General features: G+C 61.1%; 52 protein-coding genes (1 of these 52 only partly in view). 19 read left to right on the top strand and 33 right to left on the bottom strand.

Translation table 11 applies throughout. The features are described from left to right. The 3 genes from ACIROW_RS12940 to ACIROW_RS12930 all read left to right on the top strand — a co-directional run. Nucleotides 1-698, top strand: the 3' portion of a protein-coding gene (locus ACIROW_RS12940) for a fumarylacetoacetate hydrolase family protein (RefSeq protein WP_016835854.1). It extends 148 nt beyond the left edge of the window; the window shows 698 of its 846 coding nt (coding positions 149-846); its start codon lies beyond the left edge, outside the window; it ends in the stop codon at nt 696-698. Between the two features lie 137 nt (nt 699-835). After that, nucleotides 836-1588, top strand: a complete 753-nt coding sequence (locus tag ACIROW_RS12935; protein WP_016835855.1) for an SDR family NAD(P)-dependent oxidoreductase — start codon at nt 836-838, stop codon at nt 1586-1588. A 192-nt stretch (nt 1589-1780) separates the two neighbouring features. After that, nucleotides 1781-3100, top strand: coding sequence for an MFS transporter (locus ACIROW_RS12930; RefSeq protein WP_402276076.1), 1320 nt, complete (start codon nt 1781-1783; stop codon nt 3098-3100). Nucleotides 3101-3168: 68 nt separating this feature from the next. On the opposite strand, the gene ACIROW_RS12925 is transcribed toward ACIROW_RS12930, so the two are convergent. Together ACIROW_RS12925 and ACIROW_RS12920 are read right to left on the bottom strand one after the other, a co-directional pair. Beyond that, a complete protein-coding gene (locus tag ACIROW_RS12925; protein ID WP_402276073.1) occupies nt 3169-4791 on the bottom strand; it encodes a methyl-accepting chemotaxis protein in 1623 nt (540 codons plus the stop codon). Nucleotides 4792-5011: 220 nt separating this feature from the next. Beyond that, complete coding sequence (locus tag ACIROW_RS12920; protein WP_402276071.1) at nt 5012-5452, bottom strand: multidrug/biocide efflux PACE transporter; 441 nt, start codon at nt 5450-5452, stop codon at nt 5012-5014. A gap of 93 nt (nt 5453-5545) precedes the next feature. Here ACIROW_RS12920 and ACIROW_RS12915 point away from each other — a divergent pair, with 93 nt between their 5' ends. Next, nucleotides 5546-6415 carry a LysR family transcriptional regulator gene (locus tag ACIROW_RS12915; protein WP_402276069.1) on the top strand — a complete coding sequence of 290 codons (870 nt, stop codon included), beginning with the start codon at nt 5546-5548 and terminating at the stop codon, nt 6413-6415. 12 nt (nt 6416-6427) lie between these two features. Here the strand turns inward: ACIROW_RS12915 and ACIROW_RS12910 are convergent, their stop codons facing one another. Continuing rightward, nucleotides 6428-8179, bottom strand: coding sequence for a methyl-accepting chemotaxis protein (locus ACIROW_RS12910; RefSeq protein ID WP_402276067.1), 1752 nt, complete (start codon nt 8177-8179; stop codon nt 6428-6430). A 385-nt stretch (nt 8180-8564) separates the two neighbouring features. Next, nucleotides 8565-9044: a MarR family winged helix-turn-helix transcriptional regulator gene (locus tag ACIROW_RS12905; protein WP_402276064.1), complete on the bottom strand. Its 480-nt coding sequence runs from the start codon at nt 9042-9044 to the stop codon at nt 8565-8567. A gap of 196 nt (nt 9045-9240) precedes the next feature. Here ACIROW_RS12905 and ACIROW_RS12900 point away from each other — a divergent pair, with 196 nt between their 5' ends. After that, a complete protein-coding gene (locus ACIROW_RS12900) occupies nt 9241-9660 on the top strand; it encodes an organic hydroperoxide resistance protein (RefSeq protein ID WP_402276062.1) in 420 nt (139 codons plus the stop codon). Between the two features lie 100 nt (nt 9661-9760). Here ACIROW_RS12900 and ACIROW_RS12895 read toward each other — a convergent pair whose 3' ends face one another. From ACIROW_RS12895 to ACIROW_RS12880, 4 genes are read right to left on the bottom strand one after another with little or no spacing between them, the layout of a single operon-like run. Next, a complete protein-coding gene (locus ACIROW_RS12895) occupies nt 9761-11077 on the bottom strand; it encodes an ATP-binding protein (protein ID WP_402276059.1) in 1317 nt (438 codons plus the stop codon). Continuing rightward, nucleotides 11074-11814: a response regulator gene (locus ACIROW_RS12890; protein ID WP_053195613.1), complete on the bottom strand. Its 741-nt coding sequence runs from the start codon at nt 11812-11814 to the stop codon at nt 11074-11076. The genes ACIROW_RS12895 and ACIROW_RS12890 overlap by 4 nt, the downstream gene beginning before the upstream one ends. A 7-nt stretch (nt 11815-11821) precedes the next feature. Continuing rightward, nucleotides 11822-11962, bottom strand: coding sequence for a hypothetical protein (locus ACIROW_RS12885; RefSeq protein WP_158559730.1), 141 nt, complete (start codon nt 11960-11962; stop codon nt 11822-11824). Continuing rightward, on the bottom strand, nt 11959-12330 hold the full coding sequence (locus ACIROW_RS12880; RefSeq protein ID WP_402276056.1) for a GFA family protein: 372 nt from the start codon (nt 12328-12330) through the stop codon (nt 11959-11961). The genes ACIROW_RS12885 and ACIROW_RS12880 overlap by 4 nt, the downstream gene beginning before the upstream one ends. Before the next feature lie 196 nt (nt 12331-12526). On the opposite strand from ACIROW_RS12880, the gene ACIROW_RS12875 reads away from it, so the two are divergent. From ACIROW_RS12875 to ACIROW_RS12865, 3 genes are read left to right on the top strand one after another with little or no spacing between them, the layout of a single operon-like run. After that, nucleotides 12527-13243, top strand: coding sequence for a cytochrome c biogenesis CcdA family protein (locus ACIROW_RS12875; protein WP_402276054.1), 717 nt, complete (start codon nt 12527-12529; stop codon nt 13241-13243). A 29-nt stretch (nt 13244-13272) separates the two neighbouring features. After that, nucleotides 13273-13800, top strand: a complete 528-nt coding sequence (locus ACIROW_RS12870; RefSeq protein WP_402276052.1) for a thioredoxin family protein — start codon at nt 13273-13275, stop codon at nt 13798-13800. Nucleotides 13801-13848: 48 nt separating this feature from the next. Continuing rightward, complete coding sequence (locus tag ACIROW_RS12865; protein WP_402276050.1) at nt 13849-14883, top strand: alpha/beta fold hydrolase; 1035 nt, start codon at nt 13849-13851, stop codon at nt 14881-14883. 66 nt (nt 14884-14949) lie between these two features. Here the strand turns inward: ACIROW_RS12865 and ACIROW_RS12860 are convergent, their stop codons facing one another. Continuing rightward, the gene (locus tag ACIROW_RS12860) at nt 14950-16194 is read right to left on the bottom strand and encodes an MFS transporter (RefSeq protein ID WP_402276048.1); all 1245 of its coding nucleotides are present in this window, start codon (nt 16192-16194) and stop codon (nt 14950-14952) included. A gap of 112 nt (nt 16195-16306) precedes the next feature. On the opposite strand from ACIROW_RS12860, the gene ACIROW_RS12855 reads away from it, so the two are divergent. The 3 genes from ACIROW_RS12855 to ACIROW_RS12845 all read left to right on the top strand — a co-directional run bounded on the left by ACIROW_RS12855 (nt 16307) and on the right by ACIROW_RS12845 (nt 19307). Further along, complete coding sequence (locus tag ACIROW_RS12855; protein WP_402276046.1) at nt 16307-17143, top strand: AraC family transcriptional regulator; 837 nt, start codon at nt 16307-16309, stop codon at nt 17141-17143. Nucleotides 17144-17524: 381 nt separating this feature from the next. Continuing rightward, nucleotides 17525-18331 carry a transporter substrate-binding domain-containing protein gene (locus ACIROW_RS12850; protein ID WP_402276043.1) on the top strand — a complete coding sequence of 269 codons (807 nt, stop codon included), beginning with the start codon at nt 17525-17527 and terminating at the stop codon, nt 18329-18331. Between the two features lie 88 nt (nt 18332-18419). Next, nucleotides 18420-19307: an NAD(P)-dependent oxidoreductase gene (locus ACIROW_RS12845; protein ID WP_402276041.1), complete on the top strand. Its 888-nt coding sequence runs from the start codon at nt 18420-18422 to the stop codon at nt 19305-19307. A gap of 129 nt (nt 19308-19436) precedes the next feature. Here the strand turns inward: ACIROW_RS12845 and ACIROW_RS12840 are convergent, their stop codons facing one another. Continuing rightward, nucleotides 19437-20177: a DUF2076 domain-containing protein gene (locus ACIROW_RS12840; protein ID WP_402276039.1), complete on the bottom strand. Its 741-nt coding sequence runs from the start codon at nt 20175-20177 to the stop codon at nt 19437-19439. A gap of 419 nt (nt 20178-20596) precedes the next feature. On the opposite strand from ACIROW_RS12840, the gene ACIROW_RS12835 reads away from it, so the two are divergent. Next, nucleotides 20597-21193 carry a hypothetical protein gene (locus ACIROW_RS12835; protein WP_402276038.1) on the top strand — a complete coding sequence of 199 codons (597 nt, stop codon included), beginning with the start codon at nt 20597-20599 and terminating at the stop codon, nt 21191-21193. Between the two features lie 79 nt (nt 21194-21272). On the opposite strand, the gene phoR is transcribed toward ACIROW_RS12835, so the two are convergent. The 7 genes from phoR to pstS all read right to left on the bottom strand — a co-directional run bounded on the left by phoR (nt 21273) and on the right by pstS (nt 28219). After that, a complete protein-coding gene (phoR, locus tag ACIROW_RS12830) occupies nt 21273-22592 on the bottom strand; it encodes a phosphate regulon sensor histidine kinase PhoR (RefSeq protein WP_402276036.1) in 1320 nt (439 codons plus the stop codon). 93 nt (nt 22593-22685) lie between these two features. Beyond that, nucleotides 22686-23363, bottom strand: a complete 678-nt coding sequence (locus ACIROW_RS12825; protein WP_402276034.1) for a response regulator — start codon at nt 23361-23363, stop codon at nt 22686-22688. A 39-nt stretch (nt 23364-23402) separates the two neighbouring features. Further along, a complete protein-coding gene (phoU, locus tag ACIROW_RS12820; protein ID WP_402276032.1) occupies nt 23403-24113 on the bottom strand; it encodes a phosphate signaling complex protein PhoU in 711 nt (236 codons plus the stop codon). Nucleotides 24114-24271: 158 nt separating this feature from the next. Continuing rightward, nucleotides 24272-25057, bottom strand: coding sequence for a phosphate ABC transporter ATP-binding protein PstB (pstB, locus tag ACIROW_RS12815; RefSeq protein ID WP_116434997.1), 786 nt, complete (start codon nt 25055-25057; stop codon nt 24272-24274). Between the two features lie 38 nt (nt 25058-25095). Then, a complete protein-coding gene (pstA, locus tag ACIROW_RS12810) occupies nt 25096-26010 on the bottom strand; it encodes a phosphate ABC transporter permease PstA (protein WP_402276029.1) in 915 nt (304 codons plus the stop codon). Further along, on the bottom strand, nt 26010-26984 hold the full coding sequence (gene pstC, locus ACIROW_RS12805) for a phosphate ABC transporter permease subunit PstC (protein WP_402276027.1): 975 nt from the start codon (nt 26982-26984) through the stop codon (nt 26010-26012). The genes pstA and pstC overlap by 1 nt, the downstream gene beginning before the upstream one ends. 185 nt (nt 26985-27169) lie before the next feature. After that, nucleotides 27170-28219, bottom strand: coding sequence for a phosphate ABC transporter substrate-binding protein PstS (gene pstS, locus ACIROW_RS12800; RefSeq protein ID WP_402276025.1), 1050 nt, complete (start codon nt 28217-28219; stop codon nt 27170-27172). Between the two features lie 389 nt (nt 28220-28608). Between pstS and ppk1 the strand changes: the two genes are divergently transcribed. Both ppk1 and ACIROW_RS12790 read left to right on the top strand, forming a co-directional pair. Continuing rightward, a complete protein-coding gene (gene ppk1 / locus ACIROW_RS12795) occupies nt 28609-30717 on the top strand; it encodes a polyphosphate kinase 1 (RefSeq protein WP_402276022.1) in 2109 nt (702 codons plus the stop codon). Between the two features lie 46 nt (nt 30718-30763). Then, entirely contained in the window at nt 30764-31222 is a 459-nt protein-coding gene (locus tag ACIROW_RS12790) for a SixA phosphatase family protein (protein ID WP_402276020.1), read from the top strand. Nucleotides 31223-31330: 108 nt separating this feature from the next. Here the strand turns inward: ACIROW_RS12790 and ACIROW_RS12785 are convergent, their stop codons facing one another. From ACIROW_RS12785 to ACIROW_RS12765, 5 genes are all read right to left on the bottom strand, one after another. Continuing rightward, nucleotides 31331-33067 carry a methyl-accepting chemotaxis protein gene (locus ACIROW_RS12785; protein ID WP_402276018.1) on the bottom strand — a complete coding sequence of 579 codons (1737 nt, stop codon included), beginning with the start codon at nt 33065-33067 and terminating at the stop codon, nt 31331-31333. Between the two features lie 535 nt (nt 33068-33602). Beyond that, entirely contained in the window at nt 33603-35720 is a 2118-nt protein-coding gene (locus ACIROW_RS12780) for a methyl-accepting chemotaxis protein (RefSeq protein WP_402276015.1), read from the bottom strand. A 315-nt stretch (nt 35721-36035) separates the two neighbouring features. Continuing rightward, the gene (locus tag ACIROW_RS12775; protein WP_402276013.1) at nt 36036-37082 is read right to left on the bottom strand and encodes a glycosyltransferase family 4 protein; all 1047 of its coding nucleotides are present in this window, start codon (nt 37080-37082) and stop codon (nt 36036-36038) included. After that, a complete protein-coding gene (locus tag ACIROW_RS12770) occupies nt 37064-37924 on the bottom strand; it encodes a UDP-2,3-diacylglucosamine diphosphatase (protein WP_402276010.1) in 861 nt (286 codons plus the stop codon). The genes ACIROW_RS12775 and ACIROW_RS12770 overlap by 19 nt, the downstream gene beginning before the upstream one ends. Next, nucleotides 37921-38688 (bottom strand): GNAT family N-acetyltransferase, encoded by a 768-nt coding sequence (locus tag ACIROW_RS12765; RefSeq protein ID WP_402276007.1) that lies wholly within the window; start codon nt 38686-38688, stop codon nt 37921-37923. Before ACIROW_RS12765 ends, ACIROW_RS12770 begins: the two co-directional genes overlap by 4 nt. Nucleotides 38689-38925: 237 nt before the next feature. Between ACIROW_RS12765 and ACIROW_RS12760 the strand changes: the two genes are divergently transcribed. Both ACIROW_RS12760 and ACIROW_RS12755 read left to right on the top strand, forming a co-directional pair. Beyond that, entirely contained in the window at nt 38926-39666 is a 741-nt protein-coding gene (locus tag ACIROW_RS12760; RefSeq protein WP_402276004.1) for an acetoacetate decarboxylase, read from the top strand. 47 nt (nt 39667-39713) lie between these two features. Continuing rightward, complete coding sequence (locus tag ACIROW_RS12755; protein WP_402276001.1) at nt 39714-40496, top strand: 3-hydroxybutyrate dehydrogenase; 783 nt, start codon at nt 39714-39716, stop codon at nt 40494-40496. A 10-nt stretch (nt 40497-40506) separates the two neighbouring features. Here ACIROW_RS12755 and ACIROW_RS12750 read toward each other — a convergent pair whose 3' ends face one another. The 8 genes from ACIROW_RS12750 to ACIROW_RS12715 form a co-directional block, all read right to left on the bottom strand. Then, nucleotides 40507-40764, bottom strand: coding sequence for a hypothetical protein (locus tag ACIROW_RS12750; RefSeq protein WP_402275998.1), 258 nt, complete (start codon nt 40762-40764; stop codon nt 40507-40509). Nucleotides 40765-41245: 481 nt separating this feature from the next. Beyond that, complete coding sequence (locus ACIROW_RS12745) at nt 41246-42577, bottom strand: hemolysin family protein (protein WP_402275996.1); 1332 nt, start codon at nt 42575-42577, stop codon at nt 41246-41248. A 244-nt stretch (nt 42578-42821) separates the two neighbouring features. Beyond that, entirely contained in the window at nt 42822-43535 is a 714-nt protein-coding gene (locus ACIROW_RS12740; RefSeq protein WP_402275993.1) for a hypothetical protein, read from the bottom strand. Between the two features lie 252 nt (nt 43536-43787). After that, the gene (gene hydA, locus ACIROW_RS12735) at nt 43788-45206 is read right to left on the bottom strand and encodes a dihydropyrimidinase (protein ID WP_402275991.1); all 1419 of its coding nucleotides are present in this window, start codon (nt 45204-45206) and stop codon (nt 43788-43790) included. A 13-nt stretch (nt 45207-45219) separates the two neighbouring features. Beyond that, nucleotides 45220-45948, bottom strand: a complete 729-nt coding sequence (locus ACIROW_RS12730; RefSeq protein ID WP_402275988.1) for an Asp/Glu/hydantoin racemase — start codon at nt 45946-45948, stop codon at nt 45220-45222. Nucleotides 45949-45966: 18 nt separating this feature from the next. After that, a complete protein-coding gene (locus ACIROW_RS12725; RefSeq protein WP_116434979.1) occupies nt 45967-46758 on the bottom strand; it encodes an ABC transporter ATP-binding protein in 792 nt (263 codons plus the stop codon). A gap of 20 nt (nt 46759-46778) precedes the next feature. Then, nucleotides 46779-47594 carry an ABC transporter permease gene (locus tag ACIROW_RS12720; protein WP_402275986.1) on the bottom strand — a complete coding sequence of 272 codons (816 nt, stop codon included), beginning with the start codon at nt 47592-47594 and terminating at the stop codon, nt 46779-46781. 46 nt (nt 47595-47640) lie between these two features. Beyond that, nucleotides 47641-48693 carry an ABC transporter substrate-binding protein gene (locus ACIROW_RS12715; RefSeq protein WP_402275983.1) on the bottom strand — a complete coding sequence of 351 codons (1053 nt, stop codon included), beginning with the start codon at nt 48691-48693 and terminating at the stop codon, nt 47641-47643. Nucleotides 48694-49006: 313 nt separating this feature from the next. On the opposite strand from ACIROW_RS12715, the gene ACIROW_RS12710 reads away from it, so the two are divergent. The 3 genes from ACIROW_RS12710 (at nt 49007) to ACIROW_RS12700 (ending at nt 51022) form a co-directional block, all read left to right on the top strand. Then, a complete protein-coding gene (locus ACIROW_RS12710) occupies nt 49007-49789 on the top strand; it encodes a GntR family transcriptional regulator (RefSeq protein ID WP_402275981.1) in 783 nt (260 codons plus the stop codon). A 113-nt stretch (nt 49790-49902) separates the two neighbouring features. Continuing rightward, nucleotides 49903-50691: a TorF family putative porin gene (locus ACIROW_RS12705; RefSeq protein ID WP_402275979.1), complete on the top strand. Its 789-nt coding sequence runs from the start codon at nt 49903-49905 to the stop codon at nt 50689-50691. A gap of 7 nt (nt 50692-50698) precedes the next feature. Next, entirely contained in the window at nt 50699-51022 is a 324-nt protein-coding gene (locus ACIROW_RS12700) for a hypothetical protein (protein ID WP_402275977.1), read from the top strand. On the opposite strand, the gene ACIROW_RS12695 is transcribed toward ACIROW_RS12700, so the two are convergent. The 3 genes from ACIROW_RS12695 to ACIROW_RS12685 form a co-directional block, all read right to left on the bottom strand. After that, a complete protein-coding gene (locus tag ACIROW_RS12695) occupies nt 51019-52935 on the bottom strand; it encodes a methyl-accepting chemotaxis protein (RefSeq protein ID WP_402275974.1) in 1917 nt (638 codons plus the stop codon). The two genes, ACIROW_RS12700 and ACIROW_RS12695, sit on opposite strands and share 4 nt — an antisense overlap. Nucleotides 52936-53050: 115 nt before the next feature. Continuing rightward, entirely contained in the window at nt 53051-53752 is a 702-nt protein-coding gene (locus ACIROW_RS12690) for a response regulator (protein WP_402275972.1), read from the bottom strand. Nucleotides 53753-53757: 5 nt separating this feature from the next. Next, nucleotides 53758-56472 carry a DUF4118 domain-containing protein gene (locus ACIROW_RS12685; protein WP_402275969.1) on the bottom strand — a complete coding sequence of 905 codons (2715 nt, stop codon included), beginning with the start codon at nt 56470-56472 and terminating at the stop codon, nt 53758-53760. Nucleotides 56473-56691: the final 219 nt, after the last annotated feature.

Raw genomic sequence — 56691 nt, 5'->3', positions numbered from 1 at the left:
ACCTGCAAAGCCTGCCGGTGGTCGACGGCAATCCGCGCATCGGCGCCTGCGTCGGCAACATCGGCAAGTTCATCTGTATCGGCCTGAACTACGCCGACCACGCTGCTGAATCCGGCCTGCCTATTCCTGCCGAACCAGTCGTGTTCAACAAGTGGACATCGGCCGTGGTCGGCCCTAACGACGACGTCAAGATCCCACGCGGCTCCAAGAAGACCGACTGGGAAGTCGAGCTGGGCGTGGTCATCGGCAAGGCCGCTTCGTACATCGAAGAAAAAGATGCGCTGTCGCACATCGCCGGCTATTGCGTCGTCAACGACGTTTCCGAGCGCGAATACCAAACCGAACGCGGCGGCACCTGGGACAAGGGCAAGGGTTGCGACACCTTCGGTCCGATCGGCCCATGGCTGGTGACACGCGATGAAATCGCCAACCCGAACAACCTGCAACTGTGGCTGGAAGTCGACGGCAAGCGCTACCAGAACGGCAACACCAACACGATGATCTTCAACGTGCCGTTCATCATTTCCTACCTGAGCAAGTTCATGAGCCTGCAGCCTGGCGACGTGATCTCGACAGGTACGCCTCCAGGCGTCGGCATGGGCGTCAAGCCGAATGCTGTTTACCTGACTGCCGGCCAAACCATGCGTCTCAGCATCGAAGGCTTGGGCGAACAGCAACAAAAGACTGTCAACGCATAAATCTGATCCGCTTCCAGATGCGGGCCGTCGATATCCATTGACGGCCCGCACTGAGCCGCATCGGCAAAGATTGAAGACTGCCCGCAGAAGGCAGATTCCAAACAGGTCACCTCAAGAGCAAAGAGAACGGAGTTCACATGAATCACTACGATTTCCAGGGTCGCAGCGCGATCATCACGGGCGGTGCGCAAGGCATCGGTTTCGCCATCGCCGAACGGCTGCTGCAAGGCAAGGCCAAAGTCGTCCTGTGGGACCTCGATGAGAAGTTGCTGCAGGAAGCGCGCGCCAAGCTCGAGTCGCTCGGCAACGTCGAAACCGTCGCCGTCAACATCGCCGACCAGGCCGCCGTGCAACGCGCCATCGAAGCCACCGAAAAAGTCACGCAGTCGATCGACGTGCTGGTGCACAGCGCCGGCATCGCAGGCCAGAACGGCCTCGTCGCCGACTACTCGCCGGAAGAATGGCGTCGCGTCATCGACATCGACCTCAACGGCGCGTTCTACGTCAACCAGGTGGTCGTGCAACGCATGATCGCGCAAAACTACGGCCGCATCGTCAACATCGCTTCCATCGCCGGCAAGGAAGGCAACCCGACCGCGTCCGCCTACAGCGCCGCCAAGGCAGGCCTGATCGCTCTGACCAAGAGCCTCGGCAAGGAAACCGCGACCAAGAACATCGCCGTCAACGCGATCACGCCTGCTGCGGCGCAAACCCGCATCCTGGAACAATGCACCCAGGCTCACATCGACTACATGCTGTCGAAGATCCCGCGCGGACGTTTCGTCAAAGTGGAAGAAATCGCCGCCATGGTGAGCTGGCTCGTGTCGGAAGAAAACTCGTTCACCACCGCATCGGTCTTCGACCTGTCCGGTGGCCGCGCGACTTATTGATCCGGCACTGAATCACTACTGATCCAGCAGGAATCAAACGGGTAGCGCCCGCCTCGCCGGCGGCGGCGCATTGAACATGCGCCGAGCTATCCGCCAATAATAAAAATTACTATCCAGCCTGTTTGCCCGGCATGCCACAAGCGTCCCGGGTCGGCAAGCTGCGCCCTTTTATTGCTTCAGAGGAGAGATGTTATGGCAGCAGTACCCTATCCGGCCACCGCGCAGGATATCCAGGAATCCAATCTATACCGCCGCATCACGCTGCGCTTCGTGCCGCTGCTCGTGATCTGCTTCGTGTTCGCTTATCTCGACCGCGTCAACATCAGTTTCGCCAAGCTGCAGATGCAGCAGGATCTCGGTTTCTCCGACGCCGTCTACGGCCTCGGCGCAAGTATCTTCTTCGTCGGCTACTTCCTGTTCGAAATCCCGAGCAACATGATCCTGCACAAGGTCGGTCCGAAGCGCTGGATCGCCCGCATCATGGTCACCTGGGGCATCGCCTCGGCGGCGATGATGTTCGTCACCAATGAGACCGGGTTCTACATCCTGCGCTTCCTGATTGGCAGCCTGGAAGCCGGCTTCGTGCCTGGCGCGCTGTACTTCTTCACCAACTGGTTCCCGTCGCAACGCCGCGGCCGCATCAATTCGCTGTTCATGGCAGCCATCGCCCTGTGCGGCATGATCGGCGGCCCGATCTCGGGCGGCATCATGAAGTTCACCCACGGCGTGAGCTCGCTGCACGGCTGGCAATGGCTGTTCCTGCTGGAAGGCATTCCGTCGATCGTGCTCGGCGTGATCTGCTGGATCGTCATCGACAACAAGATCGAAGACGCGCGCTGGCTCAAGGACGATGAAAAGAAACTGCTGCTGGCCCGTCTCGCGGCCGAGCCGAAGAGCGAAGCGGTGCACTCCTTCCGCGACGCGTTGAAGCAGCCGTCGACCATCACCATGTCGCTGATCTACCTGGTGCTGGCTTCGGGCATCTACGGCCTGGTGTTCTGGATGCCGCAACTGATCAAGACCGCCGGCACCGACGACACCTTCATCATCGGCCTGATCACGGTGATTCCTTACCTGTGCGCCGCCATCGGCATGATCCTGATCGGCCGCAGCTCGGACCGCACCGGCGAACGCCGCTGGCACTTGGCCGGTTGCGCGCTGGCCGGAGCCATCGGCTATGCGGTGAGCGCCTACTTCGGCAGCAACACGCTGGTGCTGGTGGTCGGCCTGTCGTTCGCCGCAACCGGCATCATCGCCGGCATCGGCCTGTTCTGGATCCTGCCTCCGCGCGTGCTGACCGGCGCCGCAGCGGCCGGCGGCATCGCGCTGATCAACTCGGTCGGCCAGCTCGGCGGCATCATCACGCCGTACATGGTCGGCAAGATCCGCGACATCACCGGCAGCGCTTCGCTGGGTCTGTACGTGGTGGCGCTGGAATGCCTGGTCGGCGCGGCCTTGCTGTTGTGGGCGCTGCCCAAGCGCATCTACTTCCGCGAGCCTGTCGCCAAGTAATCAAGCCGTTGTCCGCAGCATGAAAAAAAGCCGCCCTCGGGCGGCTTTTTTTTGCTTCGCCAACGACCTCAGCGCAGTCGTGCAGGGCCGGCCGTGATATCGATTTCGCGCCGTACGCGCGGTGCCTGTGCGGTGCTCAGTTCATGTCCCAGCTTGAACACGCTGACGATGCGCGCCAGGTTGGCCGCCTGCTGCTGCAGCGATTGTGCGGCAGCGGCAGCTTCTTCGACCAGCGCGGCATTCTGTTGCGTGACGCCGTCCATCTGCGTCACGGCATGCTTGACCTGGTCGATGCCTTCGCTCTGCTCGCGGCTGGCGGCGGAGATTTCACTGACGACGTCGGTCACGCGCTTGACGCTGGCGACCACTTCATCCATGGTCACGCCGGCCTTCTCCACCAGCTTGGTGCCGGCGCCGACCTTCTCGACGGAGTCGCCGATCAGCTGCTTGATTTCCTTGGCTGCGGCGGCGCTGCGTTGCGCCAGGCTGCGCACTTCCGACGCCACCACCGCGAATCCCCGGCCCTGCTCGCCGGCGCGCGCCGCTTCCACTGCGGCGTTCAACGCCAGGATGTTGGTCTGGAACGCAATGCCGTCGATCACGCTGATGATGTCGACGATCTTCTTCGACGACGCATCGATGGAGCGCATGGTTGAAATCACTGCGCCGACCACGTCGCCGCCTTCGGCCGCAACACCGGACGCCGAGGTCGCCAGTGCGTTGGCCTGCACGGCGTTGTCGGAATTCTGTTTGACCGTCGCCGACAATTGTTCCATTGCTGCCGCAGTCTGCTCGAGCGAACTGGCCTGCTCTTCCGTGCGCGAGGACAGGTCGAGGTTGCCGCTGGCGATCTGGCTCGATGCGGTGGCAATGGCATCGGTGCCGCCGCGCACATCGCCGACGATTTTCAGCAGGCTGCCGTTCATGTCTTTCAGCGCCGACAACAGCATGCCGACTTCATCCTTGCTGCGCACCTCGATATGGGCCGTCAGGTCGCCGTCCGCGATCGAACGCGCCACACCGACCGCAACGGTCAGCGGACGCGTGATGTTGACGGTCAGGTACCAGGCGCTGGTCACGCCGAACAGCAGGATCAGCACGCCCAGCACGATCAGCAGCGTGCGGCCGGTCTGCGCCATGTGCTCGATGTCGGTGGCGGTGTCGTCGATGCTCTTGCGCTGCATCGTCAGCAGATTCTGCAATGCATCCTTGAGGTCATTGGCGCGCGGCATGAAGGCGGTCTCGAGCAAGCGATTGGCTTCTTCCAGGTCGCCGGCGGCCTTGGCCTTGCGCATCTGGTCGCGCGCCGCGACGTACAACGAACGCTGCGTCTCGATCTTCTTGAACAGCGTCAGTTCCTGCTCGCTTTCGAGGATCGGTTGCAGCTTCTTGAGCAGCTCGGTGGAGATCTTGGACGAGGCCGCATCTTCTTTTGCGAAGAACGGGGCCAGCGCCGGGTCGGTGCTCTTGGCGATGGCGGTCACACGCGTGATGGAGGTTTGCACGATCGGAAACCAGTCGCTGATAAGGCGTTCTTTTTCCAGCGGACGCTGCATCATGGCCTTGGTGGCGTCGGTCACGCCCTGCAGGCGCCAGATGCCGATGCAGATGATGGTGATGGCCAGCAGCAGAATGATGGAGAAGCCCAGCGCCAGGCGTTTGCCGATCTTGAGGTTGGCAAGAATGTTCATAGAGTCTCTGTTCTTATACGATGTTGGAATGACAACGAATGCAGCAGGAACGCATGGAGATTTCCCACGGCGGCGCGCAAGTATAGCTTCCGGGATGCGGCGTCATTCCTGAGATCAGCGGGGGAAATTGGCGTCAAGAAATACAAAAGCCGCCTGTGGGCGGCTTCTCGTTCCGGGCGATTTCGCGCCCTTCAGGCTGTAAACACGGTTAACAAGCCATTCAGCAAGTTGCACGCCTGAGCATGCCGGCGCGCATCTTGTCATAGCACCAGTTGAATACCAGCGTGTAAGGAAGAAAAAACAACACCAGGCCGATGTCGAGCACGAAGGCTTCGATCAGACCGATATTGAGCCACCACGCGGCCATCGGCACCACGGCCAGGATCAGGCCGGCTTCGAACACGACGGCGTGGGCGATGCGCACCGCAAAGCTGCGCCCGGCGGCGGGCCCCTTCCAGCGCCGTTCGAGACGATCGAACACGGTATTGAAAATGACGTTCCAAGTCATCGCCACCAGCGAAATCATCAGCGTCAGCAGGCCTGCGTGCGCAAACGACACGCCTAGCAACCACGACATCACCGGCGCGCACAGCAGCAGCGCAACGATTTCGAACAACACCGCGTGCAGCAAACGTTCATAGAGGGATTTCTCTTGCTTCATGGATTCTCTCCTTGGGAATGCCTCGATTATCGACGGACCCGCTGATAGAATGAAGTTATTAACCATCGGAATAACCGATACTTATAGGCACGCATGCACTCTCTCGACGCCCTGCAGATGTTCATCGAAGCCGCCAACCTCGGCTCGTTTTCGGCTGCCGCGCGCAAGCTCGGCAAGCAGCAATCCAGCGTCAGCGAAGCCATCGCCAACCTGGAAATCGATCTCGGCGTGACGCTGTTCGACCGCAGCACGCGCAAGCCGACCCTGACCGAACACGGTCACGCCCTGCTCACGCATGCGCGCCAGCTGCTCGACGCCAACGACAAGCTCAGCCGGGCGGCGCAGCAACTGGCCGGCGGCCGCGAGGCGCAATTGAGTTTTGCGCTGTCCGACACCTATCAGTCCGACGTTTTTGAAAAAAGCCTGGCGCAACTCGAGCAGCGCTTCCCCGACCTCAGCCTGGAATGCCTGATCGCCGAAGACGAGGATGCCGTCGACCTGGTGCAATCGGGCCGCGTGCAGCTGGCGCTGGTGGCGGCGCAGCCGTCGTATCCGCCGGACATCGGCTTCGAGACCATCGCCGACCAGTCCGAGATCGGCCTGTACGTCAGCACCGCGCATCCGCTGGCGCAGGCCGCGCACATCAGCGGCGACATGCTGCGCCAGGTGCGCGAGCTGCGCGTTAACACCTACACCCATCGCGACCCGACGCGACAACAGCAACCCGGCCTGTATTGGTCGGCGTCGAGTTATCTGATCTTGCTGGAGATGACCGAACTGGGATTCGGCTGGGCGGAATTGCCGCGCTGGGTGGTCAAGCGTTTCGGCGCGTCGGATCTGAAGGAGTTAAAGGTGCACGGCTGGCCGCGCAGCATCCGCGTGCACGTGATTTGGTCGCGCGAACGCGGACTGGGGCAGGCCGGCGCATGGCTGTGCAATACCTTTCTGCAAACGCCGGCCTGACAATTTCAGCGCTTAAAACTGTTCCCAGTCGTCGTCCGACGTTGCGGCCGATAGGCGCTTCGGCGTTGCTGCTGGCGCGGACACGGCTGTCTTTACTGCGCTTTTGCCAAGTCCTGGAGCAGGCTTGTGGGGCGCGCTCTTCGTGGTTGCCGCAGTGGGCGCCATGACCGCCGGCTTGACCTGAGCCGCCGCAAGGTTCCTGCCTGTCGCATGCGCGCTGTCCAGCGTGAAGATACCCACCACCTGCGTCAGCGTCGCCGCCTGATCCTGCATGGATTGCGCAGCCGCTGCGGCCTGTTCCACCAGCGCCGCGTTCTGCTGTGTGGTCTCATCCATCTGCGCGATCGCGCGATTGACCTGCTCGATGCCTTCGCTCTGCTCCTGACTGGCCGAGCTGATTTCGCCGACGATGTCGGTCACGCGCTTGACGCTGGCGACCACTTCCGCCATGGTCGCGCCGGCCTGCTCCACCAGCTTGCTGCCGGAGTCGACCTTGTCGACCGAGTCGCTGATCAGTTCCTTGATTTCCTTCGCGGCCGAGGCCGAGCGCTGCGCCAGGCTGCGCACTTCCGACGCCACCACTGCAAATCCGCGGCCTTGCTCGCCGGCGCGCGCCGCTTCTACTGCCGCATTCAGCGCAAGAATGTTGGTCTGGAAAGCGATGCCATCGATCACGCTGATGATGTCGACGATCTTTTTCGACGACGCATTGATGGCGCCCATGGTGTCGACCACTTGCCCGACCACGCTGCCGCCCTGCACCGCCACTTCGGAGGCGGACACGGCCAGCTGATTGGCCTGGCGCGCGTTGTCGGCGTTCTGCTTGACGGTCGAGGTCAGTTCTTCCATCGCCGACGCGGTTTCTTCCAGCGAGCCGGCCTGCTGTTCGGTACGCGTGGACAAATCCATGTTGCCGCTGGCGATCTCGGCCGAAGCGGTGGCGATAGTGTCGGTGCCGGTGCGCACCTGCCCGACGATGCGCTGCAGGTTGTCGTTCATGGTTTTCAACGCACGCAGCAGCTGACCGGTTTCGTCCTTGCGGCTGACGTCGATGCGCGAGCTCAGGTCGCCTGACGCCACCGTTTCGGCGATGCCGAGCGCCTGCTTCAAGGGACGGATGATGCTCAGCGCCAGGCGCCAGGCGAACACCCAGCCGGCGATGAACAGCAGCGCGCCGAAAGCGATCAGCAGGTTGCGGCTTTGCGTGTATTGCGCCTGGATGCTGGCGGCGATCTGGTCAATGCTGGAACGCTGCAGGTCGAGCAGTTGCTGCAAGGCGTCAAGGTAACCCTTGGCCGCTGCCGGAAAGTCTTTCGCCAGGATGCGCGCGGCCTCTTCCACGTTGCCGTCGGCCTTGGCTTTGGAGATGGCGTCGCGCGCCACGATGTAGCTCTTGCGCACCGTGCCCAGTTGCGCGAACAGGGCTTTTTCCTTGTCGCTGCTGAGCAGGCCTTCGAGCGTCTTTTGTTGCTCGTTCGACAGCTTCGTGGCGGTGGCGGCGTCTTCGGCGAAGAACGCGCTCAGGCTGGGGTCGGAACTCTTGGCGATCGCCGTGGTGCGGCGCACGCTGGTGTGGATGGTGCGATACCAGTCGGACACCAGGCGCTCTTTGGCGAGCGGCTTTTCCATCATGGCTTGCGTGGTCTCGGCCACCGCATGCAGACGCCAGATGCTCAGCGCAATGACCGCGATGGCGGAAAACAGAATGATCGCAAAGCCCAGGTTGAGACGTTTGCTGATGTTCATATTGGCAAGGAAATTCATTTTTATCTTTCTGTGAATGTCGATCCCGGTCCCCTTCGTGGAAGCTCTTCGCGCGCAGCACGCAGCAAGCAACCCGGAATGGCCCGTATTGTCTGCAATAAGGCGGCATCAGAGCTATTGGTATTTCTACCTAGAAAAGCACCGCATGGTCTTCTTACCATCGCAACATGTCTGCGTCATGAAATGTTGCGCGGACGGCATTGCGCTGCAATGTTGTCGAAGATGCAAATGCGGGGAGAGAATTTCAGCGTGAGGTTGGCAACTGAAATGACAACTGCAGGGATAGGTCAATTGCCACGACGTGACAACTGCCGCGGAAGCGACAACTGCCGCCGACGATGAGGAAGATGCATCAGCGACGGCAGAGAAAGAAAAATGAATTGAATCAGGTGCGCGCGCGCGTCGCCTTGATCAGGTTGTCGCGCAGCGTCGCGACAGCGTTCTGGACCTTCACGAATTCCTCGTCGCCCAGTCCGCAGGCGTCGGCCAGGTTGATGTCCAGCGCCTTCTCGCGCAGTCGGCGCCCCGCCTCCGTCAGCCCTACCCGCACCTGGCGCTCGTCGACGGCGTCGCGTTCACGATTCAGGTAACCCATCCCCTCAAGCTTCTTGAGGATGGGCGTGAGCGTGTTCGATTCGAGGAACAGCTTTTCGCCGAGGCCGCTGACGGTCTGGTTGTCTTCCTCCCACAGTGCGATGACGGCGATGTATTGCGTGTAGGTCAGGCCGAGCTCATCGAGGATGGGCTTATACGCCTTGCCGAACGCGAGGTTGGCGGAATAGATCGCGAAGCAGAGGAAATCGGACAGCCTGGGGGCAGCCACCGTTGCCTGCGCTGGCTTTGCGGTGCGTGAAGGTCGGGACATGGCGGTGAGCTCCTGTGGATACGGCGCGATCGATGCGCTTGGTGCAACTGCGCGGACGTTGCCGAAATTATACATCGGATACGATTTAATCGAATGCGTTGACATTTTTAAAAGCTCAGGTATTATTCATCGCATTCGATTACATCGGATGCGATTTAAATTAACCGACACCACTTCACCACCTGAGGAACCTGACATGAGCACCATCGAAAAAGTACTGTACACCGGCAAGACCACCACCACCTCCGGCGGCCGCGACGGTTCCGCACGCAGTGCCGACGGCCGTCTCGACATCGAGCTGTCGTCGCCCGGCAGCACCGGCAAAGGCACCAATCCGGAGCAGCTGTTCGCGGCCGGCTGGTCGGCTTGCTTCATCGGCGCCATGGGCCTGGCCGCTGCCGAGAGGCAGATCAAGCTGCCGGCCGACCTGCGCGTGGATGCCGAAGTCGATCTCGGCACCACCGCCGGCGCCTACTTCCTGCAGGCGCGCCTGAACGTCAGCCTGCCCGGCTTCGACCGCGCCGTCGCCCAGGCGCTGGTCGATGCAGCACACGAAACCTGCCCGTACTCGAAAGCCACGCGCGGCAACATTGGCGTTGAAATCAAGTTGATCTGATCGAGGTTTGATCAGGCACATCTGCTTCGATACAAATAAAAAGGCCTGCCGAAATACACATGCGGCAGGCCTTTTTTTTACGCAACGAAAACGGGAAGGATCAGTGTTGCGGCCGCAACGTCAGGCGAGCTTCCAAGCCACCGCCGGTGCGGTTATGCAGCGACAACTTGGCATCCATCGCCAGCGTCAGCTGACGCGCGATCGCCAGTCCCAGTCCGGTGCCGCCGGTGTTGCGGTTGCGCGAAGTTTCCAGTCGCACGAAGGGTTCGAACACTGCGTCCAGCGACTCGGCCGGGATACCGGGACCGCGATCGAGCACGGCGATGGTCACCGCTCCATCAGCTTGCGCGCCGACTTCAAGCTCGGCCGCGCCACCGAACTTGAGCGCGTTGTCGACCAGGTTGCCGAGGATGCGCTTGAGGGCCTGCGGACGCGTCACCAGCGCCGCGCCGACGGCGCCGTGCAGCGACACCTCTTTGCCGGCGTCGACGTAGTCGCACACCAGGCTGTCGAGCAGCGCGTCGGGATCGATGCGGATCGGCGCTTCCGCTGCACCATGCAAGGTGCGTGCGTAGGCCACGCCTTCCTTGACCAGCGTTTCCATCTCCTGCAAATCCTGTTGCAGCTTGGCGTGTTGCGCCCCTTCATCCATCACGTCCACGCGCAGACGCATGCGCGTGATCGGCGTCTGCAAGTCGTGCGAAATCGCCGCCAGGATTTGCATGCGTTCAGTCATGTAAGTGGCAATACGGTCCTGCATGGCGTTGAAGGCCTTGGCCGCGCGGGCAACTTCGGACGGGCCGTCTTCCGGCAAGCGCACCGCCTTGAGATCGGGGCCGAGCGTATCGGCCGCAGCGGCCAACGCATGCAACGGCCGCGTCGCCAGCCGCACCGCCAGCCAGCAGCACGCAGCCAGCACGATCAGTTGCAGAGCCAACACCAACGGCAGCCACGGCGACAGCGGCACGCCCGACATCGGTCGCATGTCGATGGTCAGCGGCGTACCGTCTGTCAACTTCAGATGCACCTGCATGCGCTCCTTGTCGCCGGGCACGGCGTTGACGGTCAGCGCGTATTCGGTGCCGATGCCGTCGGCGATCGACTTTGCCACCATCTTCGACAGGCGCGCATCCGGCGGCGTGCCGGTGATGCCGGGGCCGAGGATGAATTCATAACTGCGGCGCGCCAGGCGCGGCAGCCATTGCGCGCGTTCTGCCGGCGGCAGGTGATCGAGCAGCGCGACGGAACTGGCCGCTTCGCGTTCGATGTAACCCATCATGACGTTGGTAGTGGCCTGATCGCGCTCGGTCAGCGTCAGCCAGAACGACAGCGTCTGCGCCAGCACCAGGCCGATACAAAGGATCAGCGCCAGCCGGGCAAACAGCGTGCGCGGCCAGCGCAGTAGGGACAATGTCATTGCTCGCCTTCGATCAGGGTGACGGTCGCGGAGAAGACATAGCCTTCGTTGCGCAGCGTCTTGATGTAGCGCGGCTCTCGCGCGCCGTCCAGCAGGCGCTGGCGCAGGCGGCTCACCAGCAGGTCGATGGAACGATCGAACGGATCCGACGCGCGTCCTTGGGTCAGGTTGAGCAGCTGGTCGCGCGTGAGCACGCGTTGCGGATGGTCGAGGAATACGCGCAGCAGGCGATATTCGGCGCCGCTCAGCGCCACCATGGTGCCGTCCTGATCGAGCAGGTGGCGCGCCGTGGTGTCCAGCCGCCAGTCGCCGAAGCCGAGCATCTGCACCGCTTCCGTGACCTGCATGTTGGGCGGCAACATGCGCGCGCGGCGCAGCACCGAACGAATGCGCGCCATCAGTTCGCGCACCGCGAACGGCTTGGTGAGGTAGTCGTCGGCGCCCATTTCGAGGCCGACGATGCGGTCGGTTTCTTCGCTGCGCGCGGTCAGCATCAGCACCGGCACGGCCTTGAATTTGCCGACGCGCAATTCACGGCACAATACCAGGCCGTCTTCGCCGGGCAGCATCAGGTCGAGCACGATCAGATCCGGCGCGCCCTGCTCCAGCACCGCGCGCATCTGGCGCCCGTTGGCGGCCAGCGACACACGCATGCCGTTTTTCTCAAGGTAGGCGGCCAGCAGTTCGCGGATGCCGCGGTCGTCGTCGACGATCAGGATGTGGTCTTGGTTTTCCATGCGGCGATCATACCTTAGCGCGTTTGCGCCGGCTCGCCGGCGTACTGGCCACGTTGAGCAGCGAGCAATACACCGGCTTGGCCAGCTCAGCCGCAAAACCTCCGGCCAGGAAGGCAAAGATCGCCAGAAAACGTTTAAGGCCGGTCACGCGTCCTCCACCACCGACAAGCTGGCGCCGTCGCCCACATCGGCTTCCAGCGCATACGGATCGACACCTTCCAGGCAGCCGATGTTGGCGCGCCAGAAGTTGGGATCCCTGCGGGTCTGGTGGAACGGATAGATACCGCAGTGCTTGCAGAAATAATGCTTCGCGGTGCGGGTGTTGAACTGATACAGCGTCAGCGACTCTTCGCCGCTGACGATCTTGACATCGGCGGCGTCGATCATCGGCGTCATCAGCGCGCCCTTGCGGCGGCACAGGCTGCAGTTGCAGCGCCCCGCCGGCGTCAGCGCGGTACGGACTTCAAAACGGACGGCGCCGCAGTGGCAAGAGCCTTTGTAGCGTTCAGCAATCATTTCCTTCTCCTTCAAATGGTTGGCAATGACCACTTTATAAATCAATGCGAAAACAAGCCCCGGGTTGATTTGTGTCTCAATGTATCTGGTGCGTGTACATACACAAAACATTGCACCCGTGTGCTGTTGCAGACACAAGCCAGATACGTGCAAACGTTCCAATACGGTCATCGCAACCAACATTGGAATGCCTGACATGCACAACTTCATCGAAACGCCGTTCGCCCTGCTGGCCGGTCTGCTGACCATCGCTTCGCCGTGCGTGCTGCCGGTCCTGCCCATCTTGCTGGGCAGCTCGGTCGGACCAACGGGCAGCGCACCCAACCGCACTCGTCCGCTGTTCATCATCGCCGGCTTCATCCTGAGCTTCTCGGCCTTCGCCATGTTGCTGGGCGCAGTGTCCAGCACCGTCCACGTAGCCCAGGAAGCCTTGCGCAATACCGCCATCGCGCTGCTGGCGCTGTCCGGCTTGCTGCGCCTGTGGCCGCGTCCCTACGAATGGCTGGTGGCGCACTTGCAGGCGCCGCTGCAACGCATGCACGGCGCTACTCCGAAAGCGCCGAGAGAACACGCCGGCAACACCGGCGGCTTTGTACTCGGCATGTCGCTGGGCGCAGTCTGGACGCCCTGCGCCGGTCCGGTGCTGGCCTCGATCCTGGTGCTGGTCGTGAAGGCCCAGGACCTCGGCTGGTCGGCCCTGCTGTTGCTGATGTACGCCATCGGCGCCGCCATCCCCATGCTCGCCATTCTCTACGGCGGCCAGTACATCAGCCGCCATGTCCGCATGGTGTCGCGCCACACCCAGCGCCTGCAACAGTTGTTCGGCGTACTGGTGATGCTGACCGCGCTGGCGATCTACCTGCAATACGACGTGCTGATTACCGCCGCCTTGTCTTCCCTGTTTTCTTCCTGATTTTCCTCTTTCAATTGAAAGGATCCACCATGCTCTCCCGACTCAAGACCTTCGCCGCCCTGACTGTATTCGCCGCCGCTACTTCCACCGCCGCCTCAGCCGGCGCGCTCAGCAAGAGCGTCGCCGCACCTGAATTCACCGGCGTCGACAAATGGCTCAACAGCGAACCGCTGACCATGCAGCAACTGCGCGGCAAGGTGGTGCTGGTCGACTTCTGGACCTACACCTGCATCAATTGCATCAACACCCTGCCCTACGTCAAATCCTGGCACCAGAAGTACAAGGACCAGGGCCTGGTGGTGGTTGGCGTGCACACGCCGGAATATCCGTTCGAGCGCAGCACCGACAACGTCAAGACCGCCATCAAGCGCTTCGGCATCACTTACCCGGTCGCGCAGGACAACCGCTACGCCACCTGGAGCGCCTACAACAACCAGTACTGGCCCGCCTTCTACCTGATCGACAAGAAGGGCCAGGTGGTCTACACGCATTTCGGCGAAGGCCAGTACGCGCAGACCGAAGCCGCCATCAAGAACCTGCTGGCGCAACCGCAGTAACGCAACCCAAACGCAGTTCAACCATCGTACTTAGACCAAGGAGAAAAAATGTCCGACCAGATCGATCAACGCCGCCGCCGTTTCTTCGGCGCAGCAGCAGCCACCGTCGCCACCGCGCAACTGAGCTTCAGCGCACTCGCCAACGCACAGACCATTACAGCGGGCACCTCGTCAGCAGCGGCTGCCGGCTTCACCTCGATCAGGCAGATCGACGCCGGCGTGCTCAACGTCGGTTACGCCGAGCTCGGCCCGGCCAACGGCAAGCCGGTCATCCTGCTGCACGGCTGGCCGTATGACATCCACAGCTTCGTCGAGGTCGCGCCGCTGCTGGCCGCCGCCGGCCATCGCGTGATCGTGCCGCACCTGCGCGGCCACGGCAGCACCCGCTTCCTGTCGGCCGACGCGATGCGCAATGCGCAGCAATCGGCAGTGGCGCAGGACATCATCGCGCTGATGGATGCACTGCGCATTCCGTCGGCGGTCATCGCCGGCTTCGACTGGGGGGCGCGCACCGCCTGCATCATGGCCGCACTGTGGCCGGAACGATGCCAGGCGCTGGTCTCCGTGAGCGGCTATCTGATGACCAACCTGGCGACCGCCAAGAAGCCGCTGCCGCCCAAGGCCGAGTTCGACTGGTGGTATCAGTTCTACCTCACCACCGAACGCGGCGTGACCGGCTACACGCAGTACCGTCGCGAATTCGCCGAGCTGATCTGGAAGACGGCCTCGCCGAAATGGAATTTCGACGCCGCCACCTTCAACCGCAGCGCCGCCTCGTTCGACAATCCCGACTACGTCGCCATCGTCGTCCACAACTACCGCTGGCGTCTCGGCCTGGCCGAAGGTGAACGCAAGTACGACGCGCTGGAACGCCGTCTTGCCGACCTCCCTGTGATCGGCATCCCGACCATCACGATGGAAGGCGACGCCAACGGTGCGCCGTTCCTGCCGCCGGCTGCGTATCGCAACAAGTTTGCGGGCAAGTATGAGCACCGCAACCTCACCGGCGGCATCGGCCACAACCTGCCGCAGGAAGCCCCGCAGGAATTCGCCAATGCCGTGCTCGCGGTGACGAAGCTGTAAATTCCTTGGGCCGAAAAAAATGCCATCCGCGCAAACGGATGGCATTTTTGTCATTGCGCGCCTGGCTTATTCGTTCAGGTCAGGCAGGAATACCGTCAATACCCCCGCCAGCGGCAACAAGGAACACAGAAGGTAAACGTAAGCGATGCCGTACAGGTCGGCCAGATGCCCGAGCAACGCCGCGCCGATGCCGCCGAAGCCGAACATCAAGCCGAAGAACACGCCCGAAATCAAACCCACCTTGCCCGGCACCAGCTCCTGCGCATACACCACGATGGCCGAGAACGCCGACGCCAGGACGAAGCCGACGCACACGCACAGCACGCCGGTCCAGAACAGGTTGGCGTGCGGCAGCAGCAAGGCGAACGGCGCTGCGCCGAGGATCGAAAACCAGATCACGCGCTTGCGTCCGATGCGGTCGCCGATCGGTCCGCCGAAGAAAGTGCCGGCAGCCACTGCGCCGAGGAACAAGAACAGCAGGATCTGCGAATCGCCGACGGCCAGATGGAACCGGTCGATCAGGTAGAAGGTGAAATAGCTGGTGAAACTCGCCATGTAAAAGTATTTGGAAAACACCAGCAAGGCCAGCACCAGCAGGGCCTTTTTGACGGCAGCGGGAGACAGGTGATGATGCACCGTCGCCCTGGCCTTCTTGGCCCCTGCGGCCAGATGATGGCGATACCAATTGCTCACGCGCGACAACACCACGATCGCCACCACCGCGAAGATGCAGAACCACGCGATGTTGGGTTGGCCGAACGGCACCACAATCGCCGCCGCCAGCAAGGGGCCGAGCGCCGAGCCGGCATTGCCGCCAACCTGAAAGGTTGATTGCGCGAATCCAAAGCGACCGCCCGACGCCATGCGCGCGATGCGCGACGCTTCCGGATGGAAGGTTGATGAACCGACGCCGATCAGCGCCGCCGCCAGCAAGAACCAGCCGAAGCCGCCGGCCATCGACAGCAGCACGATGCCGAGCAAGGTGAACAGCGCGCCGCACGGCAGCAGCAAAGGCTGGGGATGCTTGTCGGTGTACATGCCGATCCACGGCTGTATCAGCGAAGCCGTGACCTGGAAGGTCAGCGTGATCAGGCCGACTTGGGTGAACGTCAGTCCGTAGCTTTGCTTGAGCATGGGATAGATCGATGGCAGCAGCGCCTGGATCAGGTCGTTGATCAGGTGGGCGAAGCCGACCGCGAGCACGATGCGCAGCACCAGCGGCGAGCTGCCTTGCTGCGCGCCGGCCGGCACCGGTGGGCTTGCAGCCGGCGTGCCGGACAAGGCGACGGGAGAAGATGTTTGTGTTGTCATGGCGATGAAAGGTGAAATGGCAGGAATGGTGGGACGATAGGCGAATGGTATAGTGACACTTAAAAACCGGAATGACATTTTCCGTCGATTAAGTGACAACCTTCTTTTTGCCATGATCCACACGGTCCACTCCAGCCCCAAGGCAGCGCAGTTGCAGCACTTGCCGCATGCGGTGGTCGCCTTCAGCCGCGATTTCAGCCATGACCAGTTGCTCGCCATGCACTCGCATCCGCGCGGCCAGTTGCTGTATGCCGCGGAAGGCGTGATGCAGGTACGCACCGCGCACGGCCTCTGGGTGATCCCGCCACAGCGCGCACTGTGGGTGCCCTGCGGCCTGGCGCATGAAATCCGCATGCTCAGCGCGGTGCGCCTGCGCACGCTCTACATCCGCCCGCACGAATCGGAACTGATCGGCGCCGAGTGCCGCCTGCTGGAAGTCAGCGCATTGCTGCGCGAGCTGATCCTGGCGCTGCTCGAGGAAGAATCGGATTACGACACCCGCTGCCGCGGCGGGCACCTGGCGCAACTGATCCTGTCGGAAATCGATGGCGCCACTGCTATTCCGGTGGTGATTCCCTGGCCGGCCGACCGACGCGTGCTGGCCGTGTGCGAAGCCATTCTTGCCGATCCCGGCAACGCCAACTCGCTGGAATACTGGGCCGGGTTCGCGGGGGCCAGTGCGCGCACGCTGATCCGTCTGTTCCCGAAAGAAACCGGCCTGCATTTCCGCCACTGGGTGCAGCAGGTCCACATCACCGAAGCGCTGCTGCGACTGTCGCAAGGCGAAGCGGTCGAACGTATCGCCGAACGGCTCGGCTACAAAAGCGCCAGCGCCTTCACCAGCATGTTCCGCAGCGTGCTCGGCAAAACACCCAGCCAATACGGCGGCCTGGCGCGCCGGAACATCGCCGCCGACAGCATGCTGCAACGCGCCAAAAAAAATGGATGAGACAACCCTGCAAGCCGCGCCATCACGATCGGTTATCACGCGATGAATTAGTTTCATTGGACAGTGCCGGGGGCCGGGCGTAGTGTCGCTCTCCAACCGGAAGCTCGTATTTAAAAGAGATCCGGCGACAGAATCAAGAACCATAAAAGCCGACGGACGCACTCGGGGCAGCAGCTTCGGGACGTCACGTTTCAGGCGGAGACCACACAGGATTTTTCTCGCGAGAACGACTTCCACGCCGGCGGCGCATTGCGTCCGCCGCGAAGGCTCCCTTGCGCCCGCAATTTCCTGCGACCGAATTTCCGAATTGAATTCGTTTTCCAGTAGTGCTTTACAAGCAAAACAAGCAGTGAAACAACAATTCTTACACCAGGAGATTGCATGAACACCCTCAAATCCAGCATCAAATATGCCGCCGCGGCCGTCCTCGGCCTGGTCTGCCTGGCCCAGTCGGTCAGCGCCGATACGCTCAGTGACATTCGCCAGCGCAAAAAGATCGTCATCGCCATCGACCTCGGCTCGCCGCCGTTCGGCATGACCGACGACAAGCTGCAACCTTACGGCTCCGACGTCAGCGCCGCCAAGATGCTGGCCAAGGACCTCGGCGTCGAGATGGAAATCATCCAGGTCACCGGCCCCAACCGCGTGCCTTTCCTGCTGACCAACAAGGCCGACATCGTGATTGCGTCGTTCAGCATCACGCCGGAACGCGCCAAGGTGATCAACTTCAGCGTACCTTACAGCGCATCGGAATCGGTGGTCGGCGCGGAAAAGACCATGCAGATCAAGAGTCTGGCCGATCTGGTCGGCAAGCGTGTCGGCGTAGTCCGGGGTAACCTGCAGGACACGCTGTTGACGCCGCTGGTCCCCAAAGGCACGATCCTGGTGCGCTACGACGATGACTCGACCAACGCCGCCGCGCTGCTGTCGGGCCAGGTCGACGCCATCGGTACTGCCAAGGAACTGGTGACCACCACGGCGCGCAAGAATCCGGGCCGCAATATCGAAACCAAGTTCTCGGTCAAGGTGGTGCCGCACGGCATCGGCGTGCGCAAGGAAGACACCGCGCTGCTGGCCTGGATCAACACCTGGGTGGTCGCCAACATGAAGAACGGCAACCTGGCGAAGTCGTATGAAGCTGCGGCCGGCGCGCCATTGCCAGACCTGTCGCAATACATGCCTAAATAAAAAGACAACACCGTTCGGCGTCGGCGCAGCTGTTGCAAAAACAGCCGCGCCGGCTTTTTTCACTTTTCACGAAAGCATTTCTCCAGTCATGAAAAATATCGGATTCATAGGCGTCGGCATGATGGGCCAGGGCATGGCGCACAACCTCGTCATCAAGGGTTTCAACGTCACCGTGATGGGCAACCGCAATCGCAAACCGGTGGAAGAACTGGTCGCCGAAGGCGCGCGCGAAGCGGCCAGCCTGCAAGACCTGGTGGCGAACGTCGACGCCATCATCCTGTGCGTGACCGGCTCGCCGCAGGTGGAAGACCTGATCTTCCGCGCCGGCGGCATCCTGGAAAACTGCCGCAGCGGCCAGATCCTGATCGACTGCTCCACCAGCGAGCCGATGTCGAGCGCGCGCATTGCCGAACAACTGGCGACCAAGGGCGTCAGCTTTGTCGATGCGCCGCTGGCGCGCACGCCGGTCGAAGCCATGCAAGGTCGCCTCAACACCATGGTCGGCGCCGACGACGCCACCTTCTCCAAGGTCAAGCCCATCCTCGAAGCCTTCTGCGAAAACATCTTCCACATCGGCGGCATCACCAGCGCGCAAAAGCTCAAGCTGCTCAACAACTTCATCGCGATCGGCACCGCCACTCTGGCGACCGAAGCGCTGGCGATGTGCGACGCCGTCGGCGTAGATAAGCGCAAGTTCTTCGATGTGATCAGCAAGGGCGGCGCCAACAGCGGCATCTTCCAGATGATCGCCGGCGGCATCCTCGAAGGCCGCTCGGACGGCATGAAGTTCAGCATCGCCAACGCCGGCAAGGACCTGGGTTATTACAACAACATGACCGCGGCGTTCACCAATCCATCGATGATCGGTCCGCACGTTGCCGCCACCCTGCAGCAAAGCGCACAAGAAGGATTCGGCGAGCAGATGCTGGGAGCGATGGTGCAGGCGCACAAAGACCGGCTGGCGTCAAAGACGTAAGCCGGGAATAGTCAGCTTTCCGCATTGGGCTGCATACCCTGTAGCACAAAAAAACGCCGCCCCTGGGGCGGCGTTTTTTGTTCATCCGTGCGCGATTCTCGGGTCCTGCCATGCCGGCGCTGGCAGTGCTTACGCTGTTGAGTCGTCGTAACTGCCGCTGTCGCTCATATCGTCAAGATCGATGTTTCCCAGGTCCGCCAGGTCATTGCCGGAGGTCGTTTCGCCGGCGCTGTCGCTACGCCCCGCACTACGTTCCTTGTCGGCGTCGCTGCCATAGTAATTATTGACGGTGGTGTTCTCGACGTTTTCCGTGGGGGCGCTCAATCCGTTCTGATGCGTCGAGCCCGAGCCGCTGCCGCTGTTCATCAGGTGTTCGATTCCCTGAAACAGGAAAGCGCCGCCGGCCACGCCGGCGGCGGTGGCAGCGACGGTCCCCAGCATGCTGCCCATGCCGCCGCCGAAAAATCCGGTGGACGGCGCCGGAGCAGCCTGATATTGGGGCGCCGTCTGGGCTGGCGCCGAGGCCGGAGTATAGGGAGGGACGTAAGCAGGAGCAGAAACAGGCGGAGCGGCACGCACGGACGCCGCAGGCGCATTGCCCCAGGCATTGCTGTCGAGGAAACTCTGCGCCGAAGCGGCGCCTGCCTGTAACGCCTGCACCTGATTTTGCAATGCGGCAATCTGGGCCTTGGACGTCGCGAGCGCCTGATCCATCAACAGCGCCCGCTGCACCAGCAAGTAGGCTGCATCAGGCTGCTGCGCAACCGCAGCGGCAATCATCGCGTCAGCCTGGGCGTCTTTGCCGATGCCGCGCACCTGCGTCAATTGGTGAAGAAAATCTTGAAGCGCTTGCGTTTCTTGAGGACTCATGATGCTGGGCTCCCGGCCTGAGTAGTACATAGGTAGTACATGATGCACAACGATGAATATTTCAATATGCGGCTGCCGTCAGACGGCTTGGGCTCCCATTATGCGCGGGATATCACCCGGCATTTGTGACCGTAATTGCAAAGTTCGAAACAGCTTGTAACTTCATGTCTGCGGGCGGGCTTGATGCGATGTGATGATGCCGGGAAGCAGCGCAAGCGGCCTATTCCACGGCTGCTGTCTGTGGTTTGGGCGCATGCGCGGGTGAATTTGTCCGGGAAAATGACGGCCCGCCGGTTTTGTTTGCTAATATTTATACCCTGTCCGTCAGCAAGACCAAAATAGGGGTAAAACGGACAGATCCGGGGATGGGGCACACGACGCCCCACACAATCAAGCGACGACAAGAAAGAAAAGCTGTGATGAAAATGATACGCCCGTTGCTGGCCTTATTGATGCTGGCCGCCGTGCTGGCTGGTTGCGCCTCCGGTCCCAAACCGGCAGACCTGGAGGTTGCCATGCCGGCGCTCAAGCCTGGTTATGGCCGCATCTATTTCCTGCGCTCATCGGCGTTCTTCGGCTCTCCGGTCCAGCCGGAAATCCTGCTCAACAACCAGGTCGTCGGACGGTCGCGTGCGCGCGGCTTTTTCTTTGTCGACCGGCCGGCCGGTCCTTACCAGGCGCGGACTTCCACCTCGGTCACCAGCACGCTTACTTTTGACCTTTACCCTGGCGAAACAAAATACGTACGTACCGAACTGGTCATTGCTTTGATGGGCATCATGCCCGGCAGCATCGCCTTCACCCTGATGGATGAATCCGTCGGCGAGCCGGAGCTGCGCAAGCTGAGTTATACCGGAAGGACTGTCAAACCCGAGCCGAGGCAAGCGCCCCAGCCAGCTTCCCAGCCAGCGCCGCAACCGATGCAGCAGCCCATGACACAACCGGTGACTCAATCAGTCTCGCAGCCAGTTGTGCAACCAATGCCGGCAAACTGCACCGACTCGGCTACTTGCTGAATTTCTCCGGAGGTCGCCCTCAATCAGGCGACCTTCGACTCTTCCTTCCGCAACATCGGTGACCGCAATTCAGTTGGACTCAGTGGCTCTCCACCGGTACAAATTCCTCAATCAGTACGTTCGCCGGGAAGCTCACCGTAAAGGTGCTGCCCTTGTCCGGCACCGACTCCACGCCGAGAATGGCGCGGTGGCGCAGCAGTACGTGACGCACGATGGCAAGACCCAGGCCGGTGCCTTGCGTCTCGCGCGAGCGGCTCTTGTCGACGCGGTAGAAGCGCTCGGTCAGGCGCGAGATGTGTTCCTGGCTGATGCCGATGCCGTTGTCCTTGACGACGAATTGTGCGCCACCACCCGGCTTGCGCTCCCAGTACAACTTGATGGCGCCGTCTTGCGGGGTGTAGCGCACCGCGTTCGAAACCAGGTTGCTGAAAGCGCTGCGCAGTTCATCGACGTTGCCCTGCAAATCGGGGCCGTCGGCTTCCAGCGTGATCTGGTGCTTGCCTGACGACAGCGCCTTGGCTTCTTCCAGAATGCCTTCCAGCAGCGGCCGTACGTGCACGCGCTCTGAACGCAACGGATAGTCGACCGACTCCAGGCGCGTCAGCGTCAGCATGTCGCCGATCAGGTTCTGCATGCGCTGGCCCTGCTCGGTCATCAGCTTGAGATGCGAGGTGCGCACATCGGTATCGAGGTTCGGTTGCGCCAGTGCGATTTCGAGAAAACCGTTGATCACGGTCAGCGGCGTGCGCAATTCATGCGAGGCGTTGGCGATGAAGTCGCGGCGCATCATGTCGATACGCTCCGATTCGGTGGCATCGTGGGTGACCAGGATCTGGCGGCGGTTTTCGAACGGAATGATCTGCACGATCAGCTTGCGCTCCTGCACACTCAGGATCAGCGGCTGCTCATAGCGGCCGAGGATGATGTAGTCGATGAAGGCGGGGTTGCGGATCAGGTTGGTGACGCGCATGCCCTTGTCGCGCTCCAGTTGCAGGCCCAGGTGCTGCTGCGCCGCCGGATTGCACCATTCAAGGAACAGCACGTCGTCCATGATCACCACGCCGTCCGGCAGCAGGCTCATCGCCTGGCGGAAACGCGCCAGCCATTCGGCCAGCTCGATCTGGTTTTTTTCATCGTCGCGGCGCATGCGGTACAGGCGCGCAAAGATATCGGTCCAGGCGCCCCAACCATCCGGCAGCTTGGCGTGGCTGGGATTGTCGAGCCAACTGCCGAGGCGGAAGAGATAATGCAATTGGGTGAACGCCAGCGCGCCCATGCCGGCCAATGCGACGATCAGCCCGGCGGTGGCGCCGAAGAAAAACCAGACGACGCAAACGCCAATCAGGCAGATCAGGAAGCGCAAGGCCGCCGGAACCCAAAACAGCAGTTGTGGACTCATGTAGTGCTCGTTAGTTACAGGACTGGAACAGGGTCCAGTATAGAGGTCTTTCGGGTTCCCGCGTCTCCTGCGGAACCGCCCCGCTTGTTTTTGTTATTTTGCCGACAGCATGTAGCCGACGCTGCGCACCGTCTTGATCAGGTGCTCGGCTTCACGCAAGGCTTTGCGCAGGCGCAGGACATGGACGTCGACAGTGCGTTCTTCGATGACGACATGGTCGCCCCAGACGCGGTCCAGCAACTGGCTGCGTGAAAACACGCGATCCGGATGCGCCATGAAGAATTTCAGCAGCTTGTACTCGGCGTGACCGATGTCGATCTTGTCGCCGCCAAGCGCCACCGAGCAGCTGGCCGGGTCGAGCGTGACGGGACCGACCGTCATTTCTTCCTGGGCGAACTCCGGGCTCTTGCGACGCAGCAGCGCCTTGATGCGCGCCGTCAGTTCACGCGGCGAGAACGGCTTGGTGATGTAGTCGTCGGCGCCGTTGTCGAGCCCGGCGATCTTGTCCTCTTCCATGCTCTTGGCAGTCAGCATGATCACCGACAACTGCTGCAACTGGCGGTCGCCGCGGATGCGCGACAGCAGATGCAGGCCGCTGCGGTCCGGCAGCATCCAGTCAAGCAGCACCAGCTGCGGCGCGCGGCGCTGGACAAACTCCCACGCTGCGGCCGTGTTGGACACCACGAAACTCGACCACCCCGCCTCCTTGAGCGTGAAGGCAATCAGCTCGGCAATCGAAGGCTCGTCTTCAACGATCAGGATGGTAGTCATGGAATTGCGCTATTTGAATAGGTCAAGGGAAACGCCGGTTCAATCTTCGTCTGACACGGAAATCTGCGCCGAACCGAAATCGGTATGACGAATATCCTTGCCGCCGACAACGTAGATCACGTATTCGCCGATGTTCTTGGCGTGGTCGCCGATACGCTCGATGGCCTTGGCCACCCACAGCGTGTCGATCGAGGCCGAGATCGTGCGCGGATCCTCCATCATGAAGGTCGCAAGGCTGCGCGTGATCGAACGGAAGCCGTGGTCGATGCTGGCGTCCTGGGCAATCAGCGCGGTAGCCTGATCGGTGTCCAGACGGGCGAACGAATCAAGCGCGCTGCGCAGCATTTCCGACGCTTCTTCGGCGATGACGCGCACGGTTTCATAGTGGTTGATCGGGCCGATACCGCGCTTGTGCAGATGGATCGCATTACGGGCGATCTTGGTGGCTTCGTCGCCAACGCGTTCCAGGTCGGTGATGATCTTGATGGTCGCCATCACGGTGCGCAGGTCATTGGCGGTCGGCTGGCGACGCACGATCAGGTGGCTGCAGGCATCGTCCAGTTCGACTTCCAGACGATTGACCGCCTCGTCGTCCTTCATCACGCGTGCGGCCAGCTCAAGATTGCCGTTACGGAAAGCCGAAATCGCATCCTGGAACTGACGTTCCACCATGCCGCCCATGGCCAGCACTTTGGAACGAATGGTTTCCAGATCGGCATCGTATTGCTTGGAAGAGTGATCGCCTGTCATGTCACGTCCTTAAAAAATAATTAAAAAATAACTGACCTCAAGAGGTGCGGCAGAAGCGTAGCGAGCGGCCCGAGGTCTGCGCGAGAAGCGCAGCCGTACTGGGGTACGGCGAGCATCACAGCGCGGACATCGGGCCGCGCAGTAGCTTATGCCGTACCTTATCCAAAACGGCCTGTTATGTAGTCTTGGGTTTCCTTGCGTGCCGGATTCATGAAAATCTGGTCGGTCTCGCCAAATTCCATCAACTCGCCCAGGTACATGTAGGCGGTGTAGTCCGAACAGCGCGCCGCTTGCTGCATGTTGTGCGTGACGATGGCGATGGTGTAGTCCTTTTTCAGTTCGCCGATCAGCTCTTCCACCTTGGCGGTCGAGATCGGGTCCAGCGCAGAAGTCGGTTCATCCAGCAGCAGCACTTCCGGCTTGACCGCGACGCCGCGGGCGATGCACAGGCGTTGTTGCTGACCGCCCGACAGGGACAGACCGCTCTTGTTCAGCTTGTCCTTGACTTCACCCCACAGCGCGGCCTTGTTCAGGGCCCATTCGACGCGCTCGTCCATTTCGCCCTTGGGCAAGTTTTCGTACAGGCGGATGCCGAAGGCGATGTTGTCGTAGACCGACATCGGGAACGGCGTCGGCTTCTGGAACACCATGCCGACCTTGGCGCGCAGCATGTTCAGATCCTGGCCTGGTTCGAGGATGTTGTTGCCGGCGTACATGATCTTGCCTTCGGCGCGTTGACCGGGGTACAGGTCATACATGCGGTTGAAGGTGCGCAGCAGGGTCGACTTGCCGCAGCCCGACGGGCCGATGAAGGCGGTGACCTTGCCTTCGAAGATGTTGAGGTTGATGTTCTTGAGGCCCTGGAAACCGCCGTAGTAGAAATTCAGCTGCGAAATTTCAATGGTCGATTTCTTGTCTGCTGTTGCGGATGTTTGCGTAGTCATAGTATTCACTTGTCGATTCGCTTATCGGTTGTCCGGTATTAACCAGGGACGCGTTGGCTGAACATGGTGCGGGACAGAATATTCAGTGCGAGCACGCTGACGGTGATCAGCAAGGCGCCACCCCATGCAAGTGCTACCCAGTTGTCGTAAGGACTCATGGCGAACTGGTTGATCACCACCGGCAGGTTGGCGATCGGACTGTTCATGTTGGTGCTGAAGAACTGATTGTTGAGCGCGGTGAACAGCAGCGGCGCCGTTTCACCCGAGATACGCGCCACCGCCAGCAGCACGCCGGTCACGACGCCGGCCTTGACGGCGCGCAGGCGCACCATCATCGCCACTTTCCAGCGCGGCGCGCCGAGCGAGAACGCTGCTTCGCGCAGGCTGCTCGGCACCAGTTTCAGCATGTTGTCGGTCGTACGCACGATCACCGGAATCGCAATCAGCGAGATCGCGAAGGTGCCGGCCCAGCCGGAGAAGTGACCGACGTTGGCGACATAGATCGCGTAGACGAACAGACCGATGACGATCGACGGCGCCGACAGCATGATGTCGGTGACGAAACGCGTGGTCTGGGCCAGCTTGCTCTCCTCGCCGTATTCAGCCAGGTAAATGCCGGCCAGGATACCGATCGGCGTGCTGATCAGCGTACCGAGACCGACCATCATGAGGCTGCCGACGATAGGGTTGAGCAGACCGCCGCCATCGCCGCCCGGCGAAGGCGTATTTTGCGTAAGCATGCCGATGTTGAGTGCGCCGAAGCCCTTGATCAACAGCGTCAGCAGGATCCAGGCCAGCACGATCAAGCCGGCGGCCATCGCCAGGAACGAGAACAGCATGCCGATACGATGCTGCAGCAGGCGACGGCGATACACCGGGTTCATCGGCGAGTTCAGCGGTATGGCGGCCTCGTTTTTGTTCGGGCCGGCTTGTGGAGTGACTTGTTGGTTCATTATTTGGCGCCTTCCTTGCGGGTCATGCCCATCAACATCACCTTCGCCACGGCCAGCACGATGAAAGTGATCACGAACAGGATCAGACCGAGTGCGAACAGCGACGACACGTGCAGCTTCGACGACGCTTCTGCGATTTCATTGGCGAGCGTGGAAGCGATGCTATTGCCAGCGGCGAACAGCGACCACGAGAGACGATGCGAATTGCCGATCACGAAAGTGACCGCCATGGTTTCGCCAAGCGCCCGGCCGAGGCCGAGCATGACGCCGCCCACCACACCGGTCTTGGTGTAAGGCAGCACCACCTTGCGTACCACCTCCCAACGCGTACAGCCGAGGCCGTAGGCGGATTCCTTCAGCACGGCCGGCACCACTTCAAACACATCGCGCATCACCGAGGCGATGAACGGAATGATCATGACCGACAGGATCAGGCCGGCGGTCAAAATGCCGATGCCCATGGTCGGCCCCTGGAACAAGGCGCCGATCACGGGCAGTTGGCCGAGCGTGGCTTTCAGGGCCGGCTGGACGTATTCGGCGAACAGCGGCGCAAACACGAACAAACCCCACATGCCGTAGATGATGCTGGGCACGCCGGCCAGCAATTCGACCGCCGTGCCGAGCGGACGACGCAGGCGGCTCGGGCAGATTTCGGTGAGGAACAGGGCGATGCCGAAGCTGACCGGGAACGCGATCAGCAGCGCGATCAGCGACGTCGTCAGCGTACCGACGATGGCGATTGCGGCGCCGTACTGGTCGTTGACCGGGTCCCACTCGACGCGCGTGATGAAGCCGGGGCCGAACTCATGGAAGGCCGGCCAGGCGCCGATGAAGAGGGAAACGATAATCCCGCCGAGCATCACCAGTACCGACAAGGCGAAGATCAGCGTGACTTTATGAAAGAGAAAATCCTGGATGCGCTGCTTGCGCATGGTCGCCAACAGCGCTGCGTGCGCTTGCTGAGCTTGTTGCATGGCGCTATCTGCGGGAGGCTTACCTAAATCGGTGTTCGACATGGTCGTGGCAGAGATGTTTGAGCTCATTATTTTCACCATTTGGTGCGGATTGCGGCGATGGTGAACGCCGCCGCAATCCGCTATACATCATTCAATGCACTACCGAAAACAAGTTCTGACTTATTGAATCTTTCGATCCGTGATTACCAGATTGCCTTGCCGGAGCTGTCTTTGACATTGGCTTTCCAGGAATCTTCAACCAGCTTGACGACTGCGGCCGGCAGCGGCACGTAGTCCAGATCGGCAGCAGCTGTACCGCCATTCTTGTAAGCCCAGTCGAAGAACTTCAGGACTTCCTTGCCCTTGGCGCCGTCGGCAGCTTGCGCCTTGTGCAGCAGGATGAAAGTTGCGCTGCTGATAGGCCAGCTGTTCTTGCCGGCTGCATCAGTGAAGTCAACTGCGAAGCCCGGAGTCTTGGCCCAGTCGGCAGCAGCAGTCGCTGCCTTGAATGTCGCGTCGTCCGGCGACACGAAGGTGCCGTCCTTGTTCTTCAGCTGGGTGTAGTTCAGCTTGTTCTTCTTGACGTAAGCGTATTCGACGTAGCCGATTGCGCCCTTGACCTTTTGCACGTTGGCGGCGACGCCTTCGTTACCCTTGCCGCCCACGCCGACCGGCCATTTCACTGCAGTGCCTGCACCGATCTTCGACTTGAAGTCTGCGTTGGCCTTCGACAGGTAGCTGGTGAACACGAACGATGTGCCCGAACCGTCGGAACGGTAGACCACGGTGATGTCTTCTGCCGGCAGCTTGACGCCTGCGTTCAGGGCAGCGATCTCAGGAGCATTCCACTTGGTGATCTTGCCCGAGTAGATGTCGCCCAGCACTTGGCCGGACAGCTTGACCTGGCCTGGAGTCGTACCGTCCAGGTTGATGACCGGAACTACGCCGCCGACCACTGCCGGGAATTGCGTCAGGCCGTCAGCTTCCAGTTCCGCCTGCGACAGCGGTGCATCGGATGCGCCGAAGTCAACAGTCTTGGCCTTGATTTGCTTGATGCCGCCGCCGGAACCGATGGATTGGTAGTTCAGGCTGTTGCCGGTTGCCGCCTTATACGACTCCGCCCATTTGGCGTAGATCGGGTATGGGAACGATGCGCCTGCGCCGGTGATTTCTGCTGCGTGCACTGCGGCGGAAAACGCGACCGTGCCGCACACTGCCACTGCAACAGATTTAAGAATGTGATTGAACCCCATGTCTTGCTCCTTTGTTTGACGAGATAGTTTGTCGAAGAACCCATTTCATGAATTGCCGTCTTACCTGCATTACCCGACGACCTTCACGAAGAAACCTGCGGAACTGATGGAATGCGTTCCTGGGACGGGGTGAACTTTAACCAGCAAATGTGACGAGTTTATGACCCGCCCTTGTCATGAAAGGAAAAGAAGGCATTGCTTGATCGACAACAAGGAAGCCGCCCCGCAGACGGGGTTAGAATCAGGACTCAGGAGACAATTTCCCGGCAGAAATGCAGATGCATAGGGGACACACCATTTGTGACAAGGCTCCCCGGCCTTGTCATTAACTTGTCATACGCCCGCCCTACACTGCGAAAAATTGCTATGAACACCAATGGGAACGGCGCATGACCAGAAAAGTAAAACCGGACGATAACGCTCACACGGAGATCAATCCGACCGCCATTTACCTCAACCGCGAATTGTCCCAACTGGCGTTCAACCGCCGGGTGCTGGCGCAAGCCGAGAACAAGCAGATTCCGCTGCTCGAGCGTCTGCGCTATCTGTGCATCTGCAGCAGCAACCTCGATGAATTTTTTGAAGTGCGCATCGCCAGCTTGCTGGCCAACCGCATCGAAGGCGAACACATCGACCCGCCCGAACTGAGCGCGGCGCTGGAACGCACCAGCATCGAATGCCACCAGATCGTGGCGCGCCAGTACGAATTGCTGAACAAGGACATCCTGCCGCAGCTGGCGCACAAGGGCATCCACCTGCTGCGCCACGAAGACCGCAACGAGGCGCAGCGCGCCTGGGTCAAGCAGTACTTCGAACATAACGTGCGGCCCCTGCTGACGCCCATCGGCCTCGATCCGGCCCACCCGTTCCCGCAGGTGTTGAACAAGAGTCTGAATTTCATCATCGAGCTGTCCGGCAAGGACGCCTTCGGCCGCGGCACGGCGATCGCCATCGTCAAGGCGCCGCGCGTGCTGCCGCGCGTGATCCGCCTGCCGGACGAACTGTCGGACAAGAAAGGCGTGTCGTTCTGCCTGTTGTCCTCCGTCATCCATGCGCATATTGCGGAATTGTTTACCGGACGCGAAATCACTGCTTATTCGCAATTCCGCGTCACCCGCAACAGCGACCTGTGGGTCGACGAAGAAGAAGTCAAAAACCTGCGCCAGGCCTTACAGACCGAATTGCAAAGCCGCCAGTTCGGTGTCGGCGTGCGTCTCGAAGTCGCCAGCAACTGCCCCGAACACCTTGCGCAATTCCTGCTCGAACAGTTCTCGATCGAACGCAATCGCCTGTACGCCGTCAAGGGTCCGGTGAACCTGGTGCGGTTGTCGGAACTGGTCGACCTGGTGTCGGAGCCGGCGCTGCGCTTCCCGCCGTTTGCGCAGACGCTGCCACCGCATTTGCAGAATGAAAACATCTTCGCCGTGCTGAAGAAACGCGACGTGCTGCTGCATCATCCGTTCCAGTCGTTCCAGCCGGTGGTGGATTTCATCCGCACGGCGGCGCAAGACCCCAACGTGATGGCGATCAAGCAAACGATTTACCGCACCGGCATGAACTCCGACCTGATGGAGGCGCTGATCCACGCCGCCCAGCGCGGCAAGGAAGTCACCGTCATCGTGGAACTGATGGCGCGCTTCGACGAAGAAGCCAACATCAACTGGGCGGTCAAGCTGGAACAGGCCGGCGCGCAAGTCGTCTACGGCGTGGTCGGCCTCAAGACGCACGCCAAGATTGCGCTGGTGATCCGCCGCGAAGACAACGCCCTGCACTTCTACGCCCACCTCGGCACCGGCAACTATCACCCGACCACCACCAAGTTCTATACCGATTTCGGCCTGCTGACCTCACACCGCGAATTGACCGCCGAGGTCAACGAAGTGTTCATCCACCTGACCACGCTGACCAAGCCGCGCACCCTCAATCACTTGTGGCTGGCGCCGTTTTCGCTGCAAAAGGAAATCATCCGGGCCATCCGCAACGAAGCCCAGATCGCCCGTGAAGGACGGCCGGCGCGCATCATCGCCAAGATGAACGCGCTGCTGGACGAGTCGGTCATCCGCGCCTTGTATGCGGCCTCGGCCGACGGCGTCAAGATCGACCTGATCGTACGCGGCGCCTGCGCGCTGCGTCCGGGCGTCGCAGGCCTGTCGGAGAACATCCGCGTGCGCTCGGTAATCGGGCGCTACCTGGAACACTCGCGCATCTATTATTTCCGCAACGACCTGGCGCATGACGTTTACCTGTCGAGCGCCGACTGGATGAACCGCAACCTGTTCCGCCGTATCGAAGTGGCCTTCCCGGTGCTGGACAAGGCACTCAAGAAGCGCGTCATTGCGGAAGGTCTGGATCCTTACCTGAAGGACAACACCAATGCGTGGCACCTGAACTGCGACGGCGTGTATGTGCAGAAGAAGGCGCGCACGCGCCAGGCCGCGTTCAGCGCCCAGGCGTACCTGATGCATACGCTCGGCGTTGCCGCGCCAGGCGAGGAATGAAGCGACCAGTTTTGTTTTTCAGCCGATTACCCGGAGGTGAATCCCCATGGAACTGATCTTATGGCGTCATGCCGAAGCGGAACTCGGCGAACCCGATGAAGGCCGCGCCCTCACCGGCAAGGGACACAAGCAGGCCTGGAAGGTTGCCGACTGGCTCGACCGCAACCTGCCGGAAAGCTGCCGCATCCTGGTCAGCCCGGCCACGCGTACCTTGCAGACCGCAGAAGCATTGGGCCGCAAATTCAAAATCCATCCCGACCTGGCGCCCGACAAGAGTCCGCAGGACCTGCTCGTCGCCGCCAACTGGCCCGACAGCCGCGAACCGGTTCTGATCATCGGGCATCAACCGACGCTGGGCCTGGTGGCCGCGCAACTGATCGGCGGCCAACCGCAGGAATGGTCGATCCGCAAGGCCAACGTGTGGTGGATCGCCCAGCGCGAACGCGGCGACATCACCACTAATTACTTACGTGCAGTGATGGCGCCGGACCTGATTTCCAAATAGGTCAAATAGCTCAAATAAGCCAGATAGGCCAAATAAAAAAGGCTGCTCATCGAGCAGCCTTTTTTTACGACCGACCTGAGCATTCAGGTTGGAACCCATCAGAACTGATCAGAACTCTTCCCAGCTGCCTTCGTCCTGCGGCACGGCAGGACGCTTCGGCGTCGGCGCCAGGGTGGTCTTGCGCGCTGCCGCCGGCTTGATCGCCGGAGCTGCATGCGTTGCGGTCTCGGTTGCCAGTTCCAACGGCGGATTGACGGTCTTCAGCATCGACGGGGTATTCGCGGCCTGCGCAGCGAAGACAGCGTTGTCGATCTTGAAGACACCAACCGCGCGCGCCAACAGATCGGCCTGCTCCTGCAGACTCTCGGCCGCCGCAGCAGCTTGTTCGACCAGCGCCGCATTCTGCTGCGTGATTTCATCGATCTGCGCGATGGCGCCGTTGACTTCGGCAATGCCCGCGCTCTGTTCCTTGCTGGCGGCGGTGATCTCGCCCATGATGTCGGCCACGTGCTTGACCGACGTCACGATCTCGCTCATGGTCACGCCAGCTTCATCGACCAGCTTGCCGCCGGCGTCGACCTTGCTGACCGAGTCGCCGATCAGGGTCTTGATTTCCTTGGCGGCCGAAGCCGAACGTTGCGCCAGGCTGCGAACTTCGGACGCGACCACGGCAAAGCCGCGACCTTGCTCACCGGCGCGCGCGGCTTCAACCGCAGCATTCAACGCGAGAATATTGGTCTGAAACGCGATACCATCGATGACCCCGATGATGTCGACGATCTTGCGCGAGCTTTCCTTGATCGAACCCATGGTCTGCACCACGTCGCCGACCACCTTGCCGCCCTTGACTGCATAGTCGGAGGCCGACATCACCAGCTGGTTGGCCTGGTGTGCATTCTCGGCGTTCTGCTTGACTGTCGAGGTCAGTTGCTCCATCGAGCTGGCGGTTTCTTCCAGGCTGGATGCCTGCGATTCAGTACGGTTCGACAGGTCGGCGTTGCCGGTGGCGATCTCTTGCGACGCCACTGCGATGATGGCCGCACTCTGCTTGATTTCATTGACGGTCGCCGCCAACTTGGTCTGCATCGTATTGAGCGAATGCACCAGCTGGCCCGCTTCGTCGTGGCTCTTTTCTTCCACGGTCTGGGTCAGGTCGCCGCTGGCGATGGTTTCGGTGATCTTGCCGGCGCGTAGCAGCGGCGCCGTGATGGTGCGGGTAATCGACCAGGTGAAGAAGGCGCCCAGCAACAGCGTCACCAGTCCGATCACGATCATGCCGATCTGGCCGCTGCGATAGCTGCTTTGGAAGTCGACATAAGCTGCCGACATGTCTTCCTGCTGATACGCGGCGAGTGCGGCCACGCTGGCCATCCACTTGTCGTAGGACGGCAGGAAATCGCTCTTGAGGAGTTGGGCGGCGTCGAAGTAATTGCCGCCGCCGACCATTTCACGAATTTTCTCGACGATCGGGAACAGCACCTTGCGTTCAGCGGCGGACGCCGTCAGCAGCGTCTTGCCCTTGTCGGTGGAAGTCAGTTTGGTGAGCTGGCCTTCATAGCCCGCATAGGCTTGCAGGATCTTGGCCAGGCGCTGGTTTTCCTGCTGGCCTTCGGCGGCGTCGGTAGGCGTCACCACCTTGCGCAATGCCAGCGCCAAGGCGCTGCCGGATTCGCGCATGCTCATCGCTGCGGTCATGCTGGCGACCTTCTGGTCGATGATGTAGGCGCTGCTGCGTTCCATCTCGGTCATGCGCCACAGGCCGTTGAGCAGGATCGCCGCTGCGCAGAGCAAAACGAGACAGAATCCCAGTGCAAGACGTGCACCAATTTTGATATTTGAAATCATAACGCTCAACTTCCCCTGATAAAAAACTGCCGTCCCTGAAGATGCAAATCGCTGGATATATCCACTACTTGCTGTCGTCGGCAGATCGAACCCGGTTGCACCGGCGCACGGTCTACCTTGTTTCGTCAGCAGGATTCATGCCTGCCTGCATATTTTTTATTGTACGGGTTTCATCCCGATTTTTCTTGGCGTGAAGCAATATTTATTGATCGGGAAAACGCGGTGCGCCAAGGCGAGATATCTCTGCCTCGGCTGCCCCGTATCGTCGTGAATGCCGCGTCTGCGCGCGTGGTCTGTTCCGGCGTTTCATTGTCCTTTGTACTGTGCCGCATCTTAGATAAGCGCCGAAAACAAGGCTAATGCTTTGTGCGCATGCAACTATACCTTTATCGCATAGTTGTCTTAAACGCAATCAGGACGCACGAAAGCGGCGCATCACGCGGGCAAAAATGCATGAAAAAAGCCCGCACGGCGGACCTTGCGAGCTCATTCGTTTTTCCTTGGTCAGCGCAACATGCTGCGCTTGCAACAGCGTTTAGAATTCTTCCCATTCATTGGCGCCGCCGGCTTCCACCGGTTTGGACACCGTTCGCGGCGCAGGCTTGCCGGTGGCTTTCAGCGCCGAGGTTTTTGCCGCTGCCGGCAACTTCGCCGGGGCGGAGGACGAAGGCGGACGCGAGGGCGCCGGCAAGGAAATCACCGGCTTATGCTGCGCTTCCGCGGGCGTGATGCGGAACACGCTGACTGCCTTGGCCAGCACGTCAGCCTGTTCCTGCAAACTCTCGGCGGCAGCAGCGGCCTGCTCCACCAGCGCGGCGTTCTGCTGCGTGATTTCATCCATCTGCGTGATGGCGCGATTGACTTCTTCGATACCGGTGCTCTGCTCCTGGCTGGCCGCCGTGATCTCGCCCATGATGTCGGCAACGTGTTTGACCGAGGTCACGATCTCGCCCATCGTTGCGCCGGCTTCATCGACCAGCTTGCCGCCGGCGTCGACCTTGCCGACCGAGTCGCTGATCAGTTCCTTGATCTCCTTCGCCGCGGACGCCGACCGTTGCGCGAGACTGCGCACTTCCGACGCCACCACGGCGAAGCCGCGTCCCTGCTCGCCGGCGCGCGCCGCTTCCACCGCCGCGTTCAATGCCAGGATGTTGGTCTGGAAAGCGATGCCGTCGATCACGCTGATGATGTCGACGATCTTGCTTGAACTCTCCTTGATCGAACCCATGGTCTGCACCACGTCGCCGACCACCTTGCCACCTTTGACCGCCAGCTCGGAAGCCGAGGTCACCAGCGAATTGGCCTGGCGCGCGTTGTCGGCATTCTGGCGTACGGTGGACGTCAGTTCTTCCATCGAACTGGCGGTTTCCTCCAGGCTCGAGGCCTGCGATTCGGTGCGGCTGGACAAGTCGGCGTTGCCCGTGGCGATTTCTTTCGACGCCACATGAATCACGTCGATGCTGGTGCGTACGTCGCTGACGATGTGCACCAGGCTGCCGGTCATGTCGTTGAGCGCGTGCAGCAGCTGCGCCGACTCATCGCTGCCCGTCACCACTGCACGCGAAGTGAGGTCGCAGGAAGCCACACGCTGCGCCATCGCCACCGATTCCGACATCGGCACGGTGATCGAACGCGACAGCATGTAGCCGACCCAGGCGGCAAACAGGGCCAGCGCGCCGATGCCGCCGAGCAGCCAGATTTCCATGCGGCGCAATTGCGCGGTCTGCTGGCCGAGTGTGTTTTCGAGGCTGCCGATGACTGCGTCGACGACCTTGAACTGGGCGTCAATGGCTTCGGTGAATTTGCCGAAATATTCCTGCGGTGGAAACTCCAGGTTCTCCGTCTTCAGGACCTTTTCATCGGCCAGGGCGATGACGGCGGCAGCCTGCTTCCTGGCGTCGTCCACTGTCGCGCCGAGCACGCTCTTGAGCGAGGCGTTGATCAGGAAGGCTTGCTGGAACAACTGATCGGCTTGCCTCAGGCGCTCGACGGCACCCTGGCGAGGGCTGATGATCGCCAGTTTGTCGTCGGCTGTGGCGACCTTTTTTCCGAGTATGGCGGAACCCCGCGCGCGCATCTTCCCAAGCTCCTCGGTCAACAGCGGAAGCGCCACGAAACCGCCGGTGATCAGCTTCGAACTGTCGAGGTCGGGATCGAGACTGAGCCTGAAGTCGTCGAGGATGAGGTCGTTGATCTCAAACAGCTTCGCGATGTTATCGCTATGTCCGCTGAAACTCTGCGGCCCGGTCACCTGCCCCGCAGCGACGCCGTCGCGCAAGGCATTCCACGCTGTCACGACGGTGGCGAGACTCTGTCCGATTGCCGGATTGCGCGCACCGCCGTCCTTGAGTTGCGTCTGCAGGTTCTGTAGCGCCTGGCCGACTTCCTGCGCCTTGGCCTGCCGTTGCGCGGCGACCGTGGCATTGCCGCCCAACAGGACCGCCGACATGCCGCGATGCTGCTGCATCAGCTGCATGGAACGCAGCAAGGCGCGCGCCGGCACCACGCCTTTCATTTCCAGGGTCTTGTGAGCGATCACGCCTTCTGCGCTGATGATGTACAACGTGGTCGGCACGCCGAACAAGGCGAGACCGATAACGCCAAGCAGAGCGAATTTTTTCCACAGCTGCAATCTGGCAAACAGATTTTTCATGACTCCCCCCAATGATGTTTCCGTAAAGCATCGCCGGCAAATGACTACATCGGACAACAGGACAATGAAGCGGACTTCATCTTGCGCACTTTATGTGTTTTATATGGAAACGGCCGTATTGCAAGCAACTTGACCCGCCAGCCGGTACGCAAAAAACATACCGGACCGCGCCGGTGGGGGCTGCAGGGGAGCATGAGGAAAGGAGATCGTGAAAAGCCCGCTTGTTCGGGCGTATCGAAACAGCAACGCCAGCCCCATGGCGGAGATGGCGTTACTGAGGATCAGCGCATGCCGAGGGGGAAATCCGGAGCGGACTTATCGGGAATCATGCAGGACGGCATCGCCCAACTCCACCGGGGTCGCGCTGCGGGCATAGTGCAGATGCTGCAGAAATTGCTGGGTGGCAGCATCCCACGAATACGTCATTGCATGCGCACGCACGTCGTCGCGCGACAGCTGCATGGCGTCCATGCAGGCGACGTCGAGTTCTTCGTTCAAAGCGCCGGAGAATCCGTTGGCCACGACATCGATCGGTCCCTCGACCGGATACGCCGCGACCGGTACGCCGCAAGCCATGGCTTCGGCCAGCACCAGTCCGAAGGTGTCGGTGCGGCTGGGGAACACGAACACGTCGGCGCAGTTGTAATACGCCGGCAATTCGTCATGGCCTTTGGCACCGAGGAAGCGCACCTCCGGATAACGCTGTTCGAGCTCCTCGCGTTGCGGACCGTCGCCGATCACCCATTTGGAACCGGGCAGATCGAGCTTGAGGAAGGCTTCGATGTTCTTTTCGACGGCGACGCGTCCGACATACAGGAACAGCGGTCGCACGATGCAGGCATGGTCTTCCGCCGCCGGCCTGAAATGCTCGGTGTCGACGCCGCGGCCCCACAGGGCGACGTTGCGGAAACCATTCTTTTCCAACGATTCCTTCATCTTCGGCGTCGGCACCATGATCGCTTTGGACGGACCGTGGAACCAGCGCATCAACCGATAGGTCAGCGCCTTTGGCAACAGCTTGCGTGCGCTCAGGTATTCCGGGAAACGCGTGTGATACGCGGTGGTGAAATCGAGCTTGTTCCTGAGGCAATAGCGGCGTGCCGCCAGACCCATCGGACCTTCAGTGGAGATGTGGATGCAGTCCGGCTTGAAAGCGTCCAGCGCGGCGGCGATCTTGGCATACGGCTTGTAGGCCAGCCGTATTTCGGGATAAGTCGGGCAGGCGAACGTGCGGAAATCGCGCGGTGCCAGCATCAGTACTTCGTGGCCTTTGTTGCGCAGGCATTGTTGCGTTGCCCGCAGAGTGTTGACTACGCCATTGACTTGCGGTTCGCCCGCGTCGCTTACGATGGCAATGCGCATAAATCTTCTACTCCGGCTAATTTCGAACTCTTCTTCAATTGCATGATTTCGCCCCAGGTCACCAGGCGCAATTCGCCGGCTTCATCTTCCACCAAGGCCGACAGGCTTTCCACCCAGTCGCCGTCGTTGCAGTAGGTGATGCCGTTGATGTCGCGGATTTCCGGTTTGTGGATGTGGCCGCAGATGACGCCGTCGAGGCCTTTCTTGGAGGCTTCGGCAGCCAGCGCATCTTCAAACGAGGTGATGTAGTTGACCGCGTTCTTGACCTTGCCCTTGAGGTATTGCGACAGCGACCAGTACGGCAAGCCGGCACGTGCGCGCCAGCTGTTGAACCACTGGTTGAACTTGAGGATCATGGTGTACAGATTGTCGCCGACGTAGGCAAGCCACTTGGCGCAGGCGATGACGCCGTCGAAGCGGTCGCCATGGATCACCAGCATGCGCTTGCCATTCGCCGTGGTGTGCACCAGTTCGTCGCGGATCTTGATGCCGCCGAAGTCGAGGTCGATGAATTGACGGATGACTTCGTCGTGATTGCCCGGCACGAAAATGACATTGGTGCCCTTCTTGGCTTTCTTGAGCACCGTCTGCACCACGTTGTTGTGGCTTTGTTCCCAGTACCAGCGGCGTTTTAGCTGCCAGCCGTCGATGATGTCGCCGACCAGGTACAGCGTCTCGGACTCGGTGGCGCGCAGGAATTCCAGCAGTCGTTGCGCCTGGCATCCCGGCGTGCCGAGATGCACGTCCGAGATCCAGATGGTGCGGAAATGGAGAGGATCGCGTTTCGTTCCCAGAGCGGCGTCTATACCGTTGGCATCCAGAAATTGATCGCGTGATTTCATGCGGCTCTCGATTCTTTCAGGTAATGGCGGGCGTAGCGGCCATCCAGCTTGGCCAACGGCAGCAGCAGGAAGAAATCAGCCGAATGGAAATCAGGATCCCAGGCCGGTTCGCCGCAGACCCATGCGCCGCTGCGCAAGTAGCCGCGCAACAGCGGCGGCACTTGCGGCTGGTGGCCGGCTTCGCGCTCTTCGATCGGGAAGGCGGTGTGCGGCGTGACGCTGTACTCTTGCGGCGCCATGTTGTTTTCACGGAAGGCGTGATACAGCGCCGCCGCATTGTGGCCGCCGTCGGCCAGGCTGACGCTGGCGCAACCCATCAGGTAATCGCAGCGCTCTTTGCGCATGAAGTCGGCGATGCCGGCCCACAGCAGCATGATGACGGCGCCACTGCGGTAATCCGGATGGATGCAGGCGCGGCCGGCTTCGCAGATGACGTTGCGGATATTGTCGAGGCGGCTCAGGTCAAATTCCTGTTCCGAGTAGAACTTGCCCATGCGGCGTGCGGCATGCGGGCTCATCACGCGGTAGGTGCCGACCACGCTCAGGGTCTTGTTGTCGCGCACGATCAGATGGTCGCAGTAGTCGTCGAATTCGTCCTTGTCGAGACCTTCTGCATTGGCCAGCGCGGACAGGTTCATCGTTTCGATGAAGACCTTGTAGCGCAGACGCTGTACTTCGCGAACTTCTTCCGGCGTGGTGGCCAGACTCAGGGACAGTTTGGAAGAACTGGGGTTAGCATCTGCCGGGGTGGAAAGCAGTCTCATGCATCGTCCTTTTTCAGTTGACAACGGTGCAGAGCGTAACTGCCGATTATTTCAGGCCAATGACACCTGAACACAGCATGGCGCGATAGCAACACCAGTGCGGCTGTCAGCCTCCAGCAAGCTTTACAGGGCGACAAGAGTCGGTAAAGAGGTGAACTTTATGCAATCGTTTCCCTCGAACTGGCAAGAGCGAATTACCGCCTCGCTTCACTTCCATCCCCCGCAGAGAAAGACGCCATGACTGAAGACGAAATCCGTCGCAATGCTTTCGCCATGCCCCTCCACAACCCGGCGTTCCCGCGCGGGCCTTATCGCTTCGTCGATCGCGAGTTCCTGATCATCACCTACCGCACCGATCCGGATGCGCTCAGGAAGATCATTCCCGCGCCATTGCAATTCGTCGAGCCGATCGTCAAGTTCGAATTCATCAACATGCCCGACTCAACCGGCTTCGGTCATTATTGCGAGTCGGGACAGGTGATTCCGGTCACGCTCAACGGCGTCGCCGGCGGTTATGTGCACAGCATGTACCTCAACGACCATCCGCCGATTGCGGGCGGACGCGAGCTGTGGGGTTTCCCGAAAAAACTCGGCACGCCCGAGCTGCGGGTGCACACCGACACGCTGGTCGGCACGCTCGACTACAGCGACTTCCGCATCGCCACCGGCACCATGGGATTCAAGCATCGCGCGCTCGATCATGAGGCGGTGGCGAAGACGCTGGGGTCACCCAGTTTCCTGCTGAAGATCATTCCCCACGTCGACGGCACACCGCGCATCTGCGAACTGGTACAGTACAGTCTGTCCGACATCACCATCAAGGGCGCCTGGACCGGTCCCGGCGCGCTCGACCTGCATTCGCATGCACTGGCGCCGATTGCCGACCTGCCGGTGCTGGAAGTCATCTCCGCGGTGCACATCTTGTCTGACCTGACTTTGCCGCTGGGCACGGTCGCTTACGATTATCTTGCTAAATAGTTTTTTAGTATTTTGTTTAATATTTTTGCTTAACAAAAAGGAACGTCATGGTACTCAAAGATAAAGTCGCTCTGATCACAGGCGCAGCCAGCGGTATCGGCAAAGAAATCGCCATCGAATACGCCAAGGCCGGCGCCAAGGTCGTCATTGCCGATCTGGCGCTGGACGCTGCCAAGGCCGCTGCCGACGAGATCAACAAGAGCGGCGGCACCGCAATGGCCGTCGCCATGAACGTGGTCGACGAAGCGCAGGTCGACAAGGGTATCGCCGACGCGGTGGCTGCCTACGGCACGCTCGACATCCTGATCAGCAACGCCGGCATCCAGATCATCGCTCCGATCGTCGACAGCACGCTGGAAAACTGGCGCAAGATGCTGGCGATCCACCTCGACGGCGCCTACCTGACCACCCGCGCCGCAATGCGCGCGATGATCAAGGCCGGCAAGGGTGGCTCGATCATCTACATGGGTTCGGTGCATTCGCACGAAGCCTCGCCGCTGAAGGCGCCGTACGTCACCGCCAAGCACGGCCTGATCGGCCTGGCCAAAGTGGTCGCCAAGGAAGGCGCGAAGGACAAGATCCGCTCGAACGTGATCTGCCCGGGCTTCGTCCGTACGCCGCTGGTGGAAAAGCAGATTCCCGAGCAGGCCAAGGAACTGAATATCAGCGAAGACGACGTGATCAAGAAGGTGATGTTGAAAGATACCGTGGACGGTGAATTCACCACGACGGCGGATGTGGCGCAGACGGCGGTATTCCTCGCGGCGTTTCCTACCAATGCGCTTACCGGGCAGTCGGTGGTGGTTAGCCATGGGTGGTTTATGCAGTAAGCTGATTCGCTTACTGGATGATGAAGAGGCCGCCTTTATTGGCGGCTTTTTTTGTTCTGTTGTTCCGACTAGCCTGCTGTGCGTTGATGAATGTTGTTCTTTCTTCGATCAACCCTTCGCCGGGGGTAGCCCGGCAGCTACTCACTTTTCTTGCTTCGCCAAGAAAAGTAAGCAAAAGAAGGCGACCGCAAGTTCGCAGCCCCTTCGGGGTTCCCGGCGTCGTCAGGCACAAATCGGGAGAGGAAACAAACTCGCTGCGCTCAGACAAGTTTCCCCTCTTTATCCGATTTATGCCTGCCGCCACCGGCTGCTCGCAAGCGGGAATTCCAGACTGGCTCGCTGCGCATCGCCAGGGGACAGAGATAAAGCGACGGTCGTAGTTCTCCGCTACCAATAAAACCAAGAATGAGAATCACGATGCCGAAGGCGAGCCCCCCAAGGCAATGCGAAGCGAGCCGAAAAAAGAATTCCGCTTATGAGTCGCCGTTGGTGACGTGCTCAAATCGGAAAAAGAAGGGAAACTTGTCTGAGCGCAGCGAGTTTGTTTCCCTTCCCGATTTGAGTGCGGCGCCAACGGGAACCCCGCGCAGCGGGGCGGCGAATCGCGGTCGCCTTTCTTTGCTTACTTTCTTTGGCGAAGCAAAGAAAGTGAGTAGCCGCCGGGCTACCCCCGGCAAGCGTTGATCGAAGAAAGAACAGCATCAGAAACGCACAGCAAGCAAGTCGGAACAAAACACAGAGAGAAAAACCTATCCCTCCATCTCCCCCACCCACTCCCCATCCTGCATCTTCGGATAAACCTTCACCAACAAAATCTTCGGCCCCTTCATCTTCTTGACCACAATGTCAAAAGCATGAAACTCGACCTTCTGCCCTTCTTTCGGCACCTCGCCCAGCTTCTCCATGACCAGTCCGCCGACCGAATCGACCGTCTCGTCGTATTCGAGGTCAATGCCCAGCATGTGCTCCAGCGTCACGATAGGCAGACTGCCCTTGCCCAGCAAAGTCCCGTCATCCTGCCGCGTCCACTCATTGGAAGTATGACGAAACTCGTCGCGAATCTCGCCCACCAGCACGCTCAGCAGATTGTCGAGCGTGACGAAGCCCAAGGGTGTCTGCCCCTTGCGGCCGATGATCGCGAAGTGCGGCGAACCGGTGCGGAAGCGGCGCAGCAGCTCTTGCGCCGACAGGCTCGGTGAAATGTATTGGACCGGACGCAGGTACTGGCGCAGGTCGACGATGGCCTTGCCGTCCTGCTGCGCGATGAAGACGTCCTTCAGATGCAGCAGGCCCAGCACCTCCTGCTGCTCGGCATCGAAAAACGGATAGCGGCTGAAACGGTTGCGATAAATGATCTGCATGTTTTCTTCATGCGTATTCGCCGCGCTCAGCGCGACGATCTCGTTGGCCGGACGCATCAGGTCCATCACCTTGAGGTCGCCGAAATCGAGCGACTGCGCCAGCACGCTCCACTCCTGCGGCGTGAACTTGCCGGTCTTGCCGCCGGAGCGCAGGATCAGCTTGAGTTCGTCCGAGGAATAATGCGAATCATGCCCGTGCACGCCGCCCAGGCCGGTAATGCGCAGTACCCAGTTGGCGCTCAGGTTGAGCAGCCAGATCGCCGGATACATGGTCCAGTAAAAGCCGTACAGCGGCATCGCACACCACAGGCCGATGCGCTCCGGGTTGCGGATCGCCATCGACTTCGGCGCCAGCTCGCCGACCACGATATGAAGGAAGGAAATGATCACGAAGGCGAACACGAAGGAGACGCCGTGGATCAGTTCGGGCGAACTCACGCCGAGCAAGGCGAACAAGGGTTCGAGCAGGCTGGCGAAGGCGGGTTCGCCGATCCAGCCGAGGCCCAGCGAGGCCAGCGTGATGCCGAGCTGGCAGGCCGACAGGTAAGCGTCGAGTTGATTATGGACAGTCGCCAGTATGCGTCCGCGCAAACCTTGCGTCTTGACGATGGCTCTGATGCGGGTCTGGCGCAGTTTGACCAGACCGAATTCTGCTGCGACGAAAAAACCGTTCAGCGCGACCAGAAAGAGGGCCGCGACGATCAGCAATATGTTTTCCAACGAGGGTACCTATTGAGTAGTAAAGAAAGTGCGCCTGCCGAAGAACAGCTAACAAAACAGCGCGAAGTCCGACGGGCCGGGCCGCGGAAGCGCAATGAAGAAATCGCAAGCGGGGAAAACTGCGAAGGTTTTGTTAGCTGCTCTTGCATGTTGCTGCAAGCACAAGACGTAATTTACCACGAGACGACGCGCGACAAGAGCTCTTGTCAGGAAACCATGTCAATCCGGCAAAAGAAAAAGCGCCTCAGCGTTTCAGTTCAGGCGCGATGAAACGCAGTCCGAGCACGACATAGCGGCCGCGCGTGTCGGCGCCGAAGGTATTGCCATAGGTGAGGTCGAGTTCGACGTGTTCCGGCACCAGCGCCGCCCGCACGCCGGCCTGGTAGGACGGCTTGCCCTTGTTCTCGCCGAACACTTCGCCGATGAACGAGAGCCGGTCGATCAGCTTCGTCTCATTGCCGAGACCCCAGGTCAGGCGCGTGGTCTGCTCCTTGCCTTTGCGAATCGCGCCCAGGTTGGTGTGCAACAGGAACGCGTCGTCCTTGAACGAGAACGAAGTCAGCAGCTTGGAATAGACATTCCACGAACGCTTGCGCCCATCGTCGCCGCTGTCGGTCTGGCGCACCACGCCGGCCAGCATGCCGACGCCATAGCTGTCCGGCGACATTTCGCGGAACACGGTCTTGCCTTGCAACTGGCTATTGGCCAGGTACATGCCGGTACCGTCGCGCTGCCAGGAATTACCCCACGAGACTTCCAGGTTGCCGGTCAGGTTGCACGACGGATTGAGCCAGCGCTCGGTGCCGTCGCGATTGAATTTGCCCCAGGCTTCGAGCTGGCATTTGTCGGCGCCGAGCACTTGCGCGTCGTCGACATTCATTGCGCCGGCGGCGAACGCCGACTGCATCCCCAGCAATCCGTGGACGGCCACGGCTGCAATGATGATTTGTTTTTTCATGGATTACCCGTCTTCAAAAATCTGACGCAATCAGGAAGACGTTGCGTCCGGCGTGATGCTAGCACCATGCTTCCGGCGCGAGCAATCGGAAAACGAATGCGAGCCGGAGATTTCGAAATACGTGGGCAGAATAACCACAAAGACATGCGCTGGTCACACTGTCCATACACGGAAGTGCGACCAGCACGTCGAAGAAATACTGAATTGAGAGTGCTTATCGTTTACGAGCAACGATTGCCCTGCGGCACCCGCTCAGCGCTTGCGCGGACGCGCCGGATCCGGCAAACCGCACTTGAGAAACTCGCCGCGACCGATGGCGCCCTGCGGCTCCTTGCCGTCATACACCACCTCGCCGCGCGACAGCGTGGTCACCGGCCAGCCGGTCACCGCCACGCCTTCATATGGCGTGTAGTCGACGTTGTGATGCAGGTCGGCATTGGCGATCACGACTTCCTTGTGCGGATCCCAGATGGCGATGTCGGCATCGCCGCCGATGGCGATGGTGCCCTTCTGCGGATACAAGCCATACATCTTGGCCGGGTCGGTCGCCGTCAGTGCGACGAAGCGGTTGAGGTCGATGCGGCCCTTGCCGACGCCCTCCGAGAACAGCAAGGGCAGACGCGTCTCCAGTCCCGGCGTGCCGTTCGGGATATAGCGGAACGGCACTTCCTTCCCACCCGGCATCTTGCCCTTGGGATCGGCGTAGCGGAACGGCGCATGGTCCGACGAGAACACCGTGAACAAGCCGTTGGCCAGGCCGTCCCAGATGTGCTGCTGGTTTTCCTTGTCGCGCGGCGGCGGGCTGCAGATGCATTTGGCGCCGTGATAGCCCTCCTGATCGAGATCGTCGGCAGTCAGCATGAAATACTGCGGGCAAGTCTCGGCATAGATGCGCAGGCCGTGACCATGCGCCCAGCGGATCTGCTCGATGGCTTCCTTGCCCGAGACGTGCACAATCAGGATCGGCACGTCGACCAGTTCGGACAGCGCGATCGCACGATGCGTCGCTTCGCGCTCGACCAGCATCGGCCGTGAGGTCGCGTGATACTTGGGCGCGGTCAATCCGGCGTCTTCCAGTTGCTCGGTGAGCCACGCAATGCAGTCGGCGTTTTCGGCATGGATCATCACCATGGCGCCTTCACGCCGCGCGATGGCCAGCACGTCGATGATCTGACGATCATTCAATTTGAGATCGTCATAGGTCATGTAGATCTTGAACGAGGTATAGCCTTCGCTGATCAGTTGCGGCAACTCTTCCTTCAGGACCTTTTCGGTCGGGTCGCTGACGATCATGTGAAAGGCGTAGTCGATCACGGCCTTGCCTTCGGCGCGGCGATGGTAATCCTCCACTGCCGCACGCAACGACTGGCCCTTGGCTTGTGCCGCAAACGGAATCACCGTCGTGGTGCCGCCGCATGCCGCCGAGATCGTGCCGCTGCGAAAATCGTCGGCCATCTCCAGCCCCTCTTCCATTGGCTGGTCGAGATGGCAATGACTGTCGACGCCGCCCGGCAGCACCAGCTTGCCGGCGGCATCGATTTCTTTCTTGCCGGGCGCAAGATTACGCCCCAGCGCCACAACCTTGCCGCCGACGACGCCGACATCGCATTGCATGATGTCGGATGCGGTGGCGACGGTGCCGTTGCGGATTACCAGATCAAAGTCTTCCATGTTCGGCTCCGCCCTAAACAACATCGCGGAACAAACTGCCCCAATTGCGGATGCGCGACGGGTCTGACCCGGCCTGTTTGAGCGACTTCCACACCACGGTGGAGATAGTGTCGTAGATCGGGATGCCGACTTCGCGTTCCAGCTCTTCGACCAGCGGCGCGCCGCGCAGGTTGGTGCAGAAGATGGTGATGGCCTGCGGCTTTTCCTTGGCGACCTCGCGCACCATGGCGCGCAGCTCGTCGGCGCCGACTTCGGAGAAAGAGAAATTGTCCTGCTTCCGCAGATGACGCTCGGCGATGCATTCCATGCCGGATGCCGCATAGTTCTTGATGATCGCCGCCTGCACGTCGTCCAGGTAAGGCGTCACCAGGCCGAAGCGCTTGACGCCGGTGATGTCGAAAATCTCATTCAATGCCAGCACCGAGGTGCAGGCCGGAATGCCGGTCGCTTCGGTGATGCGCTTGCACAGGCGTTCGTCGGCGTCGAAACCGAGCCAGCCCGACGAGGTGCCGTTCCAGCCTATGCTTTGCACCTTGGCGTGCGACAGCAGTTCGGCCGCACGCAGGATTTCGCTGTCGTCGAATTGCGCCAGCGCCTGGTTCGACAGGGCGATCTCGGTCACGCGGAAGCGGCCGAAGTGCGCGCTGGCTTCCGGGATGTCGGCGATCATTGCGGTGGTGACCGGCTCCAGCGTGGTGTTGGAGGACGGCGTCAGCATGCCGAGCAGAGTACGTTGAGTCATGATGATTTCCTTGAAATTCTATGCGGCGATTTTGACTGCGTCGGCATGGGCGAGCGCGGATTCTTCTCGGATCAGGCTCAGCACATGGCGTTTGTATTGGTTGAACTCGGCGCTCGTGGTGTCGCGCGGCCGCGCCAGGTCGATGTCGATGAGGTCGCGGATGCGGCCAGGGCGATGCGTCATGACGGCCACCTTGGTCGCCAGCACCAGCGCTTCATCGACGCTGTGCGTGACGAACACGATCGTACCCTCATAACGCTGCCACAGCGTGACCAGCTCTTCCTGCATTTCCATCTTGGTCTGCGCATCGAGCGCAGCGAACGGCTCGTCCATCAGGATCACCGACGGATTCTGCAACAGCGCGCGGGCGATGCCGACACGCTGCGCCATGCCGCCCGATAGCTCGGCCGGGAAGTGATTTTCAAAGCCCTTGAGCTTCACCGTTTCGATAAATGGCTGAGCGGCGGCGCGGCGTTCGGCGGCGCTCTTGCCTTGCAGCTTGAGCGAGAACGCGATGTTGTCCCACACCGGCAGCCACGGCATCAGGTTGGCCTGCTGGAACACCATGCCGCGGTCGGCGCCGGGAGCGCTGATCGGCTTGCCGTCCACGATCACGCTGCCCGAGGTCGGATGCTCGAAGCCGGCGATCATGTTCAGCAGCGTCGACTTGCCGCAACCGGACGGGCCGAGCAGGCAGAGGAATTCCTTCTTCTCCAGGCTCAGCGTGACGTTGTCGATGGCGAGCATGTCGGTGCCGCGCTTCTTGTCCTTGAAGACCTTGACGATATTGTTCAGTTCGATGAATGCCATGTTGTTCTCCTTGCTCAGTCTTATGCCTTGCCCTGCACCGTCGCCACGTGCTGCCAGCGCAGTACCGAATTCATGATCAGTTTCAGGATCAGGTCGGCCAGGTAGCCGAGCAAACCGATGCTGATCATGGCCGCGATCACCAGGTCGTAGCGCAGGAAGTAATACGAATCCCACAGCGCGTAACCGAGACCGCTCTTGACCGCCACCATCTCCGCCGTCACCGTCAGCATCCAGGCGCTGCCGATGCCGATGCGCAGACCCGCGAAGATGCTCGGCATCGCCGCCGGCAGGATCACGAAACGCAGCAACTGGCTCTGGTTAGCGCCGGCCATCGCCGCCGCGCGCAGCAGGTTGCGGTCGGAGGTTTTGACGCCGTGCACGGTGTTCATCAGGATGGGAAAGAACGCGCCCAGGAACACCAGGAAAATCGCCGGCTTGTTGGCAATGCCGAACCAGATGATCGCCAGCGGAATCCACGACACCGGCGGAATCGGCCGCAGCATCTGCACGGTCGGCTCGATGGCTTTCTCCACCCAGCGCCACCAGCCGATCGCCACGCCCAGCGCAATGCCGGAAATCGCCGCGATCAGATAGCCGGCCGTGACCCGCATGCAGCTGGCCATGGCGTCGAAGATCCAGCGGCCGCTGCTGTCCTGGGCTGCTTCGCTATAACCGAAGATCCAGTCCATCCAGGTCGCGAACACCCGCGACGGCGCCGGCAGCAAGGAAGCAGGGATCGCTCCCGAACGGGAAAACGCTTCCCAGAACAACACCAGAAAAATCGGTACGGCGAACCGCCACTTCGCCTCCGACAAGGAGCGCATCAAACCATTCATTGTGATCACCTGCTTTCTATCCGGTTAAACCAGCCTTGCGCCTGAATCAATAGCCCAGTTCGGACTTGGGCTTCTTGGTGACTTCCATCAGGAAGCTGTAGTCCATGTTCTTGTCGATCTGCGCCGAGACGTCGGTGGAGATGTACTTGAGGTCTTTCATCATCGCGCCGATGGCTTGCGTCTGCGCGCGGTACATCTTGAAGTCGGGATAGGAGTTCTTCAGCGCTTCGGTGGCGACGGTCTTGTCCAGACCGGTGCCCTTGACGATGCTGGCAACCCAGGCGCCCTTGTCCTTTTGCAGGTTGTCCACCAGGCGCACCACGGCGGCGACGGTTTCCTTCACTTCGGCCGGATGTTCCTTGATCACGTCCGAGCGCGTCACGATCAGGTTGGTCAGGCGGCCGGCGGCCTGCTTGTAGGGAAATGCAAAATGCTTGCCGACCCCGGTCATGCGGATTTGCGAAGCGAACGGTTCGACCGAGCAGATCAGCTCGACCTCACCGCGCTGCAGGGCTGCGGCGTGGTCGGACGGATTCGGGATGTTGACGAACTGCACGTCCTTGCTCGGATTGATGCCGTTCAGGGCCAGCTCGCCGCGCATGTGCAGGTCCTGCGCATTGCCGCGCGAAGCTGCGATGCGGAACGGTTTGCCCTGCGCCTTGTAGTCGGCGATCAGCTTCTTCAGGCCGGCCCAGTCGTCGGACGCCAGCGCCATGTCCTTGCCGACCAGCATTTCGGAGCCGCCGTTGACCTGGCCCGACACCGCCACCAGGTCGAAGCCCTTGTCGAGGCCGCTGACGAAGGACAGGTAAGTCACCTGGGCGATGTCCACGCTCTTGGACACCAGTGCGGTCAGTGCGTCGCTGCCGGCGGTGAAGTTGATGCCTTCGATGTCGACGTTTTTCGCCAGTTCAGGCACTAAGGCCATCGACATGCAGTGCGCACACTTGGCGTAGGCCAGCTTGAACTTCGGCTTGGCCTGGGCTTGGGCTGCGCCGGCGAAAGCCAGGCTGAAGGCCAGCCCGGCGGCCACGACGGCGGCGCGCATGACGGACGAACGCGGCAGGCTTTTTTGTGCGCCGGATACTTGATAGTGCATGGTGACTCTCCCGTAAGTAACTCAAAGATGGAACTCATCGAAGCAATGAGCATGGACCGCAATTAAGATTGTGACAATTTAAAATACCGATTGCGACAAACAATGCAATACCTGTGCCAGGACAGTTTCAATTGAATTTCAGAGTGAAGTAGCCTTTATTCACCGCATGGAAGCAGGAAATAAAATCCAGGCTGGTGCAAAACGGGAGAAATCGAACCAAACCGGTGCGACAAATTATTTTATAAATGTCGGGAAAGTTTTTATTAATTGTGACAATATACCCCCACAAAATACATCGCCTCAGGACAATGCAATGACCAGCACCACCAACACCGCCGCCATCAGACCCGGCCGCAAGAAGACCGCAAGCAAACTGAACAAGAGCGCGGACAACAGCCCCCTGCCCGCCCAAGCCGTGAGCGCGCGGCCGATGGCCGGCGACGTCATCTATGAGCGCATCCTCACTTCGATCATGGAGCATCGCCTCACGCCGGGCACCAAGCTGGTGGAAGAAAAGCTGGCCGGCATCTTCAACGTCAACCGTACGCGCGTGCGCGAAGTGCTGGCGCGGCTGAGCCACGAAGGACTGATCACCACGATCCCGAATCGCGGTGCCTTCATCGCCAGCCCGACGCCGAGCGAAGCGCGCGCAATCTTTTCGGCGCGCCGCCTGATCGAGCCGGCGCTGCTGCGCCATTTGTGCGAACACACCCGGCCCGACCATATCGCCCAACTGCGCGCCCACGTCGCGCTGGAGGCGCAGGCGCGCGAAGCCAACGACCGCCGCGCCATCATCCGGCTGTCGGGCGAGTTCCACATCCGCATCGCCGACATGGTCGAGAACCCGGTCATGAGCAAGATGATGCGCGAGCTGGCGTCTCTGACCTGCCTGATCATCGTGCTGTACGACTCTCCTACCGTGCCGGCGTGTACCCATGACGAGCACGGCGACATCATCGACGCCATCGCCGCCGGCAAGGTCGAGAAAGCAGTGGCGGCGATGATCGAGCATCTGAATCACATCGAAGCGGTTCTCGACATGTCGACGCCGCCGGCCGAAGACGACGACCTGGAAGCGGTGCTGAGCGCGATGTAATTCCGGCGATTTTTATGGTGCGTTTATCCGCGCAGCATAAAGTTTTATAAGAATTAGACGCCGCATTTCTTATCTTGTAGCCCACATCAACCTGATTTGTGGAGTACAAGAAAATGACATCCCGATTTGCGCCGTTCCGTTTCGTTTCCATCGCCGTGGCGGCAACTGCCCTGCTGCACGTGCTGCCCGCCGCCGCGGCAGAGAATGGCGACGCAACTGCAACTGCAACTGCACCTGCTTTCACCTCCACCGCGAACATCGGCCTCTACAGCCAATACGTTTTCCGCGGTCTGACCCAGACCAATGAAAAGCCTGCCGTGCAAGGCGGCTTCGACCTCTCGCACGAGAGCGGCCTGTACGCCGGCATCTGGGCGTCCAACATCAGCTGGATCAGCGACGCCACGCCCGGCGCATCGGCCAGCCTGGAAGCCGACATCTACGGCGGCTTCAAATATGGCTTCAACGACACCCTGACCGGCGACATCGGCTTCCTCCATTACGCCTATCCGGGCAGCTTCCCCAACGGCTTCACCAAGGCCGACACCAATGAGCTGTATCTCGGCCTTGACGCCAAGTGGATCACGCTGCGTTATTCCTACGCCGTCGGCAACACGTTCGGCAGCGCCGACACGCGCGGCTCCAGCTACATCGACCTGGGACTGACGCACGAGCTGGTCGCCGGCATCAACGGCGTTGCGCATGTCGGCCATCAGCGCTATACCGGCCCGAACTCCTCCAACCTGTCGTACACCGACTGGAAGCTGGGCCTGAACCGCGACTTCTCCGGCTACGTGCTGGCGGCCTACTACACCGGCACCAACGCCAAGGACGCCGGCTACACGGTCAAGGGCAAGAACCTCGGCCGCGACCAGCTGGTGCTGTCGGTGTCGCGCACCTTCTGAGGCTGACATGGACGGGAAAATTTCAACGGCCTTGGGCGTATTGCTCTTAAGTTCAGCGCTGCTGCCCGCCGCGCATGCGGTGGTGCCGTACCGCTCGCCGGAAGACTACGGCCCGTCCATCGAAGCAAGGAAGCAATTGCCGGCATGCCGGCGCGCCGCCATGGAAGTCATGGCCGGCGCCGGCAAGATTGAGAGTGAAAGTTTCGTGCAGCGCAACGAGGCAGAGTATTTCCGCTTCGTCATGCGCAACGGCAGCAAGGAAGTGCTGATCATCTGCGACGGCCATGCCGGCACGATCCGCCGCCAGATCGATATCTGGGGGGATCTTTAGGTTTGTTCAGCGACCATAGCTTCGTCATGCGGTAGCTTGAAAAAGGCAATCGACCTGCTCAGCTTCTCGGCCTGCGCGCTCATCTCTTCGGCGGTCGCCGCCAGTTGCTCCGACCCGGCTGCATTCTGCTGCACCGTCATGCTCAGTTGCACCACGGCGGAATTGATCTGGCTGACGCCGGCCGACTGCTCGGTGCAGGAATGGGAAATCTCTTGCACCAGTTCCGATGCGCGGCGAATTTCCGGCACCAGGTTTTCCAGCAGACGGCTGGCTTGTTCGGCCAGCGCGACGCTGGTTCCCGCAACGTCGCCGATTTCCTGCGCCGCATCCTGGCTGCGTTCGGCCAGCTTCCGGATCTCCGCCGACACCACCGCAAAGCCGCGGCTCTGGCCGCCGCTGCTGGCCGCTTCGATCGCTGCGTTAAGCGACAACAGATTGGTTTGATAAGCAATGTCGTCGATCACTTCCACCATCTTTGCGATGCGCTTCATGGCCGAAACGGTCGACAACACCGCATTGCCGCCATCGCCGGCGCCGTCGGCGGTTTTGCCCGCGAGCGCATCGGTGACGCGTGCATTGGCGGCATTGCGCGAAATCGACGTCGACATTTCTTCCAGCGAGGCGCTGGTCATCTCGATGCCGGCGGCCTGTTCACTGGCGCCCTGCGACAAGGCTTGCGCAGTACTGCTGATCTCGCGCGAGGCATCGGCCAGCACGCCGGCGCCTTCCGATACGTCGGCCACCACCGCCGACAAGGTGTCGACCATATCCTTCATGTGAAACACCAAGCTGAAATCGTCATTGCGCGCGACCTCGATGCACTGCGTGAAATCGCCCTGCGCCACCTTGCTCAACACCTCGATCACATCGGCCGGCTCGCCGCCCAGCTGGCGCACCAGGCTGCGGCAGATCAGCCAGCCCGACAACGCCGCCAGCAAGGCGATCAGCAGCACGCCGCCGGTCAGTTGGTCGCGTTGCCGCTCCTGTGCAGCGATGCGGTCGGCGATCATTTTCTGCAGGCGGTCGGACGCCAGGAAGGCGGTGCGATATTGCTGATCGACTGCAACGCTCATCGCGTCGTAGTAGGCGGCCGGCGTCATCGTCAAGGTGTCGGCGGCAGCGATCTCATCGCGCGACAGGTTCAGCGAACTGCGGCTGGCGACGGTCGACGCCTCCGAGCTGGCGCCGAGTTCCGCCTTCAGCGCCGGCACGGCGCCATAGACTTTTTCGAAATAGCGCAGTGAGGTGCGTCCGTGCTGGCGCGTGCCGGCAATCAGGCTGTGCAGGTTCACGCGCGCATCATCGTCGATCTGGCCGGCGATCAGGTAGCGCACGCCGGCGCCGCGCACCTGGCCCAGGTATTCAGCCAGTTGCGGCAAGTCGAAATACACCGCATGCACGAGGTAGTACACGCCCGGATCGGAATCCAGGCTGAGGTGATAGCGGTCGGCGATTTTTTCGCTGAGCAGCAGCAGGCTCAGGCATAGCTGGCTGTGACGCTCGAAACTGTCGGACAAGGTTACACCGCGCCGGCTCACGGCTTTGGACAGGTCGTCCCATTCCGTACGGATTTTCTGCAGCAGCGCCGCTTCAGCAGGACTGCCGGCTTGCAGAGACTGCGCCAGCGCGTCCATCGCGAGCGTGCCCAGGCGCGTGCTTTCACCGAGCTGATCAACCATTTGGCCGGAAGTGAGGAAGGCCGTCGACAAACCGCGATGGCTCTGCACCAGCTGCAGCGCCTTGAGCGTTTTGACACCGGGCTCAAGGCCTCTCTGTTCGAGGCGCGACACAGCGATGCTTTTGTCAGCGCCATCCACATACAGATAAAGCGGCGGCCCCACCAGCAATACTCCCAATACGCCCAACAACCCCATGCGTTGCCACAGCTTGAAACGCTGCAAGAACCGCGTCATGAAACCCTCCCGTTTTTTTATTAGCGGGACAGTCTATCAAATCAGGAGGAATCGGGAGCGTGCGAGCCGAATCAGTGTAAATCAGGGTAATTTTGCGTCACTGAAAACAGCGGTATCAGGCCGGTTCAGCGTTGACGATGCGATAGCCGACGCCGATTTCGGTGACGATGTGCTTGGGCTGTGCCGGGTCGTCTTCCAGCTTCTGGCGCAGGCGCTGCATGTAGATGCGCAGGTAGTGATGATCTTCGGTATGCGACGGTCCCCATCCCGCCGCCAGCAAGGTGCGGTGCGTGATCACGCGGCCGGCGTCGCGCAGCAGCGTGGCGATCAGGCGATGTTCGATCTGGGTCAGGTGCACCGCCTCGCCGCCTTTGCTGGCCGTGCGCGCCGGCAGGTCGATCAGCAGATCGCCGAGACGAAAACGTCCGGTCGCCGCGCTGGCCTGGCTGCGCCGGCGCAACTGGGCACGGATGCGCGCCAGCAATTCCGGCACGCCGAAGGGCTTGGTCAGGTAATCGTCGGCGCCGGCATCGAGAGCGGCGACTTTTTCCGCCTCTTGCGTACGTGCCGACAGGATCACGATCGGCACGTCACTCCACGAGCGGATGTCGGCGATGACCTGCTTGCCGTCCTGGTCGGGCAGGCCGAGATCGACGATGACCAGATCCGGTTTGCGGGTGCCCGCTTCCACCATGCCTTCACGCGCGGTGCGCGCCTCGTGCACGATGAAGCCTTCCTGTTCAAGCGCGCTACGCACCAGCTTGCGGATGTGGGCGTCGTCCTCGACGAACACGATATTGCCTGCGTGATCCAACATGATCGTTATTCCTCTTCCGGCAGGGCCGGAGGTTTGTCCAAAGGCAAAGTGAAGCAGACGCGCGCGCCGCGACCGCCGTCGCCGGGCAGCGCGCGTATCGCACCACCGTGGGCATCAATAATCGCGCGGCAAATCGCCAATCCAAGGCCGACCCCTGGCGTGCTTGATTCCGTATCGCCGCGTGTGAATTTTTCAAACGCGCGCTCTTCCATCCCTTGCGGGAAGCCCGGACCGCGGTCGATCACGCTGATTTCCATCATGCCTGCATTGGCTCTTGCATCGACCATGATGATCTCGCCGGCCGGTGCGTACTTGACGGCGTTCTCGATCAGATTGGCGAACACGCGCTCGATCAGCACCGCGTCGAAACGCACCAGCGGCAAGTCGGCCGGCAGATGCGTCTCCACGCGGCGTTCGCCGAGCGTCTTGTTGAGCAGGCGCAAGGCGGTGCCGACCACTTCTTCGATCGAATTCCATTGGCGGTTGAGCGTAATGCCGCCCGATTGCAGGCGCGCCATGTCGAGCAGGTTTTCCACCAGTCCCGACATGCGTTGCGATTGCTCGCTGATGGTGACGGCCATCTCGCGCTCGTCGGCGCCCAGCGACGGCTGCCGCGCCAGCGCTTCGGCGCTGCCCACCAGCGAGGTCAGGGGCGTACGCAGGTCATGCGAGATGGCCGACAGCAGTGAATTGCGCAGGCGCTCCGACTCCATCGTCACCAGCGCATCCTGCGCCACCTCGGCGTAGTGCAGGCGCTCGATCGCCATGGCGATCTGCGAGCAGAAGATTTCCAGCATTTGCCGATTCTCCGGCAAGGCCAGCTGAAGCGGATCTTCGGCCACGAACGCCAGCACGCCGCGCGTGCGCATGGTCGCGTTCAGCGGCAGGTACAGCGCCTGCGCCGCCGGCAAGGTGGCGGTGCCGCGCCCCGCCGCCTGGTCGTTGTCGTAGACCCATTGCGCCACGCCCAGGTCGACATCTTGCAGGGCATGGGCGTCGTGTTCTTCCGGCGCGGCCACGCGCACGTTTTCGCCGCTGTCGGGCAAACAGAACGCCGTCTTGGCGCCGAACACCGCGCCCAGGTGGCGGCGGCCGATTTCCAGGATCTGCTCCAGCGTCAGCACCGCCGCCAGTTCCTTGCCGAGCATGTACAAGTTGCCGGCGCGCGCCTCGCGCAACATGGCGACGTTGGCCTGATGCCGCATGCGCGAGGCCAATGAACTGATGAACAGCGACACCGCCAGCATCACCAGCAGGGTAATCAGATATTGCGCGTCCGAGACGCTGATGGAAAAGCGCGGCGCCACGAAAAAGAAATCGAACGCCAGCACGCTCATGATCGACGCCAGTGCCGACGCCGAGCGCCCGTAGCGCACCGCGACGATCATCACGCCGACCAGGTACAGCATGATCACGTTGGCCGGATGCAGGTAGGCGATCAGCCACCACGCCAGCCCCGTGGTCACGGCGCAGCTGACGGTGGCCCACAGATAGCCGCGGCGGCGGCGCAGACGGCCGCTGTCGTCGCGTGCTTCTTCCACCGGAGGCCTGACGCTGTCGTCGCGCTTCGATTCCACCGGACGCGCCACGGTATAGACGTCGATGTCCTGTCCGTTTGCGGCGATGCGTTCGGCCAGATTCTTGCGCCACCATCGTTTCCACTGCGTCCAGCCGCCGCCGTGCGACTGGCCGATCACCAGCTTGCCTGCATTGCGGCTGCGCGCGAACTGCACCAGCGCCTGCGCCACGTCTTCGCCGGTGATGCTGGCGGTTTCCGCGCCCAATGATTGCGCCAGCTTGAGGTTCTTCAATATGCGTTCGCGCCCGGCCAGCGTCACCCGCGGCCAGCTCGGCGCATCCACGTGCACCGCCAGCCAGTCTGCCTGCAGCTTGGCCGCCAGCCGTGCGGCGGCGCGCACCAGTTTGTCTTCGTCGGCGCGCGCACCGATGGCCACCACGATGCGTTCCTTGGTTTGCCACAGCTGGACGATGGAACGATCGGCGCGGTACTCGCGCATGTCGGCGTCGACGCGATCGGCGGTGCGGCGCAGGGCGATTTCGCGCAGCGCCAGCAGATTGCCCTTGCGGAAAAAATTACGCCCGGCTTTCTCGGCCTGTTGCGGCAGGTAGACCTTGCCTTCCTTGAGGCGCTGCAGCAGTTCGTCGGGCGGCAAGTCCACCAGCGTGACGTCGTCGGCCTCGTCAAAGACATGGTCGGGAATCGTCTCGTGCACACGGATGCCGGTGATCTGGCCGACCACGTCGTTGAGGCTTTCGATGTGCTGGACGTTGACGGTGGTGTAGACATGGATGCCGGCGTGCAGCAGCTCTTCGATGTCTTGCCAGCGTTTGGCGTGGCGCGAGCCGGGGACATTCGAATGCGCCAGTTCGTCGACCAGGATGAAGGTCGGTTTGCGTTCGAGCGCGGCGTCGAGGTCGAATTCGTACAGCGTGCGGTCGCGGTATTGGGTGCTGCGCAGGGGCAGGCGTTCGATCCCTTCGAGCATGGCTTCGGTATCGGCGCGGCCGTGGGTTTCGACGATGCCGGCGAGGACTTGCTCGCCTTGTTCCTGCAGGTTTCTGGCGGCGGCCAGCATGGCGTAGGTTTTGCCCACGCCGGCGGAAGAGCCGAAGAAGATCTTGAGCCGGCCGCGCGCCTGACGGTCTTCGTCGCGCATGACGCGGTCGAGGAGGTCGTCGGGGTTGGGGCGGGTGGGCATGGTGGGGGTATTGTAGATGGAAATGGGCTTTTTTAGCGGGTTGGGTTCGTGTGGTCGTGTGCTGTGTTTTGTTCCGACTGGCCTTTGCCTGTAGCTGATTCTGTTTTCTCTTCGATCAACCCTTGCCGGGGGTAGCCCGGCAGCTACTCACTTTTCTTGTCTCGCCAAGAAAAGTAAGCCAAAGAAGGCGACCGCGATTCGCCGCCCCGCTGCGCGGGG

Origin of the sequence: Herbaspirillum sp. NPDC101397 (genome assembly GCF_044767325.1) — a bacterium.
In the GTDB taxonomy this organism is placed as follows: domain Bacteria; phylum Pseudomonadota; class Gammaproteobacteria; order Burkholderiales; family Burkholderiaceae_D; genus Herbaspirillum.
The sequence above is the reverse complement of the archived record's forward strand: the minus strand, read 5'-3'. Positions and strand labels throughout refer to the sequence as shown.

Coding starts and splice junctions, on each gene's coding strand:
- ACIROW_RS12915 (WP_402276069.1), top strand. CDS start 5,546: ATGCACTCTCTCGACGCCCTGCAGATGTTCATCGAAGCCGCCAACCTC.
- ACIROW_RS12720 (WP_402275986.1), bottom strand. CDS start 47,594: ATGAATGGTTTGATGCGCTCCTTGTCGGAGGCGAAGTGGCGGTTCGCC.
- ACIROW_RS12845 (WP_402276041.1), top strand. CDS start 18,420: ATGAAAAATATCGGATTCATAGGCGTCGGCATGATGGGCCAGGGCATG.
- ACIROW_RS12710 (WP_402275981.1), top strand. CDS start 49,007: ATGACCAGCACCACCAACACCGCCGCCATCAGACCCGGCCGCAAGAAG.
- ACIROW_RS12695 (WP_402275974.1), bottom strand. CDS start 52,935: ATGACGCGGTTCTTGCAGCGTTTCAAGCTGTGGCAACGCATGGGGTTG.
- ACIROW_RS12850 (WP_402276043.1), top strand. CDS start 17,525: ATGAACACCCTCAAATCCAGCATCAAATATGCCGCCGCGGCCGTCCTC.
- ACIROW_RS12705 (WP_402275979.1), top strand. CDS start 49,903: ATGACATCCCGATTTGCGCCGTTCCGTTTCGTTTCCATCGCCGTGGCG.
- ACIROW_RS12925 (WP_402276073.1), bottom strand. CDS start 4,791: ATGAACATTCTTGCCAACCTCAAGATCGGCAAACGCCTGGCGCTGGGC.
- pstB (WP_116434997.1), bottom strand. CDS start 25,057: ATGACTACGCAAACATCCGCAACAGCAGACAAGAAATCGACCATTGAA.
- ACIROW_RS12890 (WP_053195613.1), bottom strand. CDS start 11,814: ATGGAAAACCAAGACCACATCCTGATCGTCGACGACGACCGCGGCATC.
- ACIROW_RS12870 (WP_402276052.1), top strand. CDS start 13,273: ATGCTCTCCCGACTCAAGACCTTCGCCGCCCTGACTGTATTCGCCGCC.
- ACIROW_RS12715 (WP_402275983.1), bottom strand. CDS start 48,693: ATGCACTATCAAGTATCCGGCGCACAAAAAAGCCTGCCGCGTTCGTCC.
- ACIROW_RS12895 (WP_402276059.1), bottom strand. CDS start 11,077: ATGACATTGTCCCTACTGCGCTGGCCGCGCACGCTGTTTGCCCGGCTG.
- ACIROW_RS12860 (WP_402276048.1), bottom strand. CDS start 16,194: ATGACAACACAAACATCTTCTCCCGTCGCCTTGTCCGGCACGCCGGCT.
- ACIROW_RS12900 (WP_402276062.1), top strand. CDS start 9,241: ATGAGCACCATCGAAAAAGTACTGTACACCGGCAAGACCACCACCACC.
- ACIROW_RS12785 (WP_402276018.1), bottom strand. CDS start 33,067: ATGATTTCAAATATCAAAATTGGTGCACGTCTTGCACTGGGATTCTGT.
- ACIROW_RS12855 (WP_402276046.1), top strand. CDS start 16,307: ATGATCCACACGGTCCACTCCAGCCCCAAGGCAGCGCAGTTGCAGCAC.
- ACIROW_RS12725 (WP_116434979.1), bottom strand. CDS start 46,758: ATGGCATTCATCGAACTGAACAATATCGTCAAGGTCTTCAAGGACAAG.
- pstS (WP_402276025.1), bottom strand. CDS start 28,219: ATGGGGTTCAATCACATTCTTAAATCTGTTGCAGTGGCAGTGTGCGGC.
- ACIROW_RS12730 (WP_402275988.1), bottom strand. CDS start 45,948: ATGACTCAACGTACTCTGCTCGGCATGCTGACGCCGTCCTCCAACACC.
- ppk1 (WP_402276022.1), top strand. CDS start 28,609: ATGACCAGAAAAGTAAAACCGGACGATAACGCTCACACGGAGATCAAT.
- ACIROW_RS12690 (WP_402275972.1), bottom strand. CDS start 53,752: ATGTTGGATCACGCAGGCAATATCGTGTTCGTCGAGGACGACGCCCAC.
- ACIROW_RS12825 (WP_402276034.1), bottom strand. CDS start 23,363: ATGACTACCATCCTGATCGTTGAAGACGAGCCTTCGATTGCCGAGCTG.
- pstC (WP_402276027.1), bottom strand. CDS start 26,984: ATGCAACAAGCTCAGCAAGCGCACGCAGCGCTGTTGGCGACCATGCGC.
- ACIROW_RS12935 (WP_016835855.1), top strand. CDS start 836: ATGAATCACTACGATTTCCAGGGTCGCAGCGCGATCATCACGGGCGGT.
- ACIROW_RS12760 (WP_402276004.1), top strand. CDS start 38,926: ATGACTGAAGACGAAATCCGTCGCAATGCTTTCGCCATGCCCCTCCAC.
- ACIROW_RS12740 (WP_402275993.1), bottom strand. CDS start 43,535: ATGAAAAAACAAATCATCATTGCAGCCGTGGCCGTCCACGGATTGCTG.
- ACIROW_RS12765 (WP_402276007.1), bottom strand. CDS start 38,688: ATGAGACTGCTTTCCACCCCGGCAGATGCTAACCCCAGTTCTTCCAAA.
- ACIROW_RS12905 (WP_402276064.1), bottom strand. CDS start 9,044: ATGTCCCGACCTTCACGCACCGCAAAGCCAGCGCAGGCAACGGTGGCT.
- ACIROW_RS12780 (WP_402276015.1), bottom strand. CDS start 35,720: ATGAAAAATCTGTTTGCCAGATTGCAGCTGTGGAAAAAATTCGCTCTG.
- ACIROW_RS12880 (WP_402276056.1), bottom strand. CDS start 12,330: ATGATTGCTGAACGCTACAAAGGCTCTTGCCACTGCGGCGCCGTCCGT.
- ACIROW_RS12775 (WP_402276013.1), bottom strand. CDS start 37,082: ATGCGCATTGCCATCGTAAGCGACGCGGGCGAACCGCAAGTCAATGGC.
- ACIROW_RS12930 (WP_402276076.1), top strand. CDS start 1,781: ATGGCAGCAGTACCCTATCCGGCCACCGCGCAGGATATCCAGGAATCC.
- phoU (WP_402276032.1), bottom strand. CDS start 24,113: ATGACAGGCGATCACTCTTCCAAGCAATACGATGCCGATCTGGAAACC.
- ACIROW_RS12700 (WP_402275977.1), top strand. CDS start 50,699: ATGGACGGGAAAATTTCAACGGCCTTGGGCGTATTGCTCTTAAGTTCA.
- ACIROW_RS12770 (WP_402276010.1), bottom strand. CDS start 37,924: ATGAAATCACGCGATCAATTTCTGGATGCCAACGGTATAGACGCCGCT.
- ACIROW_RS12840 (WP_402276039.1), bottom strand. CDS start 20,177: ATGAGTCCTCAAGAAACGCAAGCGCTTCAAGATTTTCTTCACCAATTG.
- phoR (WP_402276036.1), bottom strand. CDS start 22,592: ATGAGTCCACAACTGCTGTTTTGGGTTCCGGCGGCCTTGCGCTTCCTG.
- ACIROW_RS12910 (WP_402276067.1), bottom strand. CDS start 8,179: ATGAATTTCCTTGCCAATATGAACATCAGCAAACGTCTCAACCTGGGC.
- ACIROW_RS12865 (WP_402276050.1), top strand. CDS start 13,849: ATGTCCGACCAGATCGATCAACGCCGCCGCCGTTTCTTCGGCGCAGCA.
- ACIROW_RS12790 (WP_402276020.1), top strand. CDS start 30,764: ATGGAACTGATCTTATGGCGTCATGCCGAAGCGGAACTCGGCGAACCC.
- ACIROW_RS12755 (WP_402276001.1), top strand. CDS start 39,714: ATGGTACTCAAAGATAAAGTCGCTCTGATCACAGGCGCAGCCAGCGGT.
- ACIROW_RS12920 (WP_402276071.1), bottom strand. CDS start 5,452: ATGAAGCAAGAGAAATCCCTCTATGAACGTTTGCTGCACGCGGTGTTG.
- ACIROW_RS12835 (WP_402276038.1), top strand. CDS start 20,597: ATGAAAATGATACGCCCGTTGCTGGCCTTATTGATGCTGGCCGCCGTG.
- hydA (WP_402275991.1), bottom strand. CDS start 45,206: ATGGAAGACTTTGATCTGGTAATCCGCAACGGCACCGTCGCCACCGCA.
- ACIROW_RS12875 (WP_402276054.1), top strand. CDS start 12,527: ATGCACAACTTCATCGAAACGCCGTTCGCCCTGCTGGCCGGTCTGCTG.
- pstA (WP_402276029.1), bottom strand. CDS start 26,010: ATGAACCAACAAGTCACTCCACAAGCCGGCCCGAACAAAAACGAGGCC.
- ACIROW_RS12685 (WP_402275969.1), bottom strand. CDS start 56,472: ATGCCCACCCGCCCCAACCCCGACGACCTCCTCGACCGCGTCATGCGC.